This window comes from Pseudoalteromonas sp. 2CM41L, from assembly GCF_023161905.1.
Taxonomy (GTDB): Bacteria; Pseudomonadota; Gammaproteobacteria; order Enterobacterales; family Alteromonadaceae; genus Pseudoalteromonas; species Pseudoalteromonas atlantica.
Map to the genome: position 1 here is coordinate 162314 of NZ_JALNTN010000005.1, position 57329 is coordinate 219642.

Consider the following 57329-nt stretch of genomic DNA (forward strand, 5'->3'; position numbering starts at 1 on the left):
CTAAAGATTTACAAGAGTCTTTAGCTCTTTTGAAAGTGGCTCAAGATGACGGCATAACGCACATGGTGGCCACACCGCATATTCATATTGGGCGTTTTGATAATTCGGTTTCCCACCTTTATACTGATATTGCAAAATTAAAGGCAGGGGCTTTGGCAGCAGGTATCAAAATGCAGCTGGCAGTTGCTGCAGAGGTTAGGCTTGATATTGAGCTAATGGCATTGGTTTTATCAAATAAGCTACCGTTTATTGGCTCTCTTGGTTCTGATAATTATATATTATTGGAACTACCTCATTCACATGTACCGCAAGGTTATGATAAGTTTATTAATTGGCTTGCAAAGCAAGGTATTAAAGTCATTATTCCTCACCCAGAGCGCAATAGAGAGATTCAAGCAAACCCATTTTATATTGAGCGATTAAATCAATTAGGATGCGACTTTCAATTAACCGCTTCAAGTTTAGAGGGGGCCTGGGGCGAAAGTGCAAAAGCGATTAGTATTAATATGCTCGAAAATAACTTAGTACGTTATATAGCATCCGATGCACACTCAATCAAAAGACGTCCACCCTTATTAAGCAATGCAAAAAAAATAGTGAAACACTTATTGAGTGAGGAGAAAGCGGAAGATTTATTCGTAAATAATCCAAAACACTTAACGAGCACGTTGTTTAATGGCTAAGACCAAGCAGTTAGTTAATATTTTTCTCCTTGGTATTATAATACTTGTTATTAGCATTGAGAGCGTAAATAGCATGCGTGCTAATGTGTGGTATTTTAAGGCTGTCAATACTCTAAAGCAGTCTAAAGCATTAATGACTCCTGCAGAGCTAAAGTTTGCTGATGATGCAATTACTTTAGCTTTAAAGCTTGAGCCTACTCAGGCACATTATTGGCACCTCAGCGCTTATGTAAAAATGCTTGGATTGACTTTAAAGGATATGAAAAGTGAGGATATGTCATATTCTTTCAATGATATTGAACACGCGCTTTTAACTTCACTTCAAAATAGACAAGCTTGGTCTGAAACGTGGATTGAACTTGCAAAAGTAGTCAGTAGTCAAGAAGGGCTTTCTCAGCGAGTATTAAGGTATATAGATCAAGCTAAAAAAACGGGCCCTTATAAGTTTGAAGTAAGATCAGGCATCATTCAAATAGCATTAATTAATTGGCCTCAACTTCCTCCTAATTTCAAAGCTCAATATATAAATGAGCTAAATTTAGCTGCGCAATATGATGAGAAGCTCGATAAAGTTTTTGATATTGCGAACCAAATTAATAAAGTAACATTATTGTGTATGTCACTACAGTTTGGAAGTGAATTGAAATCTGTGAGAAAAAGTTCCACATTTGAAATGTATTGTAAATGAGTACTAATAATTTCAAGATAAGTTTTTCAATTTTAACAAGAGTTATTAATTTCTAAAATCATATAGAACTGTGTCTAAGATATTATTTTGTATTATAAAAATTACTTTTTATTTAAAGCTAGGCCTTTTTTTTCTATGGTATTGTAAGTTATTTTTGAAATATAAATAATTACAGTCAATGTAAGTAAAATAAATACATTGTTAATTTCAGCCCCTCCAAAATCTAAGTACCGTTGTGAGCTTATAGTTGGCGCTACATTTATCCCTGTTATTTTTTGAATAATTATACCTATCGAAGTCAAAATGAATAATATTGCCGCATGGGTCATATATATTGAGTAAGATAGCTTGCCTATAGTTTGAAAAGCATTAAGTTTTAAAAACTTTGATAGTAAGCCTGCTTCATATGCAAAAAATAATACAGTTAATAAGAATAGTATTGGAGCAATTAAGGATTTATATTTAAAGTTAACAATCACGACTTGGACTATCAGAAATAAGAGTAATAGTTCTATTACTGTAGCTAATGCAGGGGGGAATTTAAAATGTGAAGATTTTTTGAAAAGTAAATAAATTACAGTACCACCAAAAAAGCAAGATAACCCTTTCAAAACACTCTCTACTAATATATCCGATTTAAAATATATAAGGCTGAAAGCGATAGCTGATATACAGAACCAAACAATGGACTTACTGGTTTTAAAAAAGGCTATAGTAAAAAAGAGCAAAACATAACTATAGAATTCTATACTTATACTCCATGATGGGTAGTTAAAGCTTAGAGGGTCACTAAAAGGAGTCCAAGAGTGTATCAGTAGTAGGTTAGGGAGAATTTGTTCAACTGATGTGTCATTTGTAAAAGGTAAATTATTAAATGAAATTCCTCCTAGTTTATAGGCAAATAACTTCCCAAGCTCTAGAAGGATAAATATAGCTAACATAAATATATGTAGTGGATATATGCGAAAAAAACGGGCTTTAATGAATGCGTTAAAATTTAGATCTTTCTTTTCGCCGTACCCATGTGCCAAAACAAAGCCACTTAAAATAAAAAAGAACTCTACAAATATTGCACTACCTCTAAAAAAATCCAATTCAGTTATTGAGTTAACAAAGTGCATGTGAAAAATCACGACTGAGATTGCACAAATGCCCCTAAATGAATCAAGTGCTTCAAATCTTTTTTTCAAAACTTAGTCCTTTAAAGTGATCCGCCTACGGAATAAAACACTATTTAAAGTTACTATATAACTAATTTTAAAAAGATTATATAAAACTTATCTCTAAGCATATTGAAAATATTTCTAAATTATAAGTCAATACTTAACAATGATTAATTAAGGTCGGGTTAACTTCTTGAAGGGAGTAGGTTAGGTTGAATCAATCAAGAGGGCCTATGATTAATATTAAACTAAGTAAGCCACTCTTGAGAAAACGCCCAGAGCCATTGTCATCAGCTCTGGGCTACAAATGGCTCTTAGTTGAGCCTTGCGCTAACTAAATACACTTTCGCAATTCTTAGGGAGAAGAAGAAAGTACCTTTAAGTGTAGTTAACTAATTTTCAAAACTCTAAATTTTGTTTGTTTATTAACCGCAAATGATAACAAAGACTTAATAATATTGTGCACAGGTTACCCTTTGTATTGAGTGCTTTATGCCCAGCTTATTAACTGGGTATTTTGCACAAGATCGCGTGGCAAAGAATTTTTGATCTTATTCTTTTGCCATTTACCTAGTCCTATCGGGCAGCCACATAAGGTTAGTACTACTTCGCCGCTGGCTTTTGTAACGTCTTCTAGGCGTATATCTTTACCATTAAAGTAGTCGTTTGCTTGCTCGTTTGTTAAAGCATACGTATTGCTTTTGCATTCATTACCAAATACGGTAGCAAACTCGTGAGTTAGTCTTACGCCGTTTTTATGAATAATTCCTAGTTGAATACCTAAACGTGCGTATTTTATTTTGTTTTGAACGGCTTCAAACCCATCAGGAAATAACCACAGTTCTTTATCGCGCTGCATTAACTTACCTGGCAGCGTTTTTAAGCCAAACTGTTTTTTAAGCTCGCTCATAAAAGAACTGGTTTGTTTTTTATCAAACTCGTTAAATGGAAACGCGCCTTTTTTTACTGTTTGGGTTGGGTTATTGCAGCTTGCGAGTTTTTTAAACTTAGCGATAAAAAAGCCTTCACTGTCGAATGTTTGCGGCCACACATGTAAATAGCCCTCGGCGGTTGTGGCTTTTTCTGCCCCTTTAAATAAATCACTTAGCGATTGCGGCTCAATGTAGTCGCCAAATTCATTCAGTAGGTAGTTGCATACTTGTTGGTTTTCGAGCGGGGTAAGCGTACAGGTTGAATACACCAGCGTACCGCCTGGTTTTAATGCGTAAAAAGCGCTTTTAATTAAATCTTTTTGAACTTGAGCAATTTCTATATTTGATTCTATTGACCAGTTTTTAAGTGCGTCGGCATCTTTACGCACTGTACCTTCGCCAGAGCAGGGTGCATCAAGCAAAATGCTATCAAAGCATTCAAACATATAGTTACCAAATATGACGCCATCAAAATGCGAAAGCGCACAGTTACCAATGCCCATACGTTTAAGCGTAGCGCTAAGGACTTTTAAGCGTGATGACGAAAGTTCGTTGGCAACAAGTACGCCTTGGTTATTCATTATTGCGGCAAGTTGCGAAGTTTTAGAGCCAGGCGCTGATGCCATATCAAGTACGTAACTATCTTGTAAATCTGAGCTTTCAATACTTTGTTTTAGTGCCATAGGCGGCAGCATTGAGCTTGCCTCTTGTACGTACATGGCGCCGCTTAAATGTAAGTCGGTATTGCCTAATGCTAAGTTTTGTTCTTCATCGCTTGGGCGTTCTAGCCAAAAACCCTCACTACACCAAGGTATTGGTGTAAGTTGCCAGTTTTTTTTCTCTGCACGGTGTTTAAATTCGGCAACGCTAATTTTTAATGTATTTACACGAATAGATTTTCTGAGAGGGCGACGGCACGCGTTTATAAAGTCGTCTAAATTGAGGTGCGCAGGTAAATAGGTTTTTACGTCGTCAATAAAATGCTCAGGAATAAAAGTGTTGGCGTTCACGCGTTGGCTCGTACATTAAAAATAAAGCGCGATATTAGCACTTTTAACGCACTATTTCAGTGTTAAATAGCGGCTTTATAATTTATTAGTGTGTCGACACATTGTGTTTTTAGTTTAATTTTAAAGCAATTTTATACGACTTTAGATTAACAGTGTCGACAATAAGTGTGTTTTTTACTCATTTTTACCTTAGGTGGGGTTGACATGTTTTTTTATTAAGCACATAGTTAACCCATCAATTGTCGACAATTTATTTATAAAGCCATGACGCAACCTTTTTTAAACGATACACCTATTACTACAGCATCTGATCAAGTGTTTGTTGATATGCGCCGTGAAATAGTAGAAGGCAGCATACAGCAGGGTAGCAAAATATCGGAGCCTGAGCTTGCAAAGCGCTACGGTGTAAGCCGTGCGACGCTTAGAGAAGCGCTTAATCGCTTAGAAAGCTGTTACTTAGTGGAGCGTAAAGCTAATGTAGGTTGCCGAGTAGTGGCGCTAACCGCAGAGCGTTTAATTGAAGTGTACCAAGTACGCAGCTCGCTTGAAGGCTTAGCATGTAGGCTTGCTGCCGACAATATGGCAGCTGACGAAGTTAAAGGCTTAAAGCAATTACTTAATCAGCATTTGCAAACGCAGCGTGTTAAAGAGGGTGAGTCGTACTATCAAGAAGCGGGCGATTTAGACTTTCATTATCGCATTATTAAAGGCAGCAAAAACGCCCATTTAATCCATTTGTTATGTAACGAGCTTTACCAATTAATACGTATGTACCGAGTACAAATGGGCATGGTAGGGCCGCGCGTATCAAAAGCGTTTGACGAGCACTTAGCCATTATTAACGCGATAGAAAACCACGATGGTGAACTTGCCGAAATGCTGATGAAACGACATATCAGTGCATCGCAAGCAAATATTCAAACCAAATTTGATGTATACCAATCAATATGAGTATTCGAACAATTTAACTGATTAAATCGCTCTATAACGTTGTTAAGAATTTTTTATTTAGAACCACTAAACATAAAAATTATTGCCTAGTTACAGAACGATTTTCTTAGCGTTAAATAGACCTCATACACATACAGATTGGTATTTGTCATAAACAAAAACTTCTAAAAGCTAGTAACAGTTAAACAGTCACAATGTCAGATTAAAAATATAAGTTACTCCATGTAGCAACCGTTCAAAGTGAGGAGAAAATAATGTCAGCAGGATTAAAATTTAAACAGGCCATTGCGAATAACCGCCCATTACAAGTGGTGGGTACTATTAATGCCTACACAGCCATGATGGCTGAAAAAATGGGCCACCAAGCTATTTATCTCTCAGGTGCCGGTGTTGCGAACGCCTCTTACGGTATGCCCGATTTAGGCATGACCAGCCTTGATAATGTACTTGAAGATATTCGCCGTATTACCGGTGCCAGCGATTTACCACTACTGGTAGATGCCGATACAGGCTGGGGCGGGGCGTTTAATATTGCGCGTACCGTTAAAGAAATGACCAAAGCAGGGGCAGCGGGTTTTCATATTGAAGACCAAGTAGCGCAAAAGCGTTGCGGTCATCGCCCTAATAAAGAAATTGTGAGCCAAGGTGAAATGGTTGACCGCATTAAAGCCGCAGTTGATGCTAAAACCGATAGTGATTTTTACATTATGGCGCGTACCGATGCGTTTCAAAAAGAGGGTTTAAGCGCCGCGATTGACCGCGCAGCTGCGTGTGTTGAAGCGGGCGCAGATGCTATTTTTGCAGAAGCCGTGCACGACCTTGCCGATTACCAAGCATTTGCAAAGGCGATTAATGTACCAATTTTAGCTAATATTACAGAGTTTGGCCAAACGCCTATTTACACCAAAGAGCAGTTAAGTGAAGTAGGTGTCGAAATGGTGCTTTATCCACTTAGCGCCTTTAGAGCAATGAATAAAGCTGCGCTTAATGTGTACTCTGCCATTTTAAATGAAGGTTCGCAGCAAAGCGAAATTGAGAACATGCAAACACGCGCCGAGCTTTACGAATTTTTAGATTACCACACATACGAAAACACACTCGATAACCTTTTTTCATCAAAATCTGACAAATAATAACTATTAAAATAGATAACACACACAAATTTAGATAGGAGAAGATCATGGTAGATAAAGCATTAGGCGGAGCAGGTTTACGCGGGCAAGTTGCAGGGCAAACAGCATTATGTACAGTAGGGCAAACAGGCTCAGGTTTAACGTATTGTGGGTACGATATTAGCGAACTTGCCGAAAAAGCACAGTTTGAAGAAGTGTCTTTTTTACTTTCACGTGGCGAACTACCTACAGCCAATGAACTAGCCGAGTATAAAGCTAAATTAAAAAGCTTACGCGGCCTGCCAGATGCACTAAAAACCGTGCTTGAAAATATTCCTAAAGACGCGCATCCAATGGATGTTATGCGTACCGGTTGCTCAATGCTGGGTAACCTAGAAATGGAACTTGATTTTAGCCAAGCAAACGATGCGATTGACCGCATGGTTGCGCTCTTCCCAAGTATTATTTGTTACTGGTACCGCTTTACTCACGATGGCGTACGCATTGAAACACAAACTGATGACGACTCAGTGGGCGCGCACTTTTTAACTCTATTACACGACAAAGCACCGAGCGAGCTTTTTGCGCAAGTAATGAATGTGTCGCTAATTTTATACGCAGAGCATGAATTTAATGCCTCTACATTTACTGGGCGCGTGTGTGCATCAACGCTTTCTGATATTCATTCTTGTGTAACGGGCGCTATTGGTACGCTACGTGGGCCACTGCATGGTGGTGCAAACGAAGCCGCTATGGATATGATTCAGGGTTTTACAAGTGCAGAGCACGCCGAGCAAGAAATTATGGGTATGCTAGAGCGCAAAGATAAAATAATGGGCTTTGGACACGCTATTTACCGTGAGTCAGACCCACGTAACGTTATTATTAAAAAGTTCTCTGAAAAACTAGCTAAAGAGGTGGGCGATGATGTGCTTTACCCTGTGTCGGTTAGGTGTGAAGAGGTTATGTGGCGCGAGAAAAAACTGTTTTGTAATGCTGATTTTTTCCATGCATCGGCGTACCACTTTATGGGTATTCCAACTAAGTTATTTACGCCAATATTTGTGATGAGCCGGGTTACCGGCTGGACTGCACATGTTAAAGAGCAGCGTGCTAATAACCGTATTATTCGCCCAAGTGCAGATTACACAGGACCAGAGGCGCGCAGCTACACGCCAATTGAATCAAGAGGCTAATTAGTTACACATAATACCAATCCGTAACAATACTTAATTAAGCGGGTTGGTATAGGGTGAGCAATACGCTCACCTTTTGCCTTTTATTTCCCGTCACCTATTAGCGAACAGATATTATGACCATAATTAACAACACCCAATACCGAAAGCCATTGCCCGGCTCAAATGTGGATTACTACGATACGCAAGGAGCCGTTGATGCAATAAAGCCTGGTGCTTATGCCACATTGCCTTACACATCACGCGTACTTGCCGAAAACTTAGTGCGCCGCTGTGAGCCAGATATGCTAACCGATGCGCTTAATCAGCTTATTGAGCGTAAGCAAGATTTAGATTTTCCGTGGTATCCGGCGCGCGTAGTGTGCCACGATATTTTAGGCCAAACTGCTTTAGTTGATTTAGCAGGCCTGCGCGACGCAATAGCCGCAAAAGGTGGTGATCCGGCAAAAGTAAACCCGGTTGTGCCTACCCAGCTAATTGTTGATCACTCATTAGCGGTTGAGCATGCAGGCTTTGACCCTGAAGCATTTGAAAAAAACCGTGCAATAGAAGATAGACGCAACGATGACCGTTTTCATTTTATAAACTGGACTAAAACCGCTTTTAAAAATATTGATGTTATTCCGCCTGGTAACGGCATTATGCATCAAATTAACCTTGAAAAAATGTCGCCTGTTATCCAAAACCGCGATGGCATTGCATTCCCCGATACCTTAGTTGGCACCGACAGCCACACCCCGCATGTGGATGCACTTGGCGTAATTGCTGTAGGTGTTGGTGGGCTTGAAGCCGAAAGCGTAATGCTTGGCCGTGCCTCGTACATGCGCCTGCCTGATATAGTAGGAGTTGAGCTTACAGGTACTCGTCAGCCAGGCATTACCGCAACCGATATAGTGCTGGCTATTACAGAGTTTTTACGCGCTCAGCGTGTTGTATCGACCTATTTAGAATTTTACGGTGAAGGTGCTGATGCACTAACCCTTGGCGACAGAGCAACTATTTCAAACATGACGCCTGAATTTGGTGCAACTGCAGCCATGTTTTATATAGACGATAAAACAATTGATTATTTGCGTTTAACAGGGCGTGATGAAGAGCAAATAGCGCTTGTAGAAAACTACGCTAAAACGGCTGGCCTTTGGAGCGATAGTTTAAAAACCGCAAAGTATGAGCGCGTGCTTAAATTTGATTTATCGAGCGTTGGACGCAATATTGCTGGGCCTTCAAACCCACATCGTCGTGTATCCACCAGCGATTTAGCCAAAGAAGGTATATCTGGCGTTGTTGAAAACGAAGAAGGCTTAATGCCAGATGGCGCCTGTATTATTGCTGCTATTACCAGTTGTACTAACACCAGTAATCCGCGCAACGTAATTGCTGCCGGCTTACTTGCGCGTAATGCAAATGCCAAAGGGTTAATGCGTAAACCCTGGGTTAAAACGTCATTAGCACCGGGTTCAAAAGCGGTGCAATCATACCTAGAAGAAGCAAAATTACTCCCTGAACTTGAAAAACTTGGCTTTGGTATTGTGGGTTTTGCTTGTACTACCTGTAACGGCATGAGTGGCGCGCTTGATCCTGTAATTCAACAAGAGGTGATAGATCGCGACTTATACGCAACAGCGGTACTTTCGGGCAACCGTAACTTTGATGGGCGTATACATCCGTATGCTAAGCAAGCGTTTTTAGCGTCACCGCCATTAGTGGTAGCTTACGCTATTGCCGGCACTATTCGATTTGATATTGAAAAAGGTGTACTAGGGAAAGATCAAAATGATAACGATATAACGCTAAAAGATTTATGGCCAAGCGATGAAGAAATAGATGAAGTAATCAAACAAAGCGTAAAGCCAGAGCAATTTAAAAAAGTGTACGAACCTATGTTTGATTTAACCGTAGATTACGGTGAAGACAACGACCCGCTATACAACTGGCGCGAGCAAAGTACCTATATTCGCCGCCCGCCATACTGGGAAGGCGCCCTTGCAGGTGAGCGAACCATGACCGGCATGCGCGCCCTTGCTGTACTTGGCGATAACATTACAACGGATCATTTATCGCCTTCAAACGCTATTATGGCAAGCAGTGCCGCGGGTGAATACTTAACTAAAATGAACGTCCCTGAAGAGGACTTTAACTCGTACGCAACGCACCGAGGCGATCACTTAACAGCGCAGCGCGCTACATTTGCAAACCCTAAATTGTTAAACGAAATGGTGCGTGATGAAAACGGCGAAGTTAAACAAGGTTCATACGCACGATTAGAGCCACAAGGTACTAACACACGTATGTGGGAAGCAATCGAAGCTTATATGCAGCGTAAACAACCACTCATTATTGTAGCCGGCGCCGATTATGGTCAAGGCTCATCGCGTGATTGGGCTGCAAAAGGGGTAAGGCTTGCAGGCGTTGAGGTTATAGCTGCAGAGGGCTTTGAGCGTATTCACCGTACTAACTTAATTGGTATGGGTGTTTTACCGCTTGAATTTAAACCGGGCACTACCCGTAAAACGCTTAACATTGATGGCAGCGAAAGCTTTGATGTAAAAGGTGAGCCAACACCAGGTGCAACGCTTGATTTAGTGATTACACGTAAAAACGGTGAGGTTCTAACAGTACCTATGAAATGCAGATTGGATACCCAAGAAGAACTTTCTATTTATGCCGCTGGTGGTGTATTACAGCGCTTTGCGCAAGACTTTTTAGAAGCTACGCAATCAGCATAAGGGGCGTGCATTATGTTTAAACCACAAATTAAAGTGCCAGCAACTTATATGCGCGGCGGCACCAGTAAAGGTGTATTTTTTAAGTTAACCGACTTACCCAAACCTGCCCAAGTGGCAGGTGAGGCGCGCGACAATTTACTGTTACGCATAATTGGTAGCCCCGACCCATATGGCAAACAAACCGATGGTATGGGCGGAGCAACATCAAGTACTAGTAAAACGGTTATTTTAAGTAAAAGCGAGCAACCTAACCACGATGTGGATTATTTATTTGGCCAAGTGGCAATAGATAAACCTTTTATAGATTGGAGCGGCAATTGCGGTAATTTAACCAGCGCAGTAGGTGCGTTTGCTATAACGAACGGCTTAGTTGATAAAAGCACAGTACCCGATAACGGTGTAGCCGTGGTGCGAGTATGGCAGGCTAATATTAAAAAAAGCATTTTAGTTCATGTGCCTATCACCAATGGCGAAGTGCAAGAAACTGGCGATTTTGAACTTGATGGCGTGACCTTTACTGCTGCCGAGGTAAAGCTAGAGTTTTTAAGCCCCGCCGATGGTGAAGGGGCGTTATTCCCGACAGGCAATGTAGTAGATGACTTAGAAGTACCAGGTGTTGGTACTTTAAAAGCCACCATGATAAACGCGGGTATTCCTACTGTATTTATTAATGCCGAGGATATTGGCTATAGTGGCACTGAGCTGCAAAGCGATATTAATAACGATACTGACGCACTTAAAAAACTTGAAACTATTCGTGCCTATGGCGCAGTCAAAATGGGGTTAATAGCTAATATTAATGAAGCGCAAACACGCCAACACACACCAAAAGTAGCCTTTGTGGCAGCGCCATTAGATTATAACGCGTCAAGTGGTAAGTTTATTGAAGCTACAACAATTGATTTATTAGTACGTGCTATGTCTATGGGCAAGCTTCATCACGCTATGATGGGCACAGCCGCAGTAGCTATTGGCGCAGCCGCTGCAATTGAAGGTACGCTTGTTAATGTGGCCGCAGGTGGCGGGACATTAAACGAAGTTAACTTTGGCCACCCCTCTGGCACGCTAAAGGTAGGCGCAGAAGCTAAAAAAATAGCTGGAGATTGGCAAGTTACCAAAGCAAGTATGAGCCGCAGTGCTCGTGTGCTTATGGAGGGCGTTGTAAGAGTACCTCAATAGTATTTAACAAAATTAACCTGAATTCTGGATAATAAACCTATCTCTATCAGCCATTTTAAGCGCTAACTGCGTTGGATTTACTTAAAATTTCTGGTTAGAGAAAATAAATTTAAATATCACCATGATTCAATATGTTAGTAAATATCTTAGCCAGAGTTCAAATTAATTAGCAAAGCTAAAACATAATGTTTTTAATCTATTTATTATTTTTGTAAAATATGAATAAGCTCTTATTTTTAATTTAAGGACTTAGTTTCAAAAAAATAAAGGGATTTAAAATGAATAAAATGGTTATTGGGTTAGCTTTTACAGTTTCATCGTTTGGTGCACTTGGAGAAAGCGCAGATGGCTGGCCAGAAGGCGGTGCAATGCACACAGGCAATATTTATAATTTAGAGGGCAACAGATACAAAATTAAAATCAGTAAAATGATGAATGAAATCTACCCGCAACTAAATGACGACTACCAAGTAGATGCAGTTAAAGCGCAAATAAAAGCATGGGAGCACTATATAGATGCAACATGTAATGTTGTTGGCATAGCAACTGGTGCCGGTGGGAGTTGGCCTTCAACGTATAGCGTAAAATGCGAGCGAAGCCTCAGTTATGATAGATACTTTGCGACTAAAAATGCGCTAAAGTGTGTTAAAAAACTTAGCGAAGCAGATTTTGTAGGACGTAGCGAAAAGCTAAATTGTTTAATTCAAACACTCAATATTAAAATATTTTAAGAGTAACAGCAGTGCTACAGCTATATTATAAAGTTAGCTGTAGCATTTTTAGCTTTACAAAAACTCTATTTCTACGGTTTCGTCTTTTGCAATATTGCCACTTTCGGCGGGCACCACAATAAGGCAGTTAGCGTGGCTAAGCGATGAGAGTACCCCCGAACCTTGCTTATTTATAGGCGTTACCAGTAGGTTATTGTTTTCGTCGGTACTGGCAATACCACGTTGAAAGTCGGTACGGCCGGGGCGCTTTTTAATCAGCGCTGTGGTGGTTGCTTTTAAACGTAACTTAGCAGTATGTTCATTTCCTGAAAGCTTTGTAAGGGCTGGCTTTACAAGTCGCTCAAGCGTAACGGCTGCCGATACGGGGTTACCTGGTAAACCAAAAAAGTAGCTGTTAGGTAATTTACCAAAAGCAAAGGGTTTGCCCGGCTTCATGGCAATTTTCCAAAAATGAATATCGCCAATTTCATTTAATACTTCTTTAGTAAAATCGGCTTCGCCAACCGATACACCACCAGAGCTTATTACGGCATCGGCTTGCTCGTTTGCTTTTAAAAACGTGTTTTTAATGAGCGTTTTATCATCGGCAATTATCCCAAAATCAATCACTTCTATATTGTTATCATTAAGCTCGCTTAATATAACAGCGCGATTACTTTCATAAATAGCACCTGCAGGAAGGGCATTGCCAGGCTCTATAAGTTCATCCCCTGTAGAAAAAACCGCGACCTTTAGTGTTTCATATACACTTACTTGGTTAATACCAATAGAGGCAAGTAAGCCTACATCTACCGCTTTTAGTTTTCTGCCCGCTTTAAAAACAACACTATTTTTTGCAATGTCTTCACCTGCAAAGCGCACATTATTATTGAGCTCAATATGACCTGTAAATGTTATTTTGTCGTTATCTACGCTGGCGTTTTCTTGCATAACTACCGCATTAGCGCCAGGGGGCAGGGCAGCGCCGGTCATAATTCTAACGCATTGCCCAGGTGTTAAGGTGTTTTTAAAGGTTTGCCCAGCAAATACACTGCCTACTTGCTGATAAGTTGTTAGCCCTTCGCTTAGGCAAAGTGCATAGCCATCCATTGCCGAATTATCGTGAGCAGGCACATTTATATTGGATTTAATATCGTTTGCTAAAACACGGCCAACACTGTGCATTATTGAAATGGTTTCTGCGGCTTTATCAAAGTTAATAGCGCTTAACATGTTACTGATTGCGGTTTCTACTGGTAATAAACCAGGTGCATTGCATACATCGTTCATATATATTGTTTTTTATAATGTGTCTGATTTTTAAAACAATACTTATAATGTTTAAGCTTTACAATACATGGTGTGGTTATTTGTTATTACTGTTAGTGGTATTTAGCAATCCTCTTAACGCAAAAGAAACGCTGCACATAGCCGTTGCGAGCAATTTTAAACCTGTGCTGCAAACGCTGGTAACTAACCCAGCCCTGAAAAATATTAATATTAAAATATCAGCTGCTTCTAGCGGCGTATTACACTCACAAATTATGCATGGTGCACCGTACGATATTTTTTTATCAGCCGACGCTGCACGCCCACACGCACTGATCAAAGACGGCTTTGCACTTAAAAATAGCTTAACCACCTATGCGATAGGTTTATTAGCGCTGTGGCAGCCAAGCAACTCAGTTATTAATCATAAATTAGCCATTGCTAATCCAAGGTTTTCGCCATATGGGCAATCATCGGCGCATTATGCTAAAAACTATATAAAAACACCGTATGAATTTGTGTATGGAAATAATATTACCCATGCGTTTCAATTTGTAGAAACAGGCAATGCCGCTAAAGGCTTGGTCGCGTTATCTACGTTAAAGTCGGCGTATCGCAAAACTAAAAATAAAAAATATTTAAATTACACGCTTATCGAACCTGAAAAACACCCTGAAATAACGCAGCAAGGCGTTATCATAAGCGCTACTAAGCATTTAACGGCAGCTAAAAAATTTATGGCTTTTTTAAATGACCCCTCAACCGCAAAAACATTATTAGAGCTTGGTTATAAAGCAAAGGAAAGTGATGTTAGCAAGTGATGTAACAGCGCTGTGGCTTACAATTAAACTTGCCTTTATAACGGCTGCTATTTTGTTGATTATATGCATTCCGCTTGCATGGCAGCTAGCCAGTTATAAAGGTAAGTTAAAGCCTATATTAGAAGCACTTATAGCAATGCCTTTGGTGCTGCCGCCTACGCTAATGGGCTTTTATTTATTGGTATTGTTTTCACCTACTCATGCATTTGGCCAGTTTTGGTTTTGGTTCACGGGTACGCAGCTCGCGTTTAGTTTTCAAGGGGTGGTTATTGGCTCGTTATTTTACTCTCTCCCTTTTGTGATGCAGCCGTTACTGGCGGGCTTTAAACAAATAAATACTACTTATAATCAAGCTGCTATTGCCTTGGGGATCAGCCCATTTAAGCGTTTTATGTATTTAACGTTACCGCTATTAAAGCCAAGCATAGGCAGTGCCTTTGCACTGGGCTTTGCCCATACATTGGGAGAATTTGGTTTAGTGCTAATGATTGGTGGCAATATACAAGGCGAAACCCAAGTGGTGTCTATTGCGTTGTACGACCATGTAGAGTCGCTTAATTATGGGGCAGCGCACCAATTGTCGTTGGTATTACTAGCAATCTCGTTTGCGTGTTTAGTGTTGTTGTTTAAATTTAATAAAACCGTGATAAACGGAGCTGCTAATCGTGCTTAAAATACAATGTCATCAACGTTTGGACGATTTTGAATTACATGTTGATTTAGCTATAAATCAATTTGATATTTTAGGGGTGTTTGGCCCTTCGGGCTCGGGCAAATCGAGCTTATTACAGGCGATAGCAGGGCTTACGACGGCGCAAAATGTGTGTATAAATAATCATAATATTACCCATTTAAAGCCCGATAAACGCCTACTTACTTTACAGCTGCAGTCGTGCCCGTTATTTCCACATTTAAATGTAATGGGTAATTTACTGTTTACTCACAAGCATTGTAAAAATAAAAGTAACAACCTAACGCCTGATCAGGTAATTGATTTATTAGCACTAAACCCATTACTAAATCGTGATGTGTCGGGGCTTTCGGGCGGGGAGCGCCAGCGCGTAATTTTTGCAAGAACACTACTAAGTGGGCAATCTGTTGTTTTACTTGATGAGCCATTTAGCGCCTTAGATTGGTCAACGCGTTTTACTATGTTGGGGGCTGTTCAACAACTAAATAAATCCCATGGTATTAAATTTATTATTGTCAGCCACTCTTTAAAAGAGCTACTTTATTGCAGCGATACATTACTTCATATAGCGAAAGGCAACGTGCTCCAGTGCGGTGCAACACAAGAAGTGGTGCAAAGTATTTATACAAATAAGAGCCAAACGCCACTCAGTATACTTAGTTATAGTAAGCCTGAATTTAATGAGGCTTTTGGTCTTTACCAGCTTACTCTTAGTAATAGCCAGCAGCATTTATATGCAGTGCCTTCGCTGGTAAAACAAAACCATAAGTTAATTATAGAAAGCAGCCAAATAACCTACAGCAAAGTAAAACCAATTAACGAGAGCTGTGCAAACGTACTAATAGGTATGCTTGAAAATGCCCAGCAGCTTGATGAGCAATGGCTACTTACAGTTAACGTAGATACGCAATTACTGTATTGCGCGGTGTCTAAAAGGCAATGGCAGCAAAGTACTGTAAGCCTAGGCGAGCAGATTTATTTAACAATAAATAACCTAGAAACGCTAAATTAGGCTCTAAAAAGCAGTCATGTATTTACAGTGTACTAAATTAAGCACTGCAAACAGGGCAGTGCTTATTTTTAACAATATTAAAACGGTTAAACTCCATACTCAAACCATCTACAAGTAATAGCTGCTCGGTGAGTTTACTAGGCAGTCCTGCAATAATTTTAAGTGCTTCAGTTGCTTGAATACTACCAATAAGCCCTACAATAGGGGAGAGTACGCCTGACTCTGAACAGCTTTGAGTTTGTTCGCCAAAGAGCTGTGACACACACCCGTAGCAATGGCTATTAGGCGCCATTGTAAAGCAAGCTACTTGTCCCTCTAACCTTACGGCAGAGCCCGAAACCAAGGGCGTATGGGTGTTATAGCAGACGCTGTTGAGCAAATTTCGTGTTGCTAAGTTATCAGTGCAGTCAATAACTACATCTACTTTGCTAAGTAATTGTTCAAGCTGCGAGTTTTCATTTAAAAATTCATCAATAGTGTGGATCTCTATTTCATCATTTAACTGAGTTAACTGTTTTTTTGCACTGTGGGTTTTAAAGCACCCAACATCACTTTGTTTATAGAGCACCTGCCTTTGCAAGTTAGTTGCATCAACCACATCGTTATCTACAAGCGTTAATGTACCTACGCCCGATGCAGCTAAGTACTGCGCAACTGGGCAGCCTAATCCACCTAACCCCACAATAAGAGCATGACTTTGCCATATTTTTTCTTGTCCATCTATATCTAGCTGAGGAAGCATAATATGACGAGAATAGCGTAATTGCTGCTGATACGTTAAAGGGGGTTTTTGCATTAATGAGTTCTCATAATTTTTTTTAACAATACCAATTAGTTAAAACCTAGAGCAAGTAAAGCTTAAAAATTCTTTGCACTGTTTACGCCCAACAAAGCTGCTTAAATAGTGCAAAGCGAAATAAATATTAATTCCCAAAAATATAAGTAACTGAAAAACCTACCTATTAATTGTTGGCTTAGTAATTGCTGAAAGCGGTTAACGTTAATTTAACAATCGTCGCAGTGTTATTACTACCAAAGTCGTACTCACTGCTTAAAATAATAATCGTTACAAGGAAAAAAACATGCAACCGAGTTCTGGGTTTAATCTCATATCGTTTAGCGGAAAAATGAAAATACTACATTTAAGCTGGATGGTGTTTTTTATCTCTTTTTTTGTATGGTTTAACCATGCTCCATTATTAGGGGCAATAGCGGGCTCGCTAGGTATAACTATGGCACAGGTAAAAACGCTTCTCATTTTAAATGTGGCCTTAACCATTCCCGCGCGTGTTGTTGTTGGCATGCTGACAGATAAGTTTGGTCCGCGTATTGTTTATGCCGCTTTACTTATTTTATGTAGCATACCGTGTTTTATGTTTGCTATGGCCACCACGTTTGAGCAAGCCGCTATCGCGCGTTTTGCACTAGGCTTTATTGGAGCTGGCTTTGTAGTGGGCATTCGTATGGTGAGCGAGTGGTTCCCGGCTAATGAGCTTGGTACAGCAGAAGGTATTTATGGTGGCTGGGGTAATTTTGGCTCGGCTGCCGCTGCCATGTTACTACCTGTATTAGCGCTTATGTTTGGCGGCGACGATGGCTGGCGCTATGCCGTTGGTTTAACGGGCGTACTTAGCGTTATTTTTGGTGTTATTTGGTACATAAACGTAACCGATACACCAAAAGGGGGGACGTACTTTAAGCCTAAAAAAGTAGGCGCAATGGAAGTAACAAGTAAAGGTGACTTTGTATTATTGCTTATTATGAAATTACCTATGTATGGCGCACTGGCTTTACTTACTTGGAAGTTGTCTCCTACAGGCGCTAATTTAATTTCTGCCAATTTTGTTTTAGCCGTTTATGCATTTTTAGTGCTGTTATACGCTTACGAGGTATATAAAACCTTTGATATAAACGGACATATCTTTAAACAACCCGTGCCAGAATCACACCGCTACGAATTTAAACAAGTAGCTGTACTTAATATTTTATATTTTACCACCTTTGGCTCAGAGCTGGCCGTTGTATCTATGCTGCCATTATTTTTTATGGAAGTGTTTGGCCTAGATATGGTGTACGCAGGTTTACTGGCCTCTGCTTATGCGTTTATGAATTTAGCCTCGCGCCCGGGTGGTGGTTGGATCTCAGATAGAATGGGTCGTCGTAAAACACTTATTGTTCTTACCTCAGGGTTAGCTGTTGGCTACTTTGTTATGGGCTTAGTTGACGCTAGCTGGCCACTTTGGCTTGCAGTAGCTGCTGCCATGGCGTGTTCGTTCTTTGTGCAAGCTGGTGAGGGAGCGGTTTTTGCTGCTGTGCCACTTATTAAACGCCGCTTAACAGGGCAAATTGCAGGTATGACAGGCGCTTACGGTAACGTAGGTGCGGTGGTGTATTTAACGGCGCTCTCATTAGTGGATTACCAAACTTTCTTTATGATCATTGCTGCCAGTGCATTGTTAGGATTAGGGGCGTTATTTTTCATGAAAGAGCCAGATGGGCACATGACAGAAGTAAACGAAGATGGCTCTGTTGAACTTATTTCAGTGACTTAAGGCAGCGTTAGCCATGTTTGATGAAACCCAACACGCTCAAGTTCGTAATAATACGCTAGATGTTTCTTTTGGTGGGCACAGTGCCGCGGGCATAAAAGATGAAAATCAAGATGCGTTTGCTGCTTTAAATACTGAGCACGAACAACAAGAAACAAAAGGCGCTATTGCGTGCTTAGCGGATGGGTGTTCATCGGCTAAAAATGCCAAACAAGCATCGCAGCTCAGTGTTACTCATTTTATAAATGAGTATTTAAATACACCCGACAGTTGGGCGGTCAAAAAATCGGTTTCTAAGGTTTTAGCTAGCTTAAATCAGTGGTTATATTCGCAATCAGTCAACTATAACCACTTAGGGCAACGCCAAGCAGATTGGATGACCACCTTTACGGCGCTTATATTAAAATCAGCTACGGGGTATATATTTCATTTAGGCGATACTCGCATTACGCGTTTACGCGATAATCAAATGGAAGCGATAACGCGGGATCATAAAGTAAATGATACGCTCACTCGTGCTTTAGGCGCGCAGTCACATCAAGAAATTGATGTTTACGAAGTGGACCTAAAAGCCGGCGATATTTACATACTGACTTGCGATGGTGTGCATGATGTATTGCCCTATAGTGAAATTGCCAACGAAATAAACGCCCATAACAACTTAGAGCAGGCAGCAAGTGCCATTACCTCACGCGCTATAGCACAAGGCAGTGATGATAATGTGAGTTGTTTATTAGTGAAGGTAAATAGCATTGCGCAGCAAAATCTAGATGAGCTTTATCAATCGTTAACGCAGCGAAAAATACCACCCGCATTAGAGGTTGGCCAAATAATTGATGGATATACGGTTATTCGTAAAATCAACGAAAGCAGCCGATCGCACATTTATTTGGTACAGCAAGCACCTGATGCACCTCCCGTTGTATTAAAGGCACCCTCGGTTAATTTTGAAGACGATATACATTACCTTCAAGGCTTTATACGCGAAGGGTGGGTAGGGCAACGTATTAATCATCCTAATGTAATGAAGGTTTTAAATACACAATCGCAAAGCCGATTTTTATATCATATTTGCGAGTACATGGACGGACAAACCCTCAGTGACTATAAGCACGATGTCCCTTATTTAGAAATAGCTCAAGTGCGCAGTATTGTAGAGCAAATAGTGCATGCGCTAAGGGCTTTTCAGCGATTAGATATGGTACATCGTGATTTAAAACTCGATAACGTGATGATAGATGCTCACGGTAAAGTTACGTTAATTGATTACGGTACTGTAAGTGTTGCGGCTATGGATGAGTCGGTTAAGCAAATAGCCGATGACTGCCCGCAAGGGACTATAGATTATACGGCTCCTGAAACACTTATTTCGCTGCATGCCGATTTTAAAAGCGATATGTTTTCGCTTGGGGTGATTGCTTATGAGTTATTGTGCTCGAAGCTGCCTTATAAAACATTACCGGCAAGCCATACCCCTATTGATTACAGCCACTGGCAATACACAAGTATTCGCAAGTACCGAGCCGATATACCCTTTTGGTTAGATCAGGCTTTAATGAAAGCACTTGCGCCAAAACCAGCGCTCAGATACCACGCATTTTCTGAGTTTTTAACAGATATTAATAAACCTAATCCACATTTACAGAGCTCAGCCAACAAAATTTCAATAATGAAACGCGATCCAGTATTACTCTGGAAGAGCATTTCGCTGTGTTTATTTATCATTTTATTGTGCGTGCTCATAATTAAAAACTAAGAGACCAACATGTTAAATTATAAAAATAACTTACCTATTATTTTAATGATAGGGTGCATTGCAGCGCCTTCTATTAGTGTTGCAGCGCAAACCGACCTTAATTTTAGGTTGCGCTATGAAAGTGCAGAGCAAGATAACGCACTAAAAGATGCCAGTAGCTTAACGCTGCGTACACGCCTTACTCATAAAACGGATGAAGTGAATGGCTTTTCTGCTTTATTAGAGGTCGAAGATAGCCGAAGCCTATTAGGTGTAGACGATTACAACAATACGCAGGGTAAAAATACAAATTACTCAGTAATAGCCGACCCTGAAACCACAGAGGTAGATCAGGCTTTTGTTAAATACGCAAAAGATGCTTTATCAATTAAAGTAGGTAGGCAAGTAATAGCGCTCGATAGACAGCGCTTTGTAGGCCACGTTGGCTTTAGGCAAGACAGGCAAACTTTTGATGCTGCAACAGTAAATTACACCTTTAATGATATTAACTTGCACTATAGCTACATAAGTAAGCGCAACCGTATATTTGCCGATAGCAAAGATATTGATGCATCAGATCATCTTATCAATGCAAGCTTTAAAACAAGCCTAGGTAAGGTGGTTTTATACAGCTATTTATTAAGTGACGATGCAATAGATAATGACAGCTTAGATACTTATGGTGTTTCTTTTAATGGTAATAAAACGCTCAGTGAGATTAAATTTTACTATAAAGCACAGTACGCCACGCAATCAGCATCAACGAGCATGAGTGATTTTGACGCTGATTACTATGCATTTGAAGGGGGGATAGATTTAGGCGGTTTAGGTATTGAAGCCGTTACATTAAAAGCTGGTATTGAGTCACTGGGTTCTGATAACGGCGATTATGGTTTTGCCACGCCGCTTGCCACAATGCATAAATTTAATGGCTGGGCCGATACGTTTTTAGCAACCCCAGCACAAGGGCTTGATGACACTTATGTAAGTTTAAATGGTAAAGCTTACGGCGGTAAATGGCTGTTGGCGTATCACAGCTTTGATGCCAACGATAGCGCCAATGGCGTTGATGATTTAGGCACAGAGCTAAACGTACAATACGTAAAGCCTATTAATAAAACCTATGCTGTAGGCGCAAAATATGCCGATTATTCAGCAGGCGATAGCGCTGCAGGCAAAGTTGATACCCAAAAACTGTGGGTATGGGTAAGCGCTAAATTTTAGCCCTCGTAATTTAAAGCGTTACAAGTTGGTGCAATAGCGCCAGCTTGTGGTGCTTTCACTTCTTTTTTACTGTGTTAACTCGGTTAAGTTATTGAAATGTATTGTTTATATATCTGGCTTGCATATTGCTATAACCAACACATAATAAATTATACATTTAAAGTACCCATCTAAAGTTAAGTGTATTTTAAATCAAACAGGTGATTTTAATGCCAAGCAAGCAGCGTGTTGTAGTTGTCGGAAATGGAATGGTTGGCCATCATTTTGTACAACAGCTAGTATCACAACAAGGTGATACTCAAAATATTGAGATTACCGTACTCAGCGGTGAAGACCGACTCGCTTATGACCGCGTACAGCTTTCGTCTTTTTTTAAAGGTAAAACCGAAGATGATTTAGCGCTTACCTGCAGTAAAACCTATCAAGATTGGCAAGTGTACTTTCATACTCATTCTAAAGTGGTTGATATAAACCGCGATGCAAAAACAGTCACTACTGCAAAAGGCAAAACATTTGAATACGACAAGTTAATATTGGCTACCGGTTCATTTGCATTTGTACCACCCATTCCAGGTAAAGACCGTGAGCATTGCCTAGTTTACAGAACCATTAACGATTTACACGCCATAAAAAAATCTGCACATGCCAGCAAAGTGGGCGTAGTAATTGGTGGCGGTTTATTAGGGCTTGAAGCAGCCAACGCGTTAAAGCAGCTTGGCTTGCAAACCCATGTAATAGAATTTGCACCACAACTTATGGGCGTACAAATAGATGGTGCTGGTGGTCGATTGCTTAAAAATAAAATTACCGAGCTGGGCGTTACAGTGCATACATCAGTGGCGACAGAGCAAATTATAGAGGGTGAAAACAGCCGTTATAAAATGTGCTTTAAAGGGGGGCAAACCCTAGAAACAGACATGATTGTATTTTCGGCCGGTATTCGCCCATACGATAATCTAGCTCGTGAGTTTAATTTAGAAATAGGTGAGCGCGGCGGCATCGTAATAAACAACCATTGCCAAACGAGTGATGAAAACATATACGCCATAGGCGAGTGCGCCCTTTGGAATAACTTTATTTTTGGCCTTGTAGCACCCGGCTACGCTATGGCAAAAGTAGCGGCGGGGCATGTTTTACAACAGCTGTCTTCAAACAAAGCTTTACACACTACCTCTAACAATTCCTCAAATAGTGCTGATGAATTTAGCGGTGCCGATATGAGCACCAAGCTTAAATTAATGGGTGTTGAAGTAGGCTCAATTGGTGATGCCCATGCACGCAGTGAAGGCGCAATTAGCTATTACTTTGAAGATCAGCCAAACGGTGTTTACAAAAAAGTAGTCACTAATGAGCAAGGCAATAAGCTCTTAGGTGCTGTACTGGTTGGCGATACCAGTGATTACGATAATTTATTGCAGTATCACTTAAATGGCATTGAGCTTAGTGTGCCCGCAGAGTCATTAATAATGCCGCTTGCAGGTGACGCGGGCGAGCTAAACGCTGATGATTTGCCACAAAATGCCATTATTTGTGCGTGCCACAAAGTGACAAAACACACTATTGAACAAGCGGTTATACAAGGTTGTAGCGATTTAAATAAAGTGCAGCAAGCTACTAAAGCAAGTACGGGCTGTGGAGGCTGTGAAAAACTAGTGCAAAACGTTATTAGCAGTGCACTAAATAATAAAATAGCCACGTTAACCCCAGTAGATGAGCCAGTATCACAGAGCGCTTAACGCAAATAATAAGAGAGCAGTATGGAAACTTTAAACACTTGTTCAAACACGCCTTTGCTTAAACAAACTACCTGCGCTTATTGTGGTGTAGGGTGCGGGGTTGATATTTCATTATTAAATAATACCCCAACAAAACTTGAAGGCACGCGCGAGCATCCCGCTAATTTTGGCCGCTTGTGTGTTAAAGGCACGCATTTGCTTGACACCACCGGCAGTGATAACCGCTTAACCTCGCCTCTTATTGATAACGAACCCGCCAGCTGGGATACGGCAACTGATTACGTTGCCAACAAATTTAACGCCATTATTAAAGAGCATGGACCGGAGTCGGTTGCGTTTTATGTATCGGGGCAGTTACTGACTGAAGATTACTACGTTGCCAATAAATTAATGAAAGGCTACATAGGCTCAGGCAATATAGATACAAACTCAAGGCTGTGTATGTCATCGGCGGTTGCCGGTTATAAACGTGCGTTTGGTGAGGACGTAGTACCATGTACCTACGAAGATTTAGAGCAAACTGAGCTACTTATTTTAATTGGCTCAAATGCAGCTTGGACTCACCCGGTACTATACCAGCGTATGGAGCGCGCAAAAAAGCTTAATCCAAACATGAAAGTAGTGGTTATCGACCCGCGAAAAACAGATACAGCCGAACTTGCCGATACCTTTTTAAATATAAAACCAGGCAGCGACGGGGCTCTTTATAACGGCTTACTTAATTATTTAAGTGAACATAACTATTTAGATACGCAATTTATAAACGCGCATACAAACGGCTTTGAAACAGCGCTTGCAGAGGCTAAAAAGTGGAGTGTAAAAGCGGTCAGTGATTTTTGTGATATCGACGCGCAGCTAGTCAGTGACTTTTACGCCTTATTTGCACAAAGCCCAACCGCTATTAGTTTTTATTCAATGGGTATTAACCAATCAAGCTCAGGGGTCGATAAGTGTAATGCCATTATAAATGCGCATTTAGCGTCGGGTAAATTGTTAAAACCTGGATGTGGCCCGTTTTCAATAACTGGGCAACCTAATGCTATGGGTGGGCGTGAAGTAGGGGGCTTGGCAAATCAATTAGCAGCACATTTAGACATTGAAAACGACGCGCACCAACAGTTAGTGCAGCGTTTTTGGCAATCGCCAACAATAGCTAAAAAAGCAGGGTGTAATGCGATTGATATGTTTGATGAAATCGCCAAAGGGAAAATAAAAGCTATTTGGATAATGGCAACCAACCCGATGGTGAGCCTACCTAATAACGCAGCCATACAAAATGCACTTGAGCAATGTGAGCTGGTGGTTGTGTCTGACTGTATTGCTAAAAGTGATACGCTAAAATTTGCTGATGTGGCGTTCCCATCAACCGGATGGGGCGAAAAAAACGGCACAGTGACTAATTCAGAGCGCAGAATATCGAGGCAGCGCCCGCTAGTTGAGCCATTTTCGGGGGCTAAAAACGATTGGCAAATAATGTGTTTAGTTGCCCAAAAAATGGGTTTTGAAGGATTTGACTTTACAGACCCCAGTGGCATTTTTGAAGAATGGGCACAACTTACTGATTTTGAAAATAATGGTGAGAGGCTATTAAATTTATCAGCTTTAGTAGGGCTTTCGCAGCAGCAGTACGATAACTTAAAACCCGTTATGTGGCCGGTACTAAAAAATGAGCCATATAAAAACGGGCAGGTTTTTGTTAATAAACAATTTAGCACCGCAGATAAAAAAGCCCGCTTTATACCTATAACGCCCAAACTTCCTGTGCAGCAAACATCAAGCGATTACCCGTTTGTAATGAACTCAGGGCGAATACGCGACCAATGGCATACAATGAGCCGCACCGGAAAAAGTACAGCGCTTTCTACTCATATAACCCGCCCATATATTGAAATAAACCCCATAGATGCCAGGAAATTAAACATAAAAGCAAACGATTTAATAACTGCCAATGCTAAAACTGGGCAGGTTACAGCTCATGCAAAAGTAACGGATGCTGTGCGTAAAGGTGAGTGCTTTATGCCTATTCACTGGAACAAGCAATTTGCATCATCCGCTACGGTAAGTGGCCTCTATCAATCGGTTGTTGACCCTATTTCGGGCCAGGCTGAGTGTAAGCATGGTGCTGTTAATTTAGTTAAAGCGCAGTTTGCTCAGTACATGCAAATTTTTAGCAAAACAGAGCTTAATATTAACAGTGATTTTTGGCTTAAAGTTAACGCAAGTAATTGTGTTAACTACCAGTTAGCGCTCAATGAGCAGCAAAATGATTTGCTTTATTATTGCCAAACACTGACAGGGTTACAAGGGCAGTGGTCGGCAATGGGCAGTGCAAAAGCAATGCATGTTCAATGTATTCAAAACCAGCAGTTAGTGTTTGTTGCGGTTATTACGCCAGCTCAAAAAGACATATCACTTGAGTGGATAAATCATTTATTTGCAGAGCCTTTAATAACCTTTAGCCAATTACAGTCATTGTTGTATGCCACGCCTGATGAAGAATTTACTCAAGGCGCACAAGTATGTAGTTGCTTTAAAGTACGTGAACAACCCATTATAAACGCCATTAAAAGTGGTGAAAATACAGTAGAACAATTGGGGTCTAAACTAAAATGCGGCACTAACTGTGGGTCGTGTAAAACCCAGTTAAGCCAATTAATAAAGCAGCATACTACGCAAAACGCTAACAGTATTGATGTTGCAGTTGAAATGTAAATAAACAAGGAAGCATATGCTTAATGATCAATTTGGTCGGCAGTTTAACTATTTGCGCCTCTCAATTACCGATGTGTGTAACTTTAGTTGCACATATTGTTTACCAAATGGGTATCAGTGCGATACCCCGCGTAACTTTTTAAAAAAAAGCGAAATAAACACCTTAGTAAATGCGTTTGCGCAATTAGGCACAAAAAAAGTGCGCATTACAGGCGGTGAGCCGTGTTTACGCAGTGACGTAACCGACATTATAAAGCAATGTAAAAACACTCCAGGCATAGAAAAAGTCGCCATAACAACCAATGGTTTTAACTTATTTAATAAAATTGATGAGTTTTACAGCGCTGGCCTAGATGCGCTAAACATTAGTATAGATAGCTTAAACCCGAGCATGTTTAAATTAATTACAGGACACGACAAACTAACCCATATTTTAAAAGGGATAGACCGGGCAATTGAGCTGGGTATAAAAGATATAAAAATAAATGCCGTGCTGGCTAAGCAATTTAATAAAAACCAATTAAATGATTTTTTAGACTGGGTAAAACATAAAAAAGTAACGGTACGCTTTATTGAATTAATGGAAACAGGTAATGGTGCCACCTTTTTTGAACAAAACCATGTAAGCGGGCAAAGTGTTAAAACGCAGCTTTTAGCACAAGGTTGGTTACAGGTAGTAAGAGGTAAATTAAACGGCCCTGCAGAGGAGTTTTGTCATCCCGATTTTGAGGGTCGCATTGGCTTAATTATGCCCTACAGTAAAGATTTTTGTAAAAGCTGTAACCGATTAAGAGTATCGTCATTAGGCAAACTACATTTGTGCCTGTTTGCCGAGCAGGGAATAGACTTACGCCCGTATTTAAATGCGCAAGATACGCCAGCCACTGTAAACGCTATTCAAGCAGCAATGGGCAATAAAACTATTAGCCATGAGCTTGATAAGCGCTTAACGGGCGCTACAACCCATTTAGCTATGTTGGGCGGCTAAAATGAGCAATAAAGCCGTGTTTACAGGAGTTGTACTCGCTGGTGGGCAATCATCCAGAATGGGCAGCGATAAAGCGAATCTCATTTTAAAAAATAAAACCTTACTGCAAAATGCATGTGAGTTATTAACAGCAGCAGGAGCAAGTGATGTACTTATAAGCCGTAATGTACAAAGTGCTACTGCGCAATACATACCTGATATATACCCAGGTTCGGGCCCGCTTGGGGGGATTTATTCAACCTTAATGGCAACAGAGCAAGATATACTTGTAACCGCTGTTGATATGCCATTGCTTACTTGCACGTTATTATCGCAAATTGCATCTGCAGCAAGCGATAACCCCCACTTTCAAAAAAATCAGCCACAAATACATGCGTGGCACTTTGAAAATGAACCGTTACCCCTGTATATTCGTAACACCCAAAGCGTTAAACGTCATTTAAAACAATTACTCATAAACGTAAATAGTCATAAATCAATTAAACAGTTTACCCGTAGTATTGGTGTGCAAACGTTAAAATGTAATAAAGCGCATGCACTTGTTAATACCAATACACCGGCGCAATTTAAAGCTGTTAACGAGCAATTTGACCAACACAAACCTAATTTATTGAGAAGAACCCTATGAGCCACACAACTGAGTCACAAATCGCACTAAACATTGCCGTAATGACAGTAAGCGACACACGCGATGAAATTACGGATACTTCAGGCCATTATTTAATTAAAGCCCTTACTGAAGCAGGCCATCACTTAGCGGATAAAGACATAGTTAAAGATGATGTTTACCAAATGCGAGCAGTTGCATCGCAGTGGATTGCCGATGACACCATTCACGCTATTTTAGTAACCGGTGGTACGGGCTTTACCGAGCGCGACTCAACACCAGAGGCATTTGCACCGCTGTTTGATAAAAGTGTAGATGGGTTTGGAGAGCTATTTAGACATATTTCGTACGGCGAAATTGGTAACTCAACTATTCAATCACGTGCGTTGGCGGGCCTTGCCAATAACACCGTTATTTTTTGTATGCCTGGCTCTACAGGCGCATGTAAAACAGCCTGGACAGGTATTATAAAAGATCAGTTAGACTCAATGCACAAGCCATGTAACTTTGCCCCGCATATTACTATTGGTAAAAAATGCGAATCGCGAGAGCAATAATATGCTGAGCCACGTAGATGAAAACGGCCAAGCAAATATGGTTGATGTATCGCTAAAAGAGGTCACTCTGCGCGATGCATCTGCCGAGGCCTACATTAAAATGAGCAAACAGGCTTTTGAGCAAGTGTTGCTTAATCAAAATAAAAAAGGTGACGTGCTAGGCGTTGCCCGAATTGCGGGTATTCAGGGCGCTAAAAAGTGCGCAGATTTAATTCCGCTTTGTCACCCGCTGGCACTGAGTAAAGTAGCCGTTGATTTTGAACTTGATGAAGCAAATAGCCAAATTAAAGTTACCAGCTACTGTAAATTGGCGGGCAAAACGGGCGTTGAAATGGAAGCACTCACCGCTGTATCTGTGGCGACCCTTACATTATTTGATATGTGTAAAGCCGCCGACCCGCTTATGGAAATACACGGTATGCGTGTAACGCAAAAAGCAGGAGGCAAGAATGGTAGCTGGCAGCGAGACTAATTTAAATGATACTGATGCAGGGCATGTAAACGTACTGTTTTTTGGCCAACTTAAAGAGCGCCTAAAGTGCGATAAGTTAACCGTTGAGATAGCGGCCCCTCTTAGCATTAAAGCGTTTAAACACATGCTGGTTGAGCAAAACCCACATTGGCAGGCATGGCTTGAAGAGCGTGATGTATTGTGTGCGCTTAATCAAACTATGTCATCAAGCGATGAGCTTGTAAAAGCAGGGGATGAACTTGCTTTTTTCCCACCAGTGACGGGTGGCTAATGAGTATAAGCATTAACGTACAAACACAGGATTTTTCAGTAGGCGAGCAACATGGCGCACTTTGCAGTAATAACAAAAGTGATGGTGCCGTAGTGACGTTTACGGGGCTGGTGCGAGAATTTAGCAGCGGCGATAACGTAATCGCCCTTGAGCTTGAACACTACCCTGGGATGACTGAGCAACTACTGCAATCTATAGCCGAGCAAGCCCAAACACGCTGGCAACTTGCCCGCATAAGTATTATTCATCGAGTAGGCTATTTAGCGCTTGGTGAGCAAATTGTATTTGTTGGCGTAACTAGCCGCCACCGCCAAGCCGCGTTTGAAGGCGCACAGTTTATTATGGATTACTTAAAAAACCACGCTACGTTTTGGAAAAAAGAGCATTTTAAAGACTCCTCAAACTGGGTTGAGTTTAAACAAAGCGACAAGCAAGCGTTAAACAAGTGGGAAAAGTAGGTCTGTGTAAGCCTATATAAATGCGTTTATATAATATTAATGAAAAAATTTATCTCAAAAAGAGAATCAATAGAGTCAGCTTACCTTTGGATAGCGGCTCTACTTATTTTTATAATTATGTTAGAGCTATTAACTGGCTGGTCAATTGGGTCCAAAAGCTCTCCGAGTCAATCTTTAAATATTAATCCGGAGCAGTTTTGGCTGGAAATAAAACTCCAATGCGGTTTTGTTTCATGGGCAATTTTTAGAGCTTTTATTACATTCCCACTTTTTAGAGCGACTTACAATGGTATGCTTCGCTTTAGAGAAAAACACAAAACCATAGCAAATATCCTTTTCTATTTACTTACCCCTGTATTTGTAGTGTTTCTTATTTTAACTTTGTTATATATTTTTGACTTATAATCTTACTTTGTTGATCATCAAGGATGAATGATGAAACTTACGCACTCTTACTTTTAGCTATAATCAAAGGTTTAAGATGAAAATAATCTCTACCAACATCTCTAAAATAAAAACGGTTGTGCATAACGGCAAAGAGGTCAAAACAGGTATATTTAAAACACCAACCAATGAGCCGGTTGTTATTGAAAAGCTGAATATAATAGGTGATGAACAAGCCGATTTAGTCAATCATGGCGGGATGGATAAAGCGGTTTATGCGTTTTCGCACAATCATTACGATTATTGGAAGCACACCCTTAAAAATGATGATTTAGCAGTCGGTGCCTTTGGCGAAAACTTCACAATTTCAGAACTTGATGAGCAAAATATTCACATAGGCGATCGTATTCGTTTAGGTACTGCACTGCTTGAGGTAAGCCAGCCCCGTGTACCGTGCTTTAAATTGGCTATTGCACTTAATAATAAACAAAGCCTAAAACTGTTTACTCAGTATTACCACACGGGTGTTTATTTTAGAGTGCTTGAGCAAGGTGTTGCTAAAACGGGCGATGCAGTGACTATTGAACATAAAGCTGAGCATAACATTTCGGTTAAAACGTTGTTTCAGGCGTTTTTTGATAAACAATACCCAGATTATGAAAGCGTATTATTAGCAGCACTTGAACTACCCGAGCTTGCACTTGAGTGGCAAACTAAAATCAAAAAGAAATTGGGGAGTTAAAAGAGCGTTATTAAAGCTGTATTACTTTTAATAAAAGCTCACTTTTAGCTGTATTATTTAGTTTGTTAAGTGAGCGACCGCTGATATGTATTTGCTCACCAATTGGCTTAATGTGTCGTATTGCTGTTTGTTATTTATCGGCTTACTAAAATCACTACTTACCGCGACTGCGCATGCCCCCGCTGCAAACCAATGTGTTAGGTTGTCTAAATTAATGCCGCCTACGGGCATTAATGGCACATCAGAAAAAGGCCCCGTTAGCGCTTTAAAGTAATTAATCCCCATACTACCTGCCGGAAAAACTTTAATAATATCGGCGTTATACTCTATGGCATTGGCAATATCGGTAGGGGTGAGTGCGCCCATTAACACAGGTAAACCATGGCGGTGGGCAAGCTCTACCACTGCTTGATTAGTATTTGGTGTAACTATAAATTGCGCACCGGCATCAATCGCTTGTTGCGCAAGGGCGGTGTTAATTATTGTGCCAGCGCCAATGAGTGTATTTTTATAAGCAGCGCGTGCTTTTGCTATTTCTTGCTCAAAGCCAGGTGTATTTGAGGTGATTTCTAGTGTGTTAATGCCTGTATTAACTAAGCAATTAATTAAAGGGGCTACATCGCTTTGTTGCTTTAAGCGAAGTATAGCAACTAACTTATGTTGCTTAATTTGGTTGCTTATTTTTATTCTCTTGGCATTTAAAATTTGGCTCATAATGTCACTTCACTTTATTTAATACAGAGTCACACGTGTAACAGCAATCGGCAATAATACTTAATCATTTTGGGGCTAAACGCGTTAAAAAGCTTTCACTTTGATCATTTTGAATAATTAAATAGCGAGTTTTTGTCTAGTTATCAACACGCTTTTGCACCCTCAAAATAGCACACTTAATTAAGCGAATTGGTATAAACGTTTTTTTCTCATAAAAAAACCGCTGAAATATCAGCGGTTTTTTATAAGTAATAAATTACATTACACGCATGCCTGGCTCTGAGCCATCGTCTGGGTTAAGAATGTAAATTTCTTTACCGCCAGGGCCTGCAGCTAATACCATACCCTCTGACATACCAAAGCGCATTTTACGAGGCTTAAGGTTTGCAACCATTACAGTCAGTTTGCCTTCAATGTCTTCTGGTGCGTAAGCCGATTTAATACCAGCAAACACTTGGCGTGTTTCGCCGCCTAAATCCAGCGTAAGTTTAAGTAGCTTATCGGCGCCTTCAACATGCTCTGCTTTAACAATTTTAGCAACGCGTAAGTCTACTTTTGCAAAGTCATCAAATTCAATTTCATCCGCAATTGGCTCTTTTGCAAGTGGGCTATTAGGGTCAATTGTTACTTTTGATTCTAGGCTTTCTTTTGATTCTTCAACCATTTTGTTCACTTTATCCATTTCTACACGTTGCATGAGCGGCTTAAATTTATTGATAGGATGTGCAACGAGCGCGTTTTGAACGCCATCCCATGCTAAGTCGTCATTTAAAAAGGCTTCTACGTTTGCAGCCATACCTGGTAATACAGGTTTTAAATAGGTGATTAAAACACGGAACAAGTTAAGGCCAAGCGAGCACACTTCGTGCGCTTCTTGTTGTTTTGCTTCGTCTTTAATGAGTACCCATGGCGCTGCGGCATCAATAAATTGGTTTGCTTTATCGGCTAGGGCCATAATTTCACGAATCGCGCGGCTGTATTCACGGTTTTCATAGTGGGCAGTAATGCTCGGTGCAGCAGCTTGAAATTCTTCAAGTAGTTCTGGCTGCATAATTGTGCTACTTAATTTACCGTCAAACTTTTTAGTAATAAAGCCTGCACAGCGGCTTGCTATGTTTACTACTTTACCTACTAGGTCTGAATTTACACGTTGTGCAAAGTCTTCTAGGTTTAAATCGAGGTCAATAATACCGCTGTTTAATTTAGCTGCGTAGTAATAACGTAAGTACTCTGGGTCTAGGTTATCAAGGTAAGTACGTGCTTTTATAAACGTACCCTTTGATTTAGACATTTTTTCGCCATTGACGGTTACAAAGCCATGTGCAAACACGTTAGTTGGCTTTCTAAAATTAGCGCCCTCTAGCATGGCTGGCCAAAATAAGCTGTGGAAGTAAATAATGTCTTTACCAATGAAGTGATAAAGCTCAGCATCAGAACCTTCAGCCCAAAATGCATCAAAGTTGAGGCCTTTTTCGTCACATAGATTTTTAAAGCTTGCCATGTAGCCAATTGGCGCATCTAGCCATACATAAAAGTATTTGCCCGGTGCATTTGGAATTTCAAAACCAAAGTAAGGCGCATCGCGGCTAATATCCCACTGTTGCAGGCCATCGGTAAACCACTCATCTAATTTATTCGCCATTTCTTGCTGAATAGAGCCAGAGTGTAGCCACTCTTTAAGCATGCCTTCAAATGCTGGCAGATCAAAAAAGTAATGCTCTGAATCTTTTAGAATTGGCTCTGCACCTGACATTACCGAGCGCGGGCTTATTAATTCGGTTGGGCTGTAAGTTGCGCCACACGAGTCACAGCTATCGCCATTTTGGTTTTCAGACTTACACGTTGGGCAAGTGCCTGTTACAAAGCGATCTGGTAAAAATATGCCTTTTTCAGGGTCGAATAACTGTGAAATAGTGTGCTTTTTAATATGGCCCGCATCATTAAGGCGGTTATAAATAAGCTCACTCAGCTCTTTATTTTCTGAGCTGTGGGTGCTGTGGTATTTATCAAACTTGATGTTAAAGTCGGCAAAGTCGCGCTGGCGTTCAATGCTTACATTTTTAACCATTTCTTCAGGCGTGATCCCTTGCTTTTGCGCATTAAGCATAATTGGCGTGCCGTGAGCATCGTCGGCGCAAACATAATAAGCTTCGTGGCCTTGTAGCTTTTGAAAACGTGACCAAATATCAGTTTGAATATATTCCAATAAATGGCCTAAGTGAGTAGGGCCATTTGCATAAGGTAATGCGCTGGTAATGAGGATCTTTCGCTGCGTCATAATCATTCCGAATTGAGGATAAACCACCATTTTTACTACAAAAAAGGCGGTTATCATTAATTTATCCATAAGCTTTGGACTAACGGTACGCGCAGCTTATGGATTTTTGTTAATTGACTGGTGTTAATGCCCTGAATGTTACATAATTCTGTGGCACTTTTCATCAAAGAAACGCTATTTAATTGCTATGTTTGGACTGTCGAAACTATTCTCCTCTAAATCGGTGCAAAAACAACCGATTATTACTGCCTTAGCGGCGTATCGAAGCGCGGCATTTGCCGTAGGTATTGATGAAAGTTTTATTGATACCATTTCGCAAAATGACGATAAATCAATACACATTAAAATAACGCTGCCATTTGCGGCTCAATCAGAAATGCCGTTAGTTGAGCAGCACGTAAGTGAAAGTATAAATACACCGGTTACCATAGACTCTGTGGTGAGTATAAAAGAGCCTGCAAAATTTAAAGCCATTAAACACATTGTGCTGATTGCCTCAGGTAAAGGGGGGGTAGGAAAATCCACTACCGCTGTAAATTTAGCCGGGGCGCTTAAAAGCGAAGGCGCTAAAGTAGGGATTTTAGATGCTGATATTTACGGGCCTTCTATTCCTATGCTTTTAGGGCTTGTGGGTGCAGAGCCACAAACCAAAGATAACAAACTACTACAGCCATTTGATGCCAACGGCATTAAAGCGCAATCAATCGGCTTTTTAGTGCCAAGTGATGACGCAACGGTATGGCGAGGGCCAATGGCATCGGGAGCGCTCAACCAATTATTAAACGAGACAGATTGGGGCGAACTTGATTACTTAATTGTTGATATGCCACCGGGTACGGGCGATATACAGCTAACAATGAGCCAAAAAGTGCCTGCCAGCGGCACTGTTATTGTGACGACACCGCAAGATTTAGCCCTTGCCGATGCGCAAAAAGGCATTGCAATGTTTAATAAAGTTAACGTACCTGTGCTTGGGCTTATAGAAAATATGAGTCACTACATTTGTAGCCACTGCGGTGAAGCCAACCATGTGTTTGGCAAAGATGGCGCAGAAAAACTTGCCCATAAACACGGCGTACCGGTGTTAAGCCATATTCCACTTGCCATAGATATTCGTGAATACTCAGAGCAAGGTAAATTAATCGCCAGCGATACCAGCGCGGCTATTAGCAACACATACAGCGCAGCGGCAAGATTGATTGCCAGCACGCTTTTTTATCAGCAGCACCAACACAGTGTTGAGATAGTGATAACGCAGGACTAAGAAAAAATGAGACTCTCAGATACCCATATTAAAGAATATTTAAGCGATGGCCGCATAGTGATTGAGCCTGCGCCGACTAATGAAATGATTTCGGGTGTGACAGCCGATTTGCGTTTAGGGAACAAATTTAGAACCTTTAACGCACATAACGCAGCGTACGTAGATTTAAGTGGCCCTAAAGATCAGTTAAATAAGGCTATGGAATCAATCATGAGTGAAGAGATTGAGCTTGCCGAGGGCGAAGCTTTCTTTTTACACCCAGGTGAACTGGCATTGGCCATTACCCATGAAAAAGTAACACTTCCTGCCGACATAGTAGGCTGGTTAGATGGTCGTTCATCACTTGCCCGCTTAGGTTTAATGGTGCATGTAACAGCGCACAGAATCGACCCAGGTTGGAGTGGTAATATTGTTTTAGAATTTTACAATTCAGGTAAGTTGCCACTGGCGCTGCGCCCAATGATGAAAATTGGTGCAATGAGTTTTGAAATGCTTTCAGGCCCGTGCGAAAACCCATACAACATTCGTAAAGACGCAAAATATAAAGATCAAAGTAGTGCGGTAGCAAGCCGCATTAGCGACGATAACCTATAACAATATAAAACTATTAAGCGTTTAAATGGCTTTGTTTTGCTAGCTTAAACGCTTAATAATTTATACCAATGTGTATTATTGCTTAAACTGATATTAAATGTGTTTTTTATTTCTGGCTTTATAAACGAGTAAAAACTCGACTAATATAGATAATAAAATAACTATAATTACAATGCCTTGAATAGTGTGTAGCCTTTTGACCCTGTCAACACTCTCTTTTTCGTACTGCATAACTACCGTATTAAACGCTTTTAAAAGCGGCTCTTTTGCTAAAGAAAAAAAGCTTTCTTGCGCTGTATCTAAATTAAGTGTTTGTGTTTTTAACTTTAGTACTTCTTCAACTCTATCTGAAAACATACTTAATTTTTTATCGACATTAATAGGCTCTTTAAAATACATTGCTAACAACTCCTTAGATAGCGGGCTTTCATCGCCTAATACTTGCGCCCCATAATGCTCACTTAATAAGTATTTATGATTACTTTTTAAAGAGTTTAAAGCATTAATGGCCAGTAATTTAGAATCCTGCGAGCCATACATTAAGTACTCTAAAGTAAACATACTCACCCGTTGCGAAAGCATTCTTTGTTGACCACTTACATTTACGAGTTTTCCAGTATCGGTTTGCGCTTCAATGACTTCATCAAGCATAAAGTGAATACAGATAGATAAAATTGCAATTACAGTTAAGGGAACAATATAAACAAAAGAGATAGCGCCATGCTTTTTATTTGAAAAATCAGTATTTACCATTTAGTTGCTACTTATTTTAAAATTATTAATGCTTTAGGATAGGATAGATTAAATATAAGATTTTTCACGTAATTAAAGTTTACAAGGTAGTTTGTGGCTTATTGAGATTTATGAAGTGCATAACCTAGTAGTTCAAAATACTTATTAAGGGCTTTATTTGCTTTATTAATATGCTCATTATCAGGGTAAATTAAATTACTGCTTTTTAAGCCACTAACCAAAAAGCTATTTTGAATAGTGCTGTGAGCATCTATACAGGCTTCAAAGCAGCGCGCTGCTAATTCCTCAGGCATACTCATGTAATTCATGTTGTGCGCTTGGTCGTGTTTTATGCACGTTTGTACAAATTCATTCGCATCTTCCCCATCAAAATCTAAAAACACGTTTTTGTAAAAATCGTTTAGCGCACTATTAAGTGGGTGAGATAAATTTGGTGTATTTGAAAGCCACAGCTTTGAGGCAAAACCAAAGCGAGGTTTTGCATTAAATAAATGCTCGCTTATATGGTGATCAAAGGCATGAAACCATTCGTGAGCCAATGCGCCACCGCCGGCGTTTTTTGCTAAAGCAAGGGTTTGTGAAGCTGCGTTATAATGCGCTTGTACGCCTTTTTGACCGCCATGCCCAAAGGCAAAATTTAGTTTGCCGCGCAGGCCAATGGCTTTGGGCGGTAAATGTAATATTTGAGCAAGGTCGGCGAGGGCATCGTAAATTAAGTTTGCACTAATAAAATGCTCTTCTTTGGTCACCCATTTTCCTACCACCATAGATCTAAAGCCAAAGGTGTCTCTAATATCACTAAAGTCAACTTGGTCGTCAAAGCGGTAGTCTGGCCCTTTACGAGTGAATCCGCGTTTTAATCTGTTTGGGTAATTACGCATTTACATTTAATTGTGGCTAATTTAAGTAACGTGCTTTTACGTGTTCGGGCATGTGTTGGGTTTGTTTTTGTATTAATTCATCTAATAAATTGTAAAGCGGAGCAGGGTTTAGCTGCTCTATTAACAACAAACTATGTGCAACGGCCTCAAGTGTAGAGAGACTGTCGGCTCTGGGAGCTTTCCTAATAGCGTAACGGTTTTGCGGTAACTGCTTAAAGCTCACTGTTTTAAATTTAGTGAGTAGCGGGGTCAGCTGCAAAATTTTATAGGCTTTTTTCCAGGTGCCATCAATCACGATTAAATGCGTAATGTTACTTAAGGCTGGCTTTGGTTTTACATCATCTAAGTAGGTGGCGTGCTCATTAGGGTAGAGCAGTACCGTGGACTTAACAGGTAAAGAGTTGAGCATGGCAAAGTCGGTGTTATTTTCCCCTTTGATTATTTTGCAGTCAGTTAGGCTCAAATTAAGCAATTTTGCCGTGTTTTTCGCTATTTTTTCTTCACTGGGGTGTTGTAGAATAACCACGCTAACTTTATTTGTTAAACGTTTAATGGCCCCGCATATACAGGTAGAGGGCGTAAACAAACAGCGTTCACAAACTTGGCGAGTCATTAATTAAACTTTTTATTGCGAGTGTATTTTGATAATTATACATTTATAAAGTAATAAAGTTGGATTTTTTTACGCATAGATATACAGTAATACTATTAATTATAAAATGACACGGAATGTTTAGAAGGGCTTAAAATATGACAGAAGTACAAATAGATGAGGCTGCTTTAGAAAGTATGCAGTCGTTACTTGGTGAGCAGTTTAAAGATACACTTGAATTTTGCTGCAGTGAATTTGAGCGCCTTGGTAATGAAGTAATTGCAACCATTGGTAACGATAAAGAAGCGGCGATTCGTCATGCCCATAGTTTAAAGTCGAACGCGGCACAGTTTGGTGCCACGAGTTTATCTAATGTAGCCCGTGATATTGAGCTTAATCTCAATCAAGATAACTTAGCGCAAGCTGTTACGGCATCAACTGATTTGTTGGCGCAAGTAAGTGGTTCGCAGGCCCAATTAAGAGCCTGGGTAGAGTCTAATTAATATTATTTGTTAACGTGAATTTATTTCAGTATTAAGCAACTAATTACGCTGGCATTTTACGCCTTTACTAGGGTAGTCTTAGACTTTACTAGGGCGTGTTTGGCCTCTCGATAATAAATTTGATCACGCATTGCCCAAGGGCCACCCTTGGGCTAGTAACACAATTTTACCGAGCCCATTAGGTTATAACCCTCACATTGAACAAACCCACTCCTAGTTAATTATTTTTTTCCATAAAGCCAGTTCGCCCCAAAGAGGTAAAAATGTCAGATATTAAAAAGAGTCACAAATTAGAAGGTGTATGTTATGACATTCGTGGACCGGTTTTAGCGCAAGCCAAAAAAATGGAAGACGAAGGTCAAAAGGTACTAAAGCTTAATATTGGTAACCCTGCGGCGTTTGGTTTTGATATGCCAGAGGACATGCACCGCGATATTATTCGTAATTTGTATTCGGCCCAAGGCTACTGCGACTCTAAGGGGTTATATTCAGCCCGTGTAGCGGTTTATCAGCATTACCAGCAACGAGGTTTGCATAACTTAGATGTAGATAATATTTATATTGGTAATGGGGTGAGCGAGCTTATTCAAATGATCACCCAAGCGTTATTAAATAACGATGATGAAGTGCTTATTCCTGCGCCTGATTATCCACTGTGGACCGCGTCAGTTAAATTAGCAGGGGGCAACCCTGTTCATTATTTATGTGATGAAGAGCAAGATTGGTTTCCGGATATTGCTGATATAAAAAGTAAAATTACGTCTAAAACAAAAGCGCTTGTACTAATTAACCCTAATAACCCAACCGGCGCGGTTTACAGTGACGATTTACTTTTAGAGTTAATTAATGTGGCGCGCGAGCATAAGCTGTTATTGCTTAGCGATGAAATTTACGAAAAGATTTTATACGATGGCATCACTCACACCTCAATTGGTGCGCTATGCGACGATGTGCCCATTATTACCTTTAATGGCTTAGCTAAAACTTACCGTGCAGCGGGTATTCGTATGGGCTGGATGGTACTAAGCGGGCGCACCTCAGCAATGGAAGATTTACGTAAAGGGCTAGATATTTTATCGTCCATGCGTTTGTGTGCCAATGTACCCGCCCAGTATGCGATACAACAAGCGCTAGGGGGGGTGCAATCAATAGATAGCTTAATCGACCCAGGCGGGCGATTATATGTTCAGCGCGATATTGCTTGGCGTGGGCTTAATGCTATTGAAGGGATAAGCTGTAAAAAGCCAAAAGGGGCGCTTTACGCGTTTGCTAAGGTAGATACGGCTCATTTTAATGTCACTGATGATGAAAAAATGATGTTTGATTTACTAAAAGCAGAAAAAATATTATTAGTGCATGGGCGTGCATTTAATTGGCCAGAGCCTGATCACTTTAGGTTAGTGTTTTTACCTAACAAAGACGATTTATCGAGTGCGATGCTTAAAATGCAGCGCTTTTTTAAAGACTATCGCCAAGTTTAGTTAATTCCAACTAACGCGCTGTAAAATATAAACGAGCTTAAATAGCTCGTTTTTTACGTGATACTGCTGATACGGGCTGTTAGTACGCGCGGTCAACTCTTACGGTATTATCACTTAAATAGACCAACCGTACGTTATCACCTTTACTAAAGCGCATTGACTGGTCTTGGTCTTGTACCACCATGTATTGATCGCCGTTTTCTACTTGAATCAATAACTCTACTAGGTGCGTTTGCTTATAATAGCTTTTTTGCTGATTATTATGCGCCACGCTTCCGCCAATGACTGAGCCTAAAATAGTGGCGACGGTACGACCGCTCCCACCACCAAATTGATTACCGACAACACCCCCGAGTAGGGCGCCGCCAAAGGTTTTCCAGCCATTGTTTTTGTCTTGCACAAGCTCTTGTTCGGTAATTTTACGTACAGATTTTACATCACCAAATAAAACCTGTTGTACCGGCACGGCTTTGTTTCGCTCATAGTTAGCAAAACTTGGTGCACTGAGTGTAAGCAATGCACACATTGCTATGGTTAAGGCTTTCATAGATGTCTCCTGATGGTGTTACGCAAAGGCGATATTTTGCCTTTGCGTGGATATGTATACCAATGCGCAAAAAAACTTAATCATTTTGCGGCTAATCGTGTCACTACCTGCGTTAAAGATTCTCATTTAAAACAAATAAATAGCAATTTTTCCTAGCTATCAACGCGTTTATCCAGCCTCAAAATAGATCAGTTAATTAAGCTAATTGGTACTATTACCAACCAAATGTCGATTTTTCTTTCGTTTTACGAATTTCAGTTTCGTCTGCCCATTCTACTAGGCCGCTTTGCATATCCATTAAGCGCATTGTAAATTTGTAATACACATCTGATTTATCAGCATTTGATTTAACAATGCTAGATAAGTTGCCGTACAACATGTATTGCGCACCAATTTGTTTACCAAAGGCAACTGCGGTGGCAGGGTTTACAAGGGCATCTTCGTTTTGAAAGTTAAGCTGCTCACGTACTGATTCTACACGGGTCATGTCAACAAAACGAAACTTACCGCTGCGCAACAGTTGCGTAGAGATTGAGTCGGTAATAGATTCAGTGTCTATGTGTTCACTGGTTTTATTTTTAATGCGCTCAACAAATACCACAGGGCGTTTGTTTTGGGTCATTGTACCAATAACCGGCGAGCTGAGTAGTGAGTCGGTCATTTGGCTGGCTACTTTTTGTAAATCGGTAGAGCCAAAGTTTATATCGGTGGTTTCTACTGCTTGCGCGTCGCCATAACTAACTACGGCTTTATTGGCACAACCGCTTAAAATGAGTGCGCTCAGGCCAATAACTGCATAACTCGATAACGTTTTAAATTGTGTAGTGATCATTTTTATAATCCTTATTCTTTAAATTCTTGTGCGTCGGTAGACACTTCTCTTACAGCGAGCGAAAATGTAACCGCATCCGGTGTTGGCGCTAAGCCGGGTAATTGTGTTTTAGAAAAACCAAACAGTGTTAAGGCTTGCCAAGGTGAGTGGTTTCCTTTAATTACAAACCCGTCTTTGTCGTACCAATTAAACTGATACTGCAAATATTGCGACTTTTTATATTGGCTGCTTAGTGTTACTACCACATCGGTTAACTGGTTTGTTTGGCGTGTTTTAACATCGGTAATGGCAAGCTTTTCACCTAGAGCAGGATTATCAACATGTAACTGCTCGTTAAATGTATTTTTGCTTTGCTCAACCGAAATGCCTGATGTATCAGGTTGGCTTGCACATGCCCCAAGCATTAATGCAGCCACTAATGGCAAAGTATATTTCATGATGACTCCTAGAGTTGAACCACATGGTAGTTAAAATAGTTATTAATAGAGGTTAGGTAAATTAAGGTTAACCCTTGCTTACTAACGGTAAAATTAATAGGCGCATGGTTGCCTATTAAAAGTGTATGCGACCCTGCATTTAAACTGCTACGTGCCATGCTTATTTGATTAGGTAAAGTAAGCCAACTGCGTGTATCGGCCTGCTCAGACGCCAAATTATAAATATTAGCAATAATATTGCCTACATCACCTGTGCTACGTGCAAGCTCTGCGCGCACTTTTTCTTTGGCTACTAAGCGTAATACTTGCCTAGATACGCGAGCCGGTATTTGTTGCTCTAATGTTTTAGCCGCTAATGCTTCTATATGCACTAATGGGTTGAGCTCTAAATTCTGCGAACCTATATTTACGCCATTAATATTAGCTATAAACGCATTATCTTTATAAACCGGCATTGCTAAACTGTAAAAACGTGCATCACCACCTGAGGTATAAATAGGCAAGCGTAATTTAAACTCATCTTGTTTAGGCACTAAGCCTTGTTCAACCAATATAACTACCTCACCGTGTTTAGCGTGGAGGGGCTTTAATGGGCTAAAGCGGCGCTCAAACTCTTCTAAATCTTGGTTAAAACCTTGCTTTTTAGCTAATCGCATTACATCTTGCTGTAAGTAGTGATTATCAGGTTGAATCTCTAATGCTTTTTTATAATCAATGTAGGCATCATCGTATTGTTTATCACTTTGGTACAACAGTGCAGATAAATAAAACGTAAAGGCATTTTGAAAACCATTTTTAATACCGCGTGTTACATTACTCATACTTGGGTAATGCTGTTGTGCTTGCTCTATTGTGTCGTTTATTTGTGTTTGATTATCAGCAAGCGCATCGACTTGTACTTTGTTAGCGCGACGTATTTCAACCAAGGCGCCTTCTAAATCACTGTTGTATACATAATTAAGTGCTTTGTAGCTATGTAGCATGCTCATTTCATATGCCGGTGGTACATAGGTAATGGCAGAGTCGTTAGTAAATAAGGCGTTACTTTGTTCAAGCCCTGCACTTAATTGAATTTTTGCTGCTTCTCGTTTTGTTTGTACCTGGGCGTATACGTTTTCAAATTGTTGTTGTGAAAGACTTTGCTCGTTAGCAAGGTCTTTTAAACGGGCTTGCTCTAATTGGTTAAGTAAATAGCTACTGTGTAACTTACTATTGTTGGCAATAAGTGATTGAGCCTGTTCAATATTGTTATTTTGAATTGCGTTTCTTACAGGCGTCATTTGGCTTGCATAGTCGTTAAATAAATCATTAAAGCCTATGGTGCTGCATCCACTTAATATAAAACAAACACTTAAAATTATACTTTGGCGCACTGAGCACTCCTATATAGTTAGGTTTTAAAGGTTAACATACTCTGGTTTTGGATTTGTGTGAAATAGTGTAAAAAAGCGTAGCCTACTTTAGGGTATATAGACCTGTGAGGATTTAAAAATTATTCTCCCTAAGGTAGCCACGCGTTAATTAAATTACGTGTATTTAAGGTAGGCAAATCATCATGAATAGCTTGTGAATACCAGAGGATAGACGCTTAATTACAGCAATTTAGCAGTATATAAAGTTATAATGCTGCGAATAAGATTAGAGTAATTACAACAATGCCGCTTTACAGCTAAATGGCTCAGCTGTTTAAATACAGCGCTGGCTGAGCAAGCCAATTTAAAGCATCTCATTATAAGGTTTTAGTTAAGGAGCGATTTTGAAAGCCACTTTATACACCCTCGTTGCATTAGTAGCCTTTGCGGCAAATTCTTTACTTTGCCGTATGGCGTTAGCGCAAGGTTATATTGATGCGTGGAATTTTACAATTATCAGGCTCGTAAGTGGTGCCGTGTGTTTAGGCTTAATTATGGCTGTATATACGTATAACCTTAAGCGTAAGGGCGCGCTTAATAATGCTATTTTAAGTGATACCGGAAGTTGGCGAAGCAGTATTAGTTTATTGGTATATGCACTTTGTTTTTCTATTGCTTATATAGAGCTAGATACAGGCACCGGTGCGCTTATTTTATTTTCGGCGGTGCAACTTACCATGATTGGTTGGGGCATATATAAAAAAGAGCAGCTGAGTAAATTGCAGTGGGGGGCTTTTTTTGTCGCGTTAGCTGGATTTGTGTATTTAATGTTGCCCTCTGCCGCTGTGCCTTCTTTGTTAGGGGCATCGCTTATGGCGTTAAGTGGTGTTGCTTGGGGCGTTTACAGTATACGCGGTAAAGCGTGTGTATCGCCGCTGCGCACCACCGCCTTTAACTTTATAAGAAGCTTAGTGGCTATTCCTGTTTTATTACTTGTAGCAATAGGCTATTTAAAAACAGTAAGTATGCAAGGGGTGCTGCTCGCATGCGCCTCGGGCGCCATTGCATCAGGTATTGGTTACAGTATTTGGTATGTGGCCATGCCGCTACTAAAAAGCACGCAAGCGGCGGTTGTACAGTTATGTGTGCCTGTACTAGCTGCTATTGCAGGTATGTTGTTTTTATCTGAGCAGGTAACAGTGGAGTTTATTATTGCAAGCTCACTAATACTTGGCTCGGTATTGGTGTTTATATTAAATAAGCATACAGCGCGGTAATGCCAATAAAAGTTGCCACGTTTTATCAGTACTGATGGCTTTTAAAGTGAATAAAAGCCCGCTATTAAGGCGGGCTTACATTTGTTATAAAACGTTTATATAGCGCGGGTAAATTATCTAAAATGGCTGACTTACCCTCTAAATCGCTGTTGCTTATACATTCGGAAAGCATCGCTTCGCTCAATGTGTTTACTAACCGCTGAGATTGCTTAATATGGCTAATATGCCAAAGTTCAGGTGCTACGCCGCCTAAATCCTGTTTGTAGGGGCGATAAAAACCATATTTAGCTAGATTTTTATCAAGCCACTGGCTGAGTGGCGCAAATGGCCCACCATGTTGGTATTCATCAGGGGTAAGTTGCAGCTTATAGTCATCGTTAATTGCAGCGGTATCATACACATCAAGGTCGGTACCTAAATGATGCCGACTAGCCCCTGGCAAGGCAGAGTAGAGCATAATAGCCGTGCATTTTTCCAGCTCATTTAGTTGGCTTAAATCCACTATCTGTTGCTGTTTATTAAAAACAGGGCGTATACCTAAAAACTTGTTATTCCAAATCATAGCTTGGCGATTAAAATCGCGAAAACTTGAGGCAATAGTCAACTCAAAACCAGCATTTTTAGCGCCATTTTGCAGGGCTATAAAGTCATCAATAATATCAGTATGTAACCGATGCGATTGAATCTCAGTGAGGTGTGTATCACTTTGTCCAGTGATACACATTGCTAATGTATTGGTATCGAGTGCCATTAGGTCAACAATTGCTCTAAAATTTGCTCGTAAATATCTGCTAAAGCGATTAAATCATCGGTGCTTACACATTCATCTACTTTATGAATAGTGGCGTTACGCGGGCCTAGTTCAATCACTTTTGCGCCTGTTTGCGCTATAAAGCGCCCATCTGACGTACCCCCGGTGGTTTCGAGGTTAGTAGTTAACCCCGTGACAGATTTAATCGCATTTACGGTGGCATCAACTAACGGGCCATGCTCGGTAATAAACGGCAAGCCGTTTACTATCCAGCTTAATTCGTAGTTTAAGTCATACGTTTGTAAAATAGCATTAACCCGTTCTTGTAATTGCTGATGAGTTACTTCGGTACTAAATCTAAAATTAAATTGCACCTCAAGCTCGCCCGGTATGACATTCCCGGCCCCCGTGCCACCATTTATATTTGATACCTGGAAGCTGGTTGCAGGGAAAAATTCATTGCCGTTGTCCCACACTGTTTGGCTAAGTTCAGTAATGGCCGGTGCAGCCAAATGAATTGGGTTTTGTGCTAAGTGGGGGTAGGCTACATGGCCTTGCACACCTTTTACTTTTAAAAAGCCAGTAAGGGAGCCACGACGGCCATTTTTTACTACATCACCGAGTACATCTCGCGATGAAGGCTCACCCACTAAGCACATATCAATTTTTTCGCCACGTGCTTCAAGCGTGTCTATTACTTTGGTTGTGCCGTTGATAAAGGGGCCTTCTTCATCAGAGGTAATTAAAAATGAGATAGAGCCTTTGTGATCAGGGTTTTTAGCCACAAAGCGCTCAGTAGCAACAAGCATTGCCGCCAGTGAGCCCTTCATATCAGCTGCGCCTCGGCCATGCAGCAAACCATCTTCAATTAAGCCTGAAAATGGCGGGTGCTGCCAGTTTTGTGCAGGTCCTGTAGGGACTACATCGGTATGCCCTGCAAAACAAAAGTGTGGCGACTCATTTCCTTTTCGGGCCCATGTATTGAGTGTATCGGTAAAAAATAACGACTCAATATTAAAGCCTAGGGCTTTTAAACGCTCGTTCATCATTGATTGGCAACCCGCATCTTCAGGGGTTACCGACTCGCGCTGAATAAGCGCTTGTGCAAGTGCAATTACTTCATGTGTCATTATTTAAATATCTCATCGTATTGCGCAGCTTTAAAGCCTAAGTGGTAGCTGTTGTTATTTACAAGCACTGGGCGCTTGATCATAGCTGGTTGCTCTACAAGTAATGTTATAGCAGTGTCTTTGCTTAGGTTTTGCTTTTGCTCATCAGCGAGTGCGCGATAGGTTGTACCACGCTTATTAACTAACTGTTCCCAGTCAATATGCTCAGCAAATTCGCTTACAAGCTGCTCGTTTACACCGTCTTTTCGGTAATCGTGAAAGGTAAAATCTATGTTGTTGTCGGCGAGGTATTTTTTGGCTTTTTTAATGGTGTCGCAATTACTAATGCCGTAAAGAGTGATCATAGGTTTAGTTCTTCTTAATAATAGTTAAAAGGGGGTCTACACCCGCATTTACGTGCGTGTGTGAATAATGAAAAGTGCCTAAGTTATGGCCATTTAATAGCACTAAGCTGGCCAGTAAGGGCGATTTAAGTTCGCGTAAATCAAAGTAAGCTAAGCGCTGCCCTTTGCTTATTTTGCTGCCATTTAGCTGTGCAATATGTGTGTGTGTAATAGGCTGCTGCGCCGGTAGTGACAAGTTAATGAGAACCTTTAAACCGTTATTTGCTTGGAGAATAAATTCACATCCTGCATTTTTAACCTGCACTAAAGTGCCATCAAAGGGCGCTAAAATTTTGTGATTACTTAATGCAACCAACATAGTTGGCCCAAGGGTAGAAAATTTAAAAAAGGGCTCAGGGTGCAGGTTCAAATCAATGACTTTGCCGCTAAAGGGGCTGGTAATTTTTAATGCGCTGGCGGGGAGCTTATTTTGCGCTAAAAACTCGATAGAGGCTGCTCTCATTTATTGATCTACTACTAAATTGTAGCCATCTTTTTTAAGTGCAGTGATGGCTTGCTGCGCAGTGTGTTTTTTTACCAAAATATAATCTGTGTCGTAGGTTGAGATAGAAAAAATAGAAATATTAGCCTTTGCAAGCACGCCAGATATATTGGCCATAATCCCCGTTAAAGAAAACCCCAACGGGCCAACTACTTCAAGTGCTTGCCAATCAGGCTCTGTATCTAAACACTCAATAGCAAAATGACTAGGGCAAACAATAGAAAGCTCATCATGAGTTTTAGAAATAAAAAATAGGGGTAATTTTAATAGCGCTACAGGAATGTCTGCATCCACTTCTAAACTATGAATTGACAACAGCGTGCTGTGTAATTGTAATGTTTGTTTTGACATTAATAACCTGCAAACAGCGTATAGAGTCAGTTAATAGTATAGATTATTGGCTTTAAATTAAAGGTGTAACAGCCACTAAAATAAAGGCTGTGTGACTGTGGGTAATAAGGATTTAAAACTTACCCACAATTTCTGTGGATAAGTATGGGAATTGGTAGGTATAAATAGCCTAACCAACTAATTAATAAGTAAATATTAGCTAGGCTATAAAAAGCACTAGTTTGATTTAGGCGTTTTCGAGCGCTTCAACTTGAGCTGCTTGAATAGCTGTAAGTGCAATGGTGTACACTATGTCATCGACTAATGCGCCACGGCTTAAATCGTTAACGGGCTTTCGCATACCTTGTAACATAGGCCCTATGCTGATTAGATCGGCACTACGTTGTACGGCTTTGTAGGTTGTGTTACCGGTATTAAGGTCTGGGAAAATAAATACCGTAGCTTTACCGGCTACTGGGCTATTTGGTGCTTTTTTAAGAGCAACATTTTCCATAATCGCAGCGTCGTATTGCAATGGCCCATCAATAATTAAATCTGGACGTTTTTGTTGAGCAATTTGCGTGGCTTCACGCACTTTTTCAACATCGGCGCCAGAGCCAGAAGTACCTGTGCTGTAGCTTATCATGGCAACACGTGGCTCTATGCCAAACGCAGCTGCAGAATCGGCTGACTGAATAGCGATATCTGCTAATTGTTCTGCATTAGGGTCAGGGTTAATTGCACAGTCGCCGTATACCAGTACTTGGTCGGGCAGCAGCATAAAAAACACAGACGATACAAGTGATGACCCTGGAGCGGTTTTAATTAGCTGTAGCGGTGGGCGAATTGTATTGGCTGTTGTGTTAACAGCGCCAGATACTAAGCCATCGACTTTACCTTGCTCAAGCATCATAGTGCCCAGTACAACATTATCTTGTAATTGCTCTTGTGCTACGACTTCTGTTAAGCCTTTGCTTTTACGAATTTCGACCATAGGTGCAACATAGTCGTTAATCACCGATTTTGGCTCAACAATACTTACATGTTCGTTAAGCTCAATACCTTGTTGCTCGGCAATACGCATTATTTCATCGCGATCGCCAAGTAATACTGTTTTTGCAATACCACGTTGTCCACAAATAGCCGCGGCTTTAATAGTACGCGGCTCATTTCCTTCAGGAAGCACCACTGTTTTAGCCGCTTTACGGGCTTTATCAGTAAGTAAATAACGAAACGCAGGAGGAGAGAGCTTACGTGTTTTACCAACATTTTTTGCAAGCGTATCAAGCCAATCAGAATCGATATATTCTGCGTTGTGATCTTTTACTTTTTCAATACGTTGGTCATCATCGCTTGGTACTTCCATATTAAAATTATGCAGTAGTAATGATGTACGCCAAGTATCGGCCTCTGTGGCTAAAATAGGCAAGCCTGTTTGCATTGCTTGTTCACACAGCGCCATTATACGCGGCTCTGGTTCAAAACCACCTGTAAGTAAAATAGCACCAATTTTAGTGCCGTTCATGGCCGACAAACACGCAGCGACTAAAATATCTGAACGATCGCCCGGGGTGACTAATAATGCGCCCGGTGTAAAGTGGTTCAAAATGTTTGATACAGTACGCGCACAAAATGTAATACGGCGTAAGCGACGGTGTAGCATGTCGCCTTCGTTAATTATGGTGGCTTTTAAATACGCGCTTAAATCTTTAACGCGCGGCGCAACTAAATCAAAGTCCCACGGGATGGCGCCTAACAGCATAAATGGGTTTTTTCTAAAAATAGGTAAAGAGGCTAAACGGTTTAATTCGTTATCAAGCTCTTCTGCTTTGTATGAATCGACCAAATCAGCGCGGGCGCGGCCTTCTTCATCAAGCGGGGCATTCACTTTGTTAAATATACAGCCTAAAACGCGCGGGTGATCAATGCCACCATAATACCCAGCAGCAATTTCTAAACGGTCTTCAATTTGCGTAATGGTGTAATTACCTGGAGTTAATACAAATACAATATCGGCCCCCAGAGTTTGGGCTATTTCGCGGTTTACACGCCCTGCATAAGGTTGGCGGCGAGTAGGCACCATACCTTCAATAATAGCCACTTCGTCATCGTTAATTTTACTTTCAAAGCGCTCTACTATTTCTTCAAGTAAATCATCGCCTTTACCATCGCCAATCATTTGCTCTGCATAGCTCAATGCAAAAGGAGTTGGTGGGGTAATTGATGAGCCTTGCATAATAATTTGAGTTGATTTTTCAGGGCCTGTTTCACCCGTACGTGGCTGGGCAATTGGCTTGAAAAAGTTAACTTTCACGGTTTTTTGCTCAAGCGCACGCACTAACCCGACAGAAACAGATGTTAAACCAACACCCGTAGAAACCGGAATTAACATAATACGACGTGCCATAATTAAAGCTCCTTCACAATGTTAGCGGCATCAAGGGCAATTACCCATTCTTCATTAGTTGGCATTACAACCGCTTTAGTGATCGCGTTGTCAGAGCTAATAATGCCTTCATTACCAAATCGCGCATCTAAGTTGGCTTGTTTATCGCAATCTAGGCCTAAAAACGCCAGTTGTGTGATTACTTTTTCGCGGATAATATCTGAGTTTTCGCCTATACCACCGGTAAAAATAAGCGCATCTAACTGCTGTAATGGCACCATGTAGGCGGTAATTTGCTTAGCAAGGCGGTAGCAAAAAATATCAAGTGCAAGGGCGGCTTTTTCATGGCCAGCTACAGCGGCTTCTTCTATGGTTCTGCAGTCGTTAGACAGTTCACTAATACCTAACAAACCACTTTCTTTATTAAGTAAGTTGTCGATTTGTTTTGCATCATAATTAAGTTGTGTTGTTAAAAAGTTAAATAAACCAGGGTCGATATCACCGCTGCGGGTGCCCATTACTAACCCAGCAAGCGGGGTTAAGCCCATGCTAGTATCTACACTTTTACCGCCTTTAATTGCACACACAGAACAACCATTACCTAAATGCGCACTAATAAAATTGCTTTGAGCAACAGGCTTATTAATTAATTTAGCGGTTTGGCCTGCTACATAATAGTGGCTTGTGCCGTGCATACCGTAACGGCGAACACCGTGCTCTGTGTATAGCTTGTAAGGGAGTGCATATAAGTAGGCTACTTTATCCATGGTTTGATGAAATGCAGTGTCAAAAACAGCAACCTGTGGCAAACCAGCAAACGAAGCCTGCGCTGATGAAATACCCAGTAAGTTTGCATGGCCATGTAAAGGGGCAAGGCTTGAAGCATCTGAAATACCCGCAATGACTTTTTCATCTACTAATGCAGATTGAGTAAAGTGCTCACCACCGTGAACAACACGATGGCCTACGGCAATTAAATGCTCATCTAAGTGGTGATCTTTAATTAGGCTTACAAGCGTATTAATGGCTTCACCATGCGCTTGATTAGCAGCTAAGGTGATAACGGTTTTATCACCTTGGTATTTATATTTAATAGATGGATTTTCTGAACCTAGGCGTTCAGCTAAGCCCGAAATAATTTCATGCCCGTTATCAGCATCAATAATGGCAAATTTTAAACTCGAACTACCACAGTTTAATACTAAAACGTGTTGTGATTTAGAGGGCGTAGTTGGCATAGATACAGTTTCCATAAACAATAAATTTAGTAAGTGTACGTTAAGATATGAACAATACACTTAAGGTGCAAATTAAAGGTAAACTTAGCCACCATATAGGTGATAAAAAAGCGACTAAAGTCTAATTTATAAGATGCGTATTTTAACCCAGTTAATAAATTTAGTTTAGTGTTTAGTTGCTTATATATACAAAAACAATAACTTTTACTGCTAAAGTGTGAAGCTATTTATTTGTGTTACACTTACAGGCAGTGGCAAGCAGGCGCTACGGGTTTAAAAGTTTAGATGTGAGGAGTCATGATGCAAAAAAGTGTGATGTCACAATTACAAACGGGTAGGTTATATGCAAAAAAATGGCCTATGCGCAAAGAGTTAGCACCGTTGTTTAACGAATTTAAAGTAATTAAGGCAACCGAGCTGGCAATTACTGTTATGCCAATATTAGCCATGCTTACGTTATTTTTTCAGCTTAACTATTTAGGCCCCGATTTTTTACCGCAAGCGATTGCCAGTGCATTGTTTTTTTTGTCGTTGCCGTTGCAAGGCTTGTTTTGGTTAGGTAAGCGAGCCGAAACACCATTAGAACCGAGCATGCAAAAATGGTACAACGAGTTACATACCAAAATGGTGGCAAATGGCTATCAAGCCCAAATAAGCGAAAACAAGCCCCGTTATATGGAGCTTGCACACTTATTAAAAGACATGTTTGATAAAATGGATAAAGCGTTTACTAAAGAGCAATTTTAGAGCGCATTTAATTATAAGTGTATGAGCAGAGCGCACGCTTTGCTCCATTTATTTATAACACTCCCTCTGGCATATGAGCTAACTCAATTTACCCTATCAGTAATTTCCTCACAAACACTCGTTATTAAAACATCAATCGGCTTTACTAAACTCAGTAATGTAAAACGATAGGGTGACGCTTTGGGCGCCTTTTTCTTCAAGAGTTTGCCAATGTTCAGGTCTAAATTTCCACGCAAATGGTGTCATCATTATTAAATTTTTAATATCTGAAAAATTAAGCGTAACCTGCTCTGTAATGAGCTTTTGATCTGCTTTTATAAAGCCGCTTGGCGTGTCAATTTCAGTGTGTTTTGCTACATCTGCATAAATATATTCTTTAAGCTCTTTTAAATGCCACGGCCCTGGGCTTGCAACTACTAATGTGGCATTTGGCGCTGCTAAACGCGCCAGCTCTTGCTCAAACAAAGGCGCAAAAACACTCAGTAATACGTCAGCAGTGCCTGACTTAAAAGGCGCCTGGCTAATTGATGCAACGCTAAAATGACATTGTGGGTATCGCTTTGCTGCATATTTTACGGCTGATTTAGAAATATCGACGCCGTATACCTGCGCCTCTATTTTATCGGCAATGGCATGAGTATAAAATCCTTCGCCGCAGCCTAAATCTATTAGCACGTTTGGTTTGCGCTCACTAATTATATTACTTAATGCGCGCTGTAAAAATGCGTAAAAGCCTTGCTCTAAAAAAGCACGTCTTGCTTGTACCATTTCAAGCGAATCACCCGGTTGCTTTGAGTTTTTGTGTTGCACCGGTAATAAATTTACATAGCCTTCTTTGGCAAAGTCGAAGGTGTGGTTATTGTCACATCGAAGTGATGAATTATGTTTTAAAAGTGCGTGGTTACATAAAGGGCATTGGTATTGCAGACTCATGAGCCTAGGTAGTCCTTATCATAAAAAGTTTTGACCCAGTGTGGCCGATAAGTGATCAAAAGCGTAATGGCCATACCGTTGAGCATTGCCTCAGGAAACCAAATGATAGCACTTAGGTATACGTAATTATCTGCCAATTCTTGCCAATTATATTGCCCTATAAGCAAATAAAACAAAGCCCCTAAGCTTATTTTTAGACATGCAATAAAGCCTGCCAATATAAAAGAGCACACAAAAATATAAACAAAAAAGTGACGCGGTAAATACTGATAACTCATTATAAAGCCAAGGTAGCTTAATAATGTAGGAATAAATGCACCAAACAGTATTTGCATGGGCAAAAGATTAAGATCAATGTTTGCAAAAGCTGCCAATAGGGCACTGGCCAGCAGGCTACTTAAAATAGCAAGGCGCCACCCTAAAATTAGCGTTGCGGCAGTTACACCTAAAATGTGTAAATCAAGACCGCTTAAAATACCCGCTTTAATTTGCCATAACATGGCAAACACTAACGCACACGCAAGTACCCCTATTTGCCGTGCAGGCGTTTTATAAAGTGCTTTATAGGTATTTTTTTCTACGCTTATAAAGGTAATAATTAAAACAAGGGCCCAAAGTAGCCCTTGCATTTTAAGCGTTAACATAGCAATTATTTAAAAGTTGACCAAATAGGGGCATGGTCAGAGGGCTTTTCTATGCCGCGTAATTCGTAATCTATGCCGGTATCAATACAGCGCTCGGCAAGGGCATGGGTAGCAAGTACAACATCAATACGTAGGCCACGATTATCCACAAACCCTTTAGAGCGATAATCAAACCACGAATATTTGTCGCTTGTATCAGGGTTTTGCTCTCTGAAGGTATCTTTAAAGCCCCAATTTAATAATTTAGCAAGCCATTCGCGCTCCTCTGGTTGAAACGAGCACTTACCTGTTTTAAGCCAGCGTTTAGCGTTTACTTCACCAATACCAATATCTAAATCGGTAGGCGAAATATTGATATCGCCCATAACGATAACGTCTTCATCGGGCGTGTGGTTTGTTTCTAAATGGGTCATTAAATCTTTGTAAAACTGGCGCTTATAAGGGAATTTTGTTTCGTGATTTATATTATCGCCTTGTGGGAAATAACCATTCATTACTGTTAGGTCGCGGCCATTTTCTTGCTCAACTGTCACACTTATCATGCGTTTTTGTGCTTCTTCAGTGTCGCTGGCAAAACCTTTTAAGACCGATTTAGGCTCATTTTTGCATAACATTGCCACACCGTAGTGCGCTTTTTGACCATGAAAATAAACGTGATAACCCATTTTTTGTACGTCCTCGAGGGGGAACGCCTCATCATGAACTTTAATTTCTTGCAAACCAATAATGTCTGGCTGGTGTTTATCTATAATTGCTTGTAACTGGTGTAAGCGAGCTCGCAGACCATTGATATTGAAAGAAATAACCTTCATAAAATTTACCTTTAATTAGACTCTGTTTTTATAACTAAATTGTATCAGTAAATAAGCCTACATAACATGATCGAAATGAGAAAATAGCTGCGCAAATGTTGATCAATTGGTGCGTAAAGTTTAAACATTGTAAATGCTTTATTAATTATTTAAATAAATAAAAAATTCAATTGATCTCGTTATTATTGAATATATAATGCGCAAAAATTACTTGTTTAGTCGTTCAAATAGGATCTCTCTCATGAAAACACAATTACTTTTAGCTACTGCTTTATTAGCCTCTGCGTCTGTATCAGCAAAAAGCAACACTTACTTTAGCCAAGATAATAAACTTGAATCTAAATTATGTGTATTAAGTGCAAATGAAGGCTTTAGCGCAGCGCGTAAAGAAGCAGCACAACACGGTGTATACTTATCGCGTTTTTCTAAAAGTGTTTTATGTAATGGTCAAGATATTCGCGACATTGCAAAAAAAGTAACGTCTAACCAAGCTGCTGAATCAAAAGTTGAAGTGTTTGCAAAAGATGCACACCAAGAAACACAGTTATGTATCACAGCGTTAAAGAAAGGCCTTGCGCCTGTTCGCCAAAAAATTGGTAACTTAAACTCGTTAAAGTGTAACGGACAAAACGTAACTGAATTTGTAAAGCGTTACCAAAACGCAGCAATCTAATTGCGCGGTAACATATAGATTAAAATAATGCCCAGTTTGTACTGGGTATTTTTTTGCAAAAATTACAAGGTATTCAGCAATCATTGCAAAGCTAAGTAATTGATTAATGTATATAAAATAAGCTAAATGCACGTAACTTATTGATTGTTGGCGGCTTGTGCACTTTGGCATTGGACTTGTATTAGTTAAAGTGACATTTACTAACTACAAGGATACGTCTTATGAAAAAGTTAACACTCGCAACAACTATTTTAGCTTCATTAAGTTTAGCCGCATGTGCCTCAAACCAAGGCCTTGAAAAAATCGATAGCGATTTTGCAAGTTTAGATAACGACAGTGATGGTTATATTTCAAAAGTAGAAGCAGATGACGATAGCATCTGGGGCCACTTTTCAAATATTGATACCAATATGGATAACGAGATCAGTCGTAAAGAATTTAACACTTACATGCAGTTAAATACCGGTAAGGTAGCGACTGACAGCGAAGTAAGTGAGTCGGCATTTAAAGCTAAAATAGCTAAATTTGATAAAATCGAAAATGATTTTAGAAGTTTAGATAACGACAAAAATGGTTACATCTCAGTAGAAGAAGCTGACGATGATGATATTTCAAACCATTTTGGTTACATGGATGGCAACAATGATAAACGCATCAGTAAAGGTGAGTTTAAAGGCTACATTAGCAAATACGGTAAAGCCGTTGCTGAAGATGATGCACTAAAGCATTATAAAAACAGCTAATATTAGCTAAATACGCTACACATAAGAGCCAGCATTAATTGCTGGCTTTTTTGTGCATTTAATTTGTTTTAAAAGCAGATATATTTTCCCCCTTTTGTGATGTTCTGTCATAATAGATGGCTACGTATTTTAAAGGGCAAAGCAAAATATTATGGCGGGTCGTCGAATTAGTGATGAACAATTAATTGAGATCATTGAAGCGGCTATATTTGTCGCAGACAAACCTGTTAGCAAACGCCACTTAAAAGATACTGTATTGGCTGATTTAGCTATTCCTATGTCACGAATTAACACTGCAATAGACGCTATACATACCCACTATCAAACACGTGGCATTAAGCTAGTTGAAGTAGGCAGTGGCTATCGCTTTCAAGCGTGTAGTAGTTTAAGCCCTTGGCTTAGTAATTTATGGCAAGAACGGGCACCTAAGTACTCTCGCGCACTACTAGAAACATTGTCGTTAATTGCCTACAGGCAACCAATAACGCGTGGTGAAATAGAGCAAGTACGAGGCGTAACAACCGGAACAGCAATTATTAAAACCCTCCTTGAGCGAGAGTGGGTTAAAGTAGTAGGGCATAAAGAAGTACCTGGTAAACCAGCGCTTTATGCAACAACAAAATTATTTTTAGATTATTTTTCGTTAACCGGTCTAGATGAACTCCCTGCATTGCCAACGCAACAGGAAAGTAAAATAAACCAGTTATTAAGTGATCCTTCTGTGAGAGAACCATCCGAATGAGTATTCAAGGTGAAAAGTTACAAAAAGTCCTAGCCCGTGCAGGGGTAGGTTCACGACGTGAAATGGAAAAATACATTGATGCAAACCGCGTTAGTGTTAATGGTAAAGTGGCTAAATTAGGTGACCGTGTTGAGGAAACAGACTTAATACGTGTTGATGGCCACAGCGTAAAAATTGAAGAAAAAGCCGACCGTATTTGTCGTGTAATTATGTACAACAAGCCAGAAGGGGAATTAAGTACACGTAAAGACCCAGAAGGACGTCGTACTGTTTTTGACCGTTTACCACGCATAGACGGTGAGCGTTGGATTGCTGTTGGTCGACTAGATATTAACACAGCTGGTTTAATGTTATTTACCAACGATGGTGAGTTAGCGAACCGCTTAATGCACCCAAGTTATGAAGTTGAGCGTGAATATTCAGCCCGTGTATTTGGTGAAGTGACCAATGAAACCATTAAAAACCTAACGCGTGGCGTAGAGCTTGAAGATGGTCCGGCTAAGTTTTTAACGGTTAAATCTTTGGGTGGTGAAGGGATTAACCGTTGGTACAATGTAACGCTAAACGAAGGACGTAACCGCGAAGTTCGCCGCTTATGGCAATCGCAGGATGTAGAAGTATCGCGCCTTATTCGTATTCGTTACGGAAAATTAGAGCTAGATAAGCGCCTTCCTCAAGGTGGCTGGGCTGAACTTGATTTAGAAACCGTCAACTATTTACGTAAAACCGTTAAATTAGGCCGCGAAACACAAACTAAACTGTCGGTTATGCCTGAAAAACGCAAAGACAAGCGTGCTAAAATTAACCAAATTCGTAAAGCGGTTAAAAAGCATAACCAACGTGTTAAGCAAACTAAGCGTAAGTAATACCAATCCGTAATAATACCAATCCGTAATAATACTTAATCATTTTGCGGGGCTAAACGTGTCGCTACCTAGGTAAAAAAATGCTCATTTAGCACAACTAAATAGCGAATTTTTGCCAAGCGAACAACACGCTTTTCTAGCCTCAAAGTAGCTCGCTTAATTAAGCGAATAGGTATAATTACAAAAAGATTACCGACAAAAAAGCCGCAATATATGCGGCTTTTTTTATAATTAAAAATGTCTTGTCCTGAAATGTGTTTACACATTTAGGACTTATTTTATGAAAACCACTAAAACTAAAGACGTTAAGCGTACTCAGCGAGATTATACATTAGGCTTTAAATTATCTATTGTTGAGCAAGTAGA

57 protein-coding genes (1 of these 57 cut by a window edge) are annotated in these 57329 nt (G+C 40.3%); 34 read left to right on the forward strand and 23 right to left on the reverse strand.

Going from position 1 to position 57329, the window contains the following annotated elements; genetic code table 11:
• Positions 1-683: the 3' portion of a CpsB/CapC family capsule biosynthesis tyrosine phosphatase gene (locus MTF64_RS09105; protein WP_096739741.1), read on the forward strand. Its footprint begins 46 nt before the window's first position; only the last 683 of its 729 coding nucleotides appear in the window; its start codon lies off the left edge, out of view; its stop codon occupies positions 681-683.
• Positions 676-1371, forward strand: coding sequence for a VpsP family polysaccharide biosynthesis protein (locus MTF64_RS09110; protein WP_096739740.1), 696 nt, complete (start codon positions 676-678; stop codon positions 1369-1371). The genes MTF64_RS09105 and MTF64_RS09110 overlap by 8 nt, the downstream gene beginning before the upstream one ends.
• Positions 1372-1472: 101 nt before the next feature.
• On the opposite strand, the gene MTF64_RS09115 is transcribed toward MTF64_RS09110, so the two are convergent.
• Together MTF64_RS09115 and rsmF are read right to left on the reverse strand one after the other, a co-directional pair.
• Positions 1473-2561 carry an acyltransferase gene (locus MTF64_RS09115; protein WP_096739739.1) on the reverse strand — a complete coding sequence of 363 codons (1089 nt, stop codon included), beginning with the start codon at positions 2559-2561 and terminating at the stop codon, positions 1473-1475.
• A 463-nt stretch (positions 2562-3024) separates the two neighbouring features.
• On the reverse strand, positions 3025-4476 hold the full coding sequence (gene rsmF / locus MTF64_RS09120; RefSeq protein ID WP_248451181.1) for a 16S rRNA (cytosine(1407)-C(5))-methyltransferase RsmF: 1452 nt from the start codon (positions 4474-4476) through the stop codon (positions 3025-3027).
• A gap of 264 nt (positions 4477-4740) precedes the next feature.
• On the opposite strand from rsmF, the gene MTF64_RS09125 reads away from it, so the two are divergent.
• The 6 genes from MTF64_RS09125 (at position 4741) to MTF64_RS09150 (ending at position 12371) form a co-directional block, all read left to right on the forward strand.
• Complete coding sequence (locus tag MTF64_RS09125) at positions 4741-5427, forward strand: GntR family transcriptional regulator (protein ID WP_024032638.1); 687 nt, start codon at positions 4741-4743, stop codon at positions 5425-5427.
• 254 nt (positions 5428-5681) lie between these two features.
• Complete coding sequence (prpB, locus tag MTF64_RS09130) at positions 5682-6560, forward strand: methylisocitrate lyase (RefSeq protein ID WP_055253209.1); 879 nt, start codon at positions 5682-5684, stop codon at positions 6558-6560.
• 47 nt (positions 6561-6607) lie between these two features.
• A complete protein-coding gene (gene prpC, locus MTF64_RS09135) occupies positions 6608-7735 on the forward strand; it encodes a 2-methylcitrate synthase (RefSeq protein ID WP_248451182.1) in 1128 nt (375 codons plus the stop codon).
• A 116-nt stretch (positions 7736-7851) separates the two neighbouring features.
• Positions 7852-10461, forward strand: a complete 2610-nt coding sequence (acnD, locus tag MTF64_RS09140) for a Fe/S-dependent 2-methylisocitrate dehydratase AcnD (protein ID WP_248451183.1) — start codon at positions 7852-7854, stop codon at positions 10459-10461.
• A 12-nt stretch (positions 10462-10473) separates the two neighbouring features.
• Entirely contained in the window at positions 10474-11640 is a 1167-nt protein-coding gene (gene prpF, locus MTF64_RS09145; protein WP_248451184.1) for a 2-methylaconitate cis-trans isomerase PrpF, read from the forward strand.
• Positions 11641-11918: 278 nt separating this feature from the next.
• Positions 11919-12371 carry a DUF1311 domain-containing protein gene (locus MTF64_RS09150; RefSeq protein WP_096041876.1) on the forward strand — a complete coding sequence of 151 codons (453 nt, stop codon included), beginning with the start codon at positions 11919-11921 and terminating at the stop codon, positions 12369-12371.
• Between the two features lie 54 nt (positions 12372-12425).
• On the opposite strand, the gene glp is transcribed toward MTF64_RS09150, so the two are convergent.
• The gene (gene glp / locus MTF64_RS09155; RefSeq protein WP_248451185.1) at positions 12426-13640 is read right to left on the reverse strand and encodes a gephyrin-like molybdotransferase Glp; all 1215 of its coding nucleotides are present in this window, start codon (positions 13638-13640) and stop codon (positions 12426-12428) included.
• Between the two features lie 47 nt (positions 13641-13687).
• Here glp and modA point away from each other — a divergent pair, with 47 nt between their 5' ends.
• From modA to MTF64_RS09170, 3 genes are read left to right on the forward strand one after another with little or no spacing between them, the layout of a single operon-like run.
• Complete coding sequence (gene modA / locus MTF64_RS09160; protein WP_248451186.1) at positions 13688-14440, forward strand: molybdate ABC transporter substrate-binding protein; 753 nt, start codon at positions 13688-13690, stop codon at positions 14438-14440.
• Positions 14427-15113 carry a molybdate ABC transporter permease subunit gene (modB, locus tag MTF64_RS09165; RefSeq protein WP_248451187.1) on the forward strand — a complete coding sequence of 229 codons (687 nt, stop codon included), beginning with the start codon at positions 14427-14429 and terminating at the stop codon, positions 15111-15113. Before modA ends, modB begins: the two co-directional genes overlap by 14 nt.
• Positions 15106-16143: an ATP-binding cassette domain-containing protein gene (locus MTF64_RS09170; protein WP_248451188.1), complete on the forward strand. Its 1038-nt coding sequence runs from the start codon at positions 15106-15108 to the stop codon at positions 16141-16143. Before modB ends, MTF64_RS09170 begins: the two co-directional genes overlap by 8 nt.
• Before the next feature lie 37 nt (positions 16144-16180).
• Here the strand turns inward: MTF64_RS09170 and moeB are convergent, their stop codons facing one another.
• Entirely contained in the window at positions 16181-16939 is a 759-nt protein-coding gene (gene moeB, locus MTF64_RS09175) for a molybdopterin-synthase adenylyltransferase MoeB (protein ID WP_248451189.1), read from the reverse strand.
• Positions 16940-17225: 286 nt separating this feature from the next.
• Here moeB and MTF64_RS09180 point away from each other — a divergent pair, with 286 nt between their 5' ends.
• From MTF64_RS09180 to MTF64_RS09240, 13 genes are all read left to right on the forward strand, one after another.
• A complete protein-coding gene (locus tag MTF64_RS09180; protein WP_004587746.1) occupies positions 17226-18695 on the forward strand; it encodes a NarK family nitrate/nitrite MFS transporter in 1470 nt (489 codons plus the stop codon).
• 13 nt (positions 18696-18708) lie between these two features.
• Positions 18709-20448: a bifunctional protein-serine/threonine kinase/phosphatase gene (locus MTF64_RS09185; protein ID WP_248451190.1), complete on the forward strand. Its 1740-nt coding sequence runs from the start codon at positions 18709-18711 to the stop codon at positions 20446-20448.
• 9 nt (positions 20449-20457) lie between these two features.
• Positions 20458-21651, forward strand: a complete 1194-nt coding sequence (locus MTF64_RS09190) for an alginate export family protein (protein ID WP_248451191.1) — start codon at positions 20458-20460, stop codon at positions 21649-21651.
• Between the two features lie 209 nt (positions 21652-21860).
• Positions 21861-23387 carry an FAD-dependent oxidoreductase gene (locus tag MTF64_RS09195; protein WP_248451192.1) on the forward strand — a complete coding sequence of 509 codons (1527 nt, stop codon included), beginning with the start codon at positions 21861-21863 and terminating at the stop codon, positions 23385-23387.
• A gap of 21 nt (positions 23388-23408) precedes the next feature.
• Positions 23409-26099: a nitrate reductase gene (locus MTF64_RS09200; protein ID WP_248451193.1), complete on the forward strand. Its 2691-nt coding sequence runs from the start codon at positions 23409-23411 to the stop codon at positions 26097-26099.
• Positions 26100-26115: 16 nt separating this feature from the next.
• Positions 26116-27087, forward strand: a complete 972-nt coding sequence (gene moaA, locus MTF64_RS09205) for a GTP 3',8-cyclase MoaA (RefSeq protein WP_248451194.1) — start codon at positions 26116-26118, stop codon at positions 27085-27087.
• A gap of 1 nt (position 27088) precedes the next feature.
• A complete protein-coding gene (locus tag MTF64_RS09210; RefSeq protein ID WP_248451195.1) occupies positions 27089-27715 on the forward strand; it encodes a molybdenum cofactor guanylyltransferase in 627 nt (208 codons plus the stop codon).
• Positions 27712-28251 carry a molybdenum cofactor biosynthesis protein B gene (gene moaB / locus MTF64_RS09215; protein WP_004587753.1) on the forward strand — a complete coding sequence of 180 codons (540 nt, stop codon included), beginning with the start codon at positions 27712-27714 and terminating at the stop codon, positions 28249-28251. The genes MTF64_RS09210 and moaB overlap by 4 nt, the downstream gene beginning before the upstream one ends.
• Position 28252: 1 nt before the next feature.
• Positions 28253-28723 carry a cyclic pyranopterin monophosphate synthase MoaC gene (moaC, locus tag MTF64_RS09220; protein WP_096739722.1) on the forward strand — a complete coding sequence of 157 codons (471 nt, stop codon included), beginning with the start codon at positions 28253-28255 and terminating at the stop codon, positions 28721-28723.
• On the forward strand, positions 28701-28994 hold the full coding sequence (locus MTF64_RS09225; RefSeq protein ID WP_096739721.1) for a MoaD/ThiS family protein: 294 nt from the start codon (positions 28701-28703) through the stop codon (positions 28992-28994). The genes moaC and MTF64_RS09225 overlap by 23 nt, the downstream gene beginning before the upstream one ends.
• On the forward strand, positions 28994-29452 hold the full coding sequence (gene moaE, locus MTF64_RS09230; RefSeq protein WP_096739720.1) for a molybdopterin synthase catalytic subunit MoaE: 459 nt from the start codon (positions 28994-28996) through the stop codon (positions 29450-29452). Before MTF64_RS09225 ends, moaE begins: the two co-directional genes overlap by 1 nt.
• Before the next feature lie 39 nt (positions 29453-29491).
• Positions 29492-29857, forward strand: a complete 366-nt coding sequence (locus MTF64_RS09235) for a hypothetical protein (RefSeq protein WP_154944350.1) — start codon at positions 29492-29494, stop codon at positions 29855-29857.
• Between the two features lie 76 nt (positions 29858-29933).
• Complete coding sequence (locus tag MTF64_RS09240) at positions 29934-30578, forward strand: MOSC domain-containing protein (RefSeq protein ID WP_248451196.1); 645 nt, start codon at positions 29934-29936, stop codon at positions 30576-30578.
• A gap of 57 nt (positions 30579-30635) precedes the next feature.
• Here the strand turns inward: MTF64_RS09240 and MTF64_RS09245 are convergent, their stop codons facing one another.
• Together MTF64_RS09245 and metG are read right to left on the reverse strand one after the other, a co-directional pair.
• Complete coding sequence (locus tag MTF64_RS09245) at positions 30636-31292, reverse strand: bifunctional 4-hydroxy-2-oxoglutarate aldolase/2-dehydro-3-deoxy-phosphogluconate aldolase (protein WP_248451197.1); 657 nt, start codon at positions 31290-31292, stop codon at positions 30636-30638.
• Between the two features lie 256 nt (positions 31293-31548).
• On the reverse strand, positions 31549-33570 hold the full coding sequence (gene metG / locus MTF64_RS09250; RefSeq protein WP_248451198.1) for a methionine--tRNA ligase: 2022 nt from the start codon (positions 33568-33570) through the stop codon (positions 31549-31551).
• Positions 33571-33757: 187 nt separating this feature from the next.
• Here metG and apbC point away from each other — a divergent pair, with 187 nt between their 5' ends.
• On the forward strand, positions 33758-34834 hold the full coding sequence (gene apbC / locus MTF64_RS09255) for an iron-sulfur cluster carrier protein ApbC (RefSeq protein WP_248442553.1): 1077 nt from the start codon (positions 33758-33760) through the stop codon (positions 34832-34834).
• A 6-nt stretch (positions 34835-34840) separates the two neighbouring features.
• Complete coding sequence (gene dcd / locus MTF64_RS09260; RefSeq protein WP_248451199.1) at positions 34841-35428, forward strand: dCTP deaminase; 588 nt, start codon at positions 34841-34843, stop codon at positions 35426-35428.
• Between the two features lie 93 nt (positions 35429-35521).
• Here dcd and MTF64_RS09265 read toward each other — a convergent pair whose 3' ends face one another.
• The 3 genes from MTF64_RS09265 to MTF64_RS09275 form a co-directional block, all read right to left on the reverse strand.
• Positions 35522-36181 carry a type IV pili methyl-accepting chemotaxis transducer N-terminal domain-containing protein gene (locus tag MTF64_RS09265; RefSeq protein ID WP_248451200.1) on the reverse strand — a complete coding sequence of 220 codons (660 nt, stop codon included), beginning with the start codon at positions 36179-36181 and terminating at the stop codon, positions 35522-35524.
• A 98-nt stretch (positions 36182-36279) separates the two neighbouring features.
• Positions 36280-37062 (reverse strand): CLCA_X family protein, encoded by a 783-nt coding sequence (locus MTF64_RS09270; RefSeq protein WP_054982389.1) that lies wholly within the window; start codon positions 37060-37062, stop codon positions 36280-36282.
• Positions 37063-37078: 16 nt separating this feature from the next.
• Positions 37079-37675 carry a tRNA-uridine aminocarboxypropyltransferase gene (locus MTF64_RS09275; protein WP_248451201.1) on the reverse strand — a complete coding sequence of 199 codons (597 nt, stop codon included), beginning with the start codon at positions 37673-37675 and terminating at the stop codon, positions 37079-37081.
• Between the two features lie 137 nt (positions 37676-37812).
• Between MTF64_RS09275 and MTF64_RS09280 the strand changes: the two genes are divergently transcribed.
• Both MTF64_RS09280 and MTF64_RS09285 read left to right on the forward strand, forming a co-directional pair.
• Positions 37813-38157 (forward strand): Hpt domain-containing protein, encoded by a 345-nt coding sequence (locus MTF64_RS09280; RefSeq protein ID WP_096041855.1) that lies wholly within the window; start codon positions 37813-37815, stop codon positions 38155-38157.
• 263 nt (positions 38158-38420) lie between these two features.
• Positions 38421-39638, forward strand: coding sequence for a pyridoxal phosphate-dependent aminotransferase (locus tag MTF64_RS09285; protein ID WP_004587766.1), 1218 nt, complete (start codon positions 38421-38423; stop codon positions 39636-39638).
• A gap of 79 nt (positions 39639-39717) precedes the next feature.
• Here the strand turns inward: MTF64_RS09285 and MTF64_RS09290 are convergent, their stop codons facing one another.
• The 4 genes from MTF64_RS09290 to MTF64_RS09305 all read right to left on the reverse strand — a co-directional run bounded on the left by MTF64_RS09290 (position 39718) and on the right by MTF64_RS09305 (position 42827).
• Entirely contained in the window at positions 39718-40185 is a 468-nt protein-coding gene (locus tag MTF64_RS09290) for a glycine zipper 2TM domain-containing protein (RefSeq protein WP_004587767.1), read from the reverse strand.
• Positions 40186-40399: 214 nt separating this feature from the next.
• Positions 40400-41017: a penicillin-binding protein activator LpoB gene (gene lpoB, locus MTF64_RS09295; protein ID WP_024032666.1), complete on the reverse strand. Its 618-nt coding sequence runs from the start codon at positions 41015-41017 to the stop codon at positions 40400-40402.
• Between the two features lie 11 nt (positions 41018-41028).
• Positions 41029-41454 (reverse strand): YcfL family protein, encoded by a 426-nt coding sequence (locus MTF64_RS09300; protein WP_024032667.1) that lies wholly within the window; start codon positions 41452-41454, stop codon positions 41029-41031.
• Between the two features lie 8 nt (positions 41455-41462).
• The gene (locus MTF64_RS09305; RefSeq protein ID WP_248451202.1) at positions 41463-42827 is read right to left on the reverse strand and encodes an adenine DNA methylase; all 1365 of its coding nucleotides are present in this window, start codon (positions 42825-42827) and stop codon (positions 41463-41465) included.
• A gap of 383 nt (positions 42828-43210) precedes the next feature.
• Between MTF64_RS09305 and MTF64_RS09310 the strand changes: the two genes are divergently transcribed.
• Positions 43211-44083: a DMT family transporter gene (locus MTF64_RS09310; RefSeq protein WP_004587771.1), complete on the forward strand. Its 873-nt coding sequence runs from the start codon at positions 43211-43213 to the stop codon at positions 44081-44083.
• A gap of 64 nt (positions 44084-44147) precedes the next feature.
• Here the strand turns inward: MTF64_RS09310 and MTF64_RS09315 are convergent, their stop codons facing one another.
• From MTF64_RS09315 to MTF64_RS09345, 7 genes are all read right to left on the reverse strand, one after another.
• Positions 44148-44834, reverse strand: a complete 687-nt coding sequence (locus MTF64_RS09315) for a M15 family metallopeptidase (protein WP_248451203.1) — start codon at positions 44832-44834, stop codon at positions 44148-44150.
• Positions 44834-45964 carry a succinyl-diaminopimelate desuccinylase gene (gene dapE / locus MTF64_RS09320; protein WP_248451204.1) on the reverse strand — a complete coding sequence of 377 codons (1131 nt, stop codon included), beginning with the start codon at positions 45962-45964 and terminating at the stop codon, positions 44834-44836. Before dapE ends, MTF64_RS09315 begins: the two co-directional genes overlap by 1 nt.
• Positions 45964-46308 (reverse strand): ArsC family reductase, encoded by a 345-nt coding sequence (locus MTF64_RS09325; RefSeq protein WP_096041847.1) that lies wholly within the window; start codon positions 46306-46308, stop codon positions 45964-45966. Before MTF64_RS09325 ends, dapE begins: the two co-directional genes overlap by 1 nt.
• Positions 46309-46312: 4 nt before the next feature.
• A complete protein-coding gene (locus MTF64_RS09330; RefSeq protein WP_121637383.1) occupies positions 46313-46810 on the reverse strand; it encodes a PTS glucose transporter subunit IIA in 498 nt (165 codons plus the stop codon).
• Positions 46811-47200: an ACT domain-containing protein gene (locus MTF64_RS09335; protein ID WP_029772079.1), complete on the reverse strand. Its 390-nt coding sequence runs from the start codon at positions 47198-47200 to the stop codon at positions 46811-46813.
• 226 nt (positions 47201-47426) lie between these two features.
• Entirely contained in the window at positions 47427-49586 is a 2160-nt protein-coding gene (gene pta, locus MTF64_RS09340; protein ID WP_004587777.1) for a phosphate acetyltransferase, read from the reverse strand.
• Positions 49587-49588: 2 nt separating this feature from the next.
• Positions 49589-50803 (reverse strand): acetate kinase, encoded by a 1215-nt coding sequence (locus MTF64_RS09345; protein WP_248451205.1) that lies wholly within the window; start codon positions 50801-50803, stop codon positions 49589-49591.
• A 300-nt stretch (positions 50804-51103) separates the two neighbouring features.
• Here MTF64_RS09345 and yfbV point away from each other — a divergent pair, with 300 nt between their 5' ends.
• Entirely contained in the window at positions 51104-51550 is a 447-nt protein-coding gene (gene yfbV, locus MTF64_RS09350; RefSeq protein WP_248451209.1) for a terminus macrodomain insulation protein YfbV, read from the forward strand.
• A gap of 132 nt (positions 51551-51682) precedes the next feature.
• On the opposite strand, the gene MTF64_RS09355 is transcribed toward yfbV, so the two are convergent.
• The 3 genes from MTF64_RS09355 to xthA are packed head-to-tail and all read right to left on the reverse strand — an operon-like array spanning position 51683 to position 53939.
• On the reverse strand, positions 51683-52483 hold the full coding sequence (locus MTF64_RS09355; protein WP_029772082.1) for a putative RNA methyltransferase: 801 nt from the start codon (positions 52481-52483) through the stop codon (positions 51683-51685).
• Positions 52480-53127: an energy-coupling factor ABC transporter permease gene (locus tag MTF64_RS09360; RefSeq protein WP_248451206.1), complete on the reverse strand. Its 648-nt coding sequence runs from the start codon at positions 53125-53127 to the stop codon at positions 52480-52482. Before MTF64_RS09360 ends, MTF64_RS09355 begins: the two co-directional genes overlap by 4 nt.
• Before the next feature lie 5 nt (positions 53128-53132).
• Positions 53133-53939 (reverse strand): exodeoxyribonuclease III, encoded by an 807-nt coding sequence (xthA, locus tag MTF64_RS09365; protein WP_096041844.1) that lies wholly within the window; start codon positions 53937-53939, stop codon positions 53133-53135.
• A 241-nt stretch (positions 53940-54180) separates the two neighbouring features.
• Between xthA and MTF64_RS09370 the strand changes: the two genes are divergently transcribed.
• The 4 genes from MTF64_RS09370 (at position 54181) to rluB (ending at position 56963) form a co-directional block, all read left to right on the forward strand.
• Entirely contained in the window at positions 54181-54612 is a 432-nt protein-coding gene (locus MTF64_RS09370) for an exonuclease III (protein ID WP_248451207.1), read from the forward strand.
• A gap of 221 nt (positions 54613-54833) precedes the next feature.
• Positions 54834-55355 (forward strand): EF-hand domain-containing protein, encoded by a 522-nt coding sequence (locus MTF64_RS09375; RefSeq protein WP_004587784.1) that lies wholly within the window; start codon positions 54834-54836, stop codon positions 55353-55355.
• Between the two features lie 151 nt (positions 55356-55506).
• Complete coding sequence (gene scpB / locus MTF64_RS09380) at positions 55507-56097, forward strand: SMC-Scp complex subunit ScpB (RefSeq protein WP_248451208.1); 591 nt, start codon at positions 55507-55509, stop codon at positions 56095-56097.
• The gene (rluB, locus tag MTF64_RS09385) at positions 56094-56963 is read left to right on the forward strand and encodes a 23S rRNA pseudouridine(2605) synthase RluB (protein ID WP_004587786.1); all 870 of its coding nucleotides are present in this window, start codon (positions 56094-56096) and stop codon (positions 56961-56963) included. The genes scpB and rluB overlap by 4 nt, the downstream gene beginning before the upstream one ends.
• Positions 56964-57329: the final 366 nt, after the last annotated feature.

Bases quoted from the DNA above. Each gene is read 5' to 3' on its own strand.
- lpoB (WP_024032666.1), bottom strand. From the start codon at position 41,017: ATGATCACTACACAATTTAAAACGTTATCGAGTTATGCAGTTATTGGC.
- rluB (WP_004587786.1), top strand. From the start codon at position 56,094: ATGAGTATTCAAGGTGAAAAGTTACAAAAAGTCCTAGCCCGTGCAGGG.
- scpB (WP_248451208.1), top strand. From the start codon at position 55,507: ATGGCGGGTCGTCGAATTAGTGATGAACAATTAATTGAGATCATTGAA.
- pta (WP_004587777.1), bottom strand. From the start codon at position 49,586: ATGGCACGTCGTATTATGTTAATTCCGGTTTCTACGGGTGTTGGTTTA.
- MTF64_RS09245 (WP_248451197.1), bottom strand. From the start codon at position 31,292: ATGAGCCAAATTTTAAATGCCAAGAGAATAAAAATAAGCAACCAAATT.
- MTF64_RS09190 (WP_248451191.1), top strand. From the start codon at position 20,458: ATGTTAAATTATAAAAATAACTTACCTATTATTTTAATGATAGGGTGC.
- yfbV (WP_248451209.1), top strand. From the start codon at position 51,104: ATGCAAAAAAGTGTGATGTCACAATTACAAACGGGTAGGTTATATGCA.
- MTF64_RS09315 (WP_248451203.1), bottom strand. From the start codon at position 44,834: ATGGCACTCGATACCAATACATTAGCAATGTGTATCACTGGACAAAGT.
- MTF64_RS09300 (WP_024032667.1), bottom strand. From the start codon at position 41,454: ATGAAATATACTTTGCCATTAGTGGCTGCATTAATGCTTGGGGCATGT.
- glp (WP_248451185.1), bottom strand. From the start codon at position 13,640: ATGAACGATGTATGCAATGCACCTGGTTTATTACCAGTAGAAACCGCA.
- moeB (WP_248451189.1), bottom strand. From the start codon at position 16,939: ATGCAAAAACCCCCTTTAACGTATCAGCAGCAATTACGCTATTCTCGT.
- modA (WP_248451186.1), top strand. From the start codon at position 13,688: ATGTTTAAGCTTTACAATACATGGTGTGGTTATTTGTTATTACTGTTA.
- moaE (WP_096739720.1), top strand. From the start codon at position 28,994: ATGAGTATAAGCATTAACGTACAAACACAGGATTTTTCAGTAGGCGAG.
- MTF64_RS09370 (WP_248451207.1), top strand. From the start codon at position 54,181: ATGAAAACACAATTACTTTTAGCTACTGCTTTATTAGCCTCTGCGTCT.
- MTF64_RS09290 (WP_004587767.1), bottom strand. From the start codon at position 40,185: ATGAAAGCCTTAACCATAGCAATGTGTGCATTGCTTACACTCAGTGCA.
- MTF64_RS09345 (WP_248451205.1), bottom strand. From the start codon at position 50,803: ATGCCAACTACGCCCTCTAAATCACAACACGTTTTAGTATTAAACTGT.
- metG (WP_248451198.1), bottom strand. From the start codon at position 33,570: ATGACGCAGCGAAAGATCCTCATTACCAGCGCATTACCTTATGCAAAT.
- MTF64_RS09150 (WP_096041876.1), top strand. From the start codon at position 11,919: ATGAATAAAATGGTTATTGGGTTAGCTTTTACAGTTTCATCGTTTGGT.
- MTF64_RS09240 (WP_248451196.1), top strand. From the start codon at position 29,934: ATGAAAATAATCTCTACCAACATCTCTAAAATAAAAACGGTTGTGCAT.
- moaB (WP_004587753.1), top strand. From the start codon at position 27,712: ATGAGCCACACAACTGAGTCACAAATCGCACTAAACATTGCCGTAATG.
- MTF64_RS09355 (WP_029772082.1), bottom strand. From the start codon at position 52,483: ATGAGTCTGCAATACCAATGCCCTTTATGTAACCACGCACTTTTAAAA.
- MTF64_RS09185 (WP_248451190.1), top strand. From the start codon at position 18,709: ATGTTTGATGAAACCCAACACGCTCAAGTTCGTAATAATACGCTAGAT.
- prpB (WP_055253209.1), top strand. From the start codon at position 5,682: ATGTCAGCAGGATTAAAATTTAAACAGGCCATTGCGAATAACCGCCCA.
- xthA (WP_096041844.1), bottom strand. From the start codon at position 53,939: ATGAAGGTTATTTCTTTCAATATCAATGGTCTGCGAGCTCGCTTACAC.
- MTF64_RS09180 (WP_004587746.1), top strand. From the start codon at position 17,226: ATGCAACCGAGTTCTGGGTTTAATCTCATATCGTTTAGCGGAAAAATG.
- moaC (WP_096739722.1), top strand. From the start codon at position 28,253: ATGCTGAGCCACGTAGATGAAAACGGCCAAGCAAATATGGTTGATGTA.
- MTF64_RS09125 (WP_024032638.1), top strand. From the start codon at position 4,741: ATGACGCAACCTTTTTTAAACGATACACCTATTACTACAGCATCTGAT.
- MTF64_RS09275 (WP_248451201.1), bottom strand. From the start codon at position 37,675: ATGACTCGCCAAGTTTGTGAACGCTGTTTGTTTACGCCCTCTACCTGT.
- MTF64_RS09270 (WP_054982389.1), bottom strand. From the start codon at position 37,062: ATGCGTAATTACCCAAACAGATTAAAACGCGGATTCACTCGTAAAGGG.
- dcd (WP_248451199.1), top strand. From the start codon at position 34,841: ATGAGACTCTCAGATACCCATATTAAAGAATATTTAAGCGATGGCCGC.
- MTF64_RS09285 (WP_004587766.1), top strand. From the start codon at position 38,421: ATGTCAGATATTAAAAAGAGTCACAAATTAGAAGGTGTATGTTATGAC.
- MTF64_RS09330 (WP_121637383.1), bottom strand. From the start codon at position 46,810: ATGAGAGCAGCCTCTATCGAGTTTTTAGCGCAAAATAAGCTCCCCGCC.
- MTF64_RS09265 (WP_248451200.1), bottom strand. From the start codon at position 36,181: ATGGTAAATACTGATTTTTCAAATAAAAAGCATGGCGCTATCTCTTTT.
- moaA (WP_248451194.1), top strand. From the start codon at position 26,116: ATGCTTAATGATCAATTTGGTCGGCAGTTTAACTATTTGCGCCTCTCA.
- MTF64_RS09360 (WP_248451206.1), bottom strand. From the start codon at position 53,127: ATGTTAACGCTTAAAATGCAAGGGCTACTTTGGGCCCTTGTTTTAATT.
- MTF64_RS09335 (WP_029772079.1), bottom strand. From the start codon at position 47,200: ATGTCAAAACAAACATTACAATTACACAGCACGCTGTTGTCAATTCAT.
- MTF64_RS09235 (WP_154944350.1), top strand. From the start codon at position 29,492: ATGAAAAAATTTATCTCAAAAAGAGAATCAATAGAGTCAGCTTACCTT.
- MTF64_RS09210 (WP_248451195.1), top strand. From the start codon at position 27,089: ATGAGCAATAAAGCCGTGTTTACAGGAGTTGTACTCGCTGGTGGGCAA.
- prpC (WP_248451182.1), top strand. From the start codon at position 6,608: ATGGTAGATAAAGCATTAGGCGGAGCAGGTTTACGCGGGCAAGTTGCA.
- MTF64_RS09375 (WP_004587784.1), top strand. From the start codon at position 54,834: ATGAAAAAGTTAACACTCGCAACAACTATTTTAGCTTCATTAAGTTTA.
- acnD (WP_248451183.1), top strand. From the start codon at position 7,852: ATGACCATAATTAACAACACCCAATACCGAAAGCCATTGCCCGGCTCA.
- dapE (WP_248451204.1), bottom strand. From the start codon at position 45,964: ATGACACATGAAGTAATTGCACTTGCACAAGCGCTTATTCAGCGCGAG.
- MTF64_RS09110 (WP_096739740.1), top strand. From the start codon at position 676: ATGGCTAAGACCAAGCAGTTAGTTAATATTTTTCTCCTTGGTATTATA.
- apbC (WP_248442553.1), top strand. From the start codon at position 33,758: ATGTTTGGACTGTCGAAACTATTCTCCTCTAAATCGGTGCAAAAACAA.
- MTF64_RS09225 (WP_096739721.1), top strand. From the start codon at position 28,701: ATGGTAGCTGGCAGCGAGACTAATTTAAATGATACTGATGCAGGGCAT.
- MTF64_RS09200 (WP_248451193.1), top strand. From the start codon at position 23,409: ATGGAAACTTTAAACACTTGTTCAAACACGCCTTTGCTTAAACAAACT.
- prpF (WP_248451184.1), top strand. From the start codon at position 10,474: ATGTTTAAACCACAAATTAAAGTGCCAGCAACTTATATGCGCGGCGGC.
- MTF64_RS09325 (WP_096041847.1), bottom strand. From the start codon at position 46,308: ATGATCACTCTTTACGGCATTAGTAATTGCGACACCATTAAAAAAGCC.
- MTF64_RS09280 (WP_096041855.1), top strand. From the start codon at position 37,813: ATGACAGAAGTACAAATAGATGAGGCTGCTTTAGAAAGTATGCAGTCG.
- modB (WP_248451187.1), top strand. From the start codon at position 14,427: ATGTTAGCAAGTGATGTAACAGCGCTGTGGCTTACAATTAAACTTGCC.
- MTF64_RS09195 (WP_248451192.1), top strand. From the start codon at position 21,861: ATGCCAAGCAAGCAGCGTGTTGTAGTTGTCGGAAATGGAATGGTTGGC.